This is a genomic window from Ruminococcus sp. RTP21484sp1_RTP21277st1_D2_RTP21277_210401, assembly GCF_040924225.1.
In the GTDB taxonomy this organism is placed as follows: domain Bacteria; phylum Bacillota; class Clostridia; order Lachnospirales; family Lachnospiraceae; genus Blautia_A; species Blautia_A faecis.
Genome location: NZ_JBCOMJ010000014.1, coordinates 1 through 57671, shown reverse-complemented (window position 1 = coordinate 57671; position 57671 = coordinate 1). Strand labels below are relative to the sequence as shown.

The following is a 57671-nucleotide window of genomic DNA, read 5'->3' as shown; positions in this document are numbered from 1 at the left end:
AACTGCATCAATTCGGATTACATCAATTCCCTTGTTTGCAAGGAAAAGGAAATTATACATCATCTCATTGAAAACCCGCGGATTTCCATAGTTCAGATCCCACTGATAGGGGTAAAAGGTTGTCATTACATAATGCCCGATTTCCGGCAGCCAGGTGAAATTACCCGGTGCAGTAGTTGGAAATACCTGAGGTACTGTTTTCTCATAGAGGGACGGAATATACGGATTGTCGTAGAAGAAATAACGGCTCATATATTCCCCGTCGCCCTGGCGGGCTTTTTTTGCCCATTCATGATCCTCAGAGGTATGATTCATTACAAAATCCATACATACACTGATGCCTTTTTTATGGCAGGCATCTGTAAGTTCTTCCAGATCATCCATAGTTCCCAGATTTTCCTGTACTTTACGGAAATCAGCCACTGCATAACCGCCATCAGAACGGCCTTTCGGCGTATCCAGGAACGGCATCAGATGAATGTAATTTACATTGTTTTTTTCCAGATAGTCAAGCTTGCTTTCCACACCTTTCATGTTTCCTGCAAAATTGTCTATGTAAAACATCATGCCAAGCATGTCATTTTTCTTGTACCAGCCCGGATCTGCTTCACGCTTTCGATCCAGCGCCTTCAATGTGACGGTTCGTTCTTCATAGAAGCGGTGCAGCTGGTCGCATAACTCGAAAAACATGGAATCATTTCCATAAAGCTCCATGTACAGCCAGCGTAATTCATCTGTTTTCTTTGCCATACGCTCCTGAAAGATCTTATCTTTTTTCTCTCTTTGCTTCACTTTATATCCTCCTCATATCTGTCGGCAATTCTCAAAGCTTCAGCTCGTACTTTGTAACATCCATCTCCACTTTTCCATCTGCAAAGAAGGAAATTCCATCTGCCTCCAGATCTGTATATATCGTTGCAGTCATCACATGCTCTCCATCATTTACAAAAATCTCAGCACTGAAACGGTCCAGGATCAGGCGAAGCTTAATTTCTCCATTTTCACTATTCACAAGGCTTCTTCTCTGATGGATAATTGCGCGTCTGGAACCGGAGAACTTACGGTCAATTTTCAATACGGATTCATAAGGGCGGAAGCTTACTGCTGTATGGTACGTATCATTCTGGGCAAAACGCACTGCAAATTTCTTATAAATATTCTGCGCATCTGCCGGGCGAAGAGTGATTTCCATATCCACGCATCTTCCCTCTATGCCATCCAGACGAATTACATCCTCAAAAGCAACATTCTTATATTCTGTCTTATTTGTGCGAAGCTTCTCAATTTCCCGAACCGGTTTCTGGATCAGGCGGCCGTCTTTAATGGAAAGCTCTCTTGGAAGGCTCATCTGTCCAAACCATTTTCCCTTCGGAATTCTGTTATTCGCACATGTATCCCAGTTCTGCATCCAGCCGATCATAATTCTTCTTCCGTCTGGTGCTTCCACTGTCTGCATTGCATAATAGTCGATACCATAGTCCACTGCCTGGTCTTTTTCCGGAATAAAGGTTTTGGTCTCCTCATCAAATTTACCAATCAGGCAAAGAGTTCCATCACCATTGTGGTACTCAAAGCCTTTTGGAAGCATATCCTGAGGGCTTACAAGTACTACATCTTTTCCATCCAGGGTAAAGAAATCCGGGCACTCCCACATTTTTCCGAATCTGCCATCATTAGAAAGCATTACGGATTCAAACTCCCAGTTAAACCCATCTTCACTTCTATACAGAAGAATACGGCCGCCTGTTCCGTCCGCCCTGTCATTTACGATCACGCAGCGGTAAGTGCCATCCTCGCATTTCCACATTTTCGGATCACGGAAATCAAAGGGGCTGCTGTTTTCCGGCATGTCTTCTGCTGTAAGAATCGGATTTCGTACATCCTTTTCATAATCCATCCCATCACCGACTGCAAGGCTTTGTGTCTGTATATCGCGGACACCTCCATCCGGCTGTGCTTCTTTTCGCACACTGGTGTACATAAAAAGCTGTTTTCCATCTGGAAGCGTAATGGCACTTCCTGAAAAACATCCCACATAATCATATGGCATGTCCGGGGCAATGGCTGCCGGAAGGTATTCCCAGTGAAGAAGGTCATCACTTACCGCATGTCCCCAGTGCATTGGTCCCCACTGGGAATCATATGGATAATACTGGTAAAATAAATGAAATTTGTCTTTGTAATAAGAAAAACCATTGGGGTCATTCATCCATCCAACTTTTGGAGATAAATGAAATTCCGGTCTCTCCAAAGGTGTAATATTCTGAGCCATTGCATCTTCGTATCTTCTGGCATCTCTTAAAGTCTGACTTATCATAATCATATCTCCTGTTGTTATTTATTAATCAAAACACATTTCAAGATAGTAATTATGGGGTCCAAAAATATTACTATCATTGGACCCCATTTTGGTTTTAACCTTTTACTGCTCCGGAGGTAACACCCTCAACGATGTAACGCTGCAGGAACAGATACAGAACCAGGATCGGAAGCATAGCCAGAAGGAGGGCGGCCATTACCAGTCCGAGGTCTGTTGAATAAGTACCATAGAATGCCTGTGTTGCAATCGGAAGAGTATACAGTTCTTTACGTCCGAGAACAAGGCTTGGAAGAAGGTAATCATTCCAGAATGCCATTGCATCAATAATCGCAACTGTTGCGATGGTTGGTTTCAGAAGCGGAAATACAATTTTCCAGTATGTCTGCCATCTGGTACATCCATCAATAAATGCTGCTTCTTCCAGCTCCATCGGAACGCTGGTGTGAATTGCACCATGGAACATGAAGGTTGCCATGGAAAGGGAAAATCCCACATGCATAAGGATCAGAGTAATACGGCTGTTCAGTACTCCAAAGATGCCACCGTAAAGAGAAACCAGCGGGATCATAAGTACCTGGAACGGAATAACCATAGATGCGATCATCAGGGAAAACAGAATACCGCATGCTTTCCATTTATTACGAACGATTACAAACGCTGTCATTGCAGAAAGCATAATTGTAAGGATCGTAGAAACGGTAGTAATCAAAAGAGAGTTTGTAAAAGATGTTGCAAAGTTCATCTTTTTCATAGCATCTGTGAAGTTGGTCAGGATAAATCCGTGAGAGCCAACCAGTGCCAGCGGATCTGCCGTGATATCACCTTTTGTCTTAAACGCATTGAAAATTACCATGATAAACGGGAAGATAAATGCCAGAAACAGAATAACCAGCACTGCCATTGTAATAAAATGGCTGATTTTTTTCTTCTGAGCTGCTTTTTTGTTTTCGTCCATTATGCTGCCACCTCCCCTTTCTTACCAATGTAAACCTGAGTCACACCTACGATCGCGCAGACAACAAACAGGATCAATGCCTCTGCCTGACCGGTACCGTAGTTTTTGTAAGTAAATGCCTGATTGTATACGTGCATAGCTGCCATTACAGAAGAGTTAAATGGCTCACCTTTTGTCAGGGAAAGGTTTACATCATATACCATGAAGCATCTTGTAATCGTTAAGAAAAGACACTGTACAAAAGAAGATCTCATAAGCGGGATCGTTACGTTAATGGTTGCCTGTGTCTTGGTACAGCCGTCGATCTGGGCAGCTTCCATAAGGCTCTTGGATACGCTCATAAATCCGGCTACATAGATCAGCATCATATATCCTGCGTACTGCCACACAGATACGATGATCAGACATGCCATTGCACCGTTGGTGGTTGCCAGCCAGGAAGTGGAAAGAGCACCTACGGAAAGAGATTTTCCAAGTGATACAAATGCACGGTTAAATACGAATTTCCATACATAACCAAGTACGATACCACCGATCAGGTTCGGAACAAAGAAGCCTGCACGGAAGAAGTTCTGGCCTTTGATTCCGCTGGTAAGAAGGTATGCAAGGAAAAATGCTACCACATTTACCAGAATTACAGCGATAACAGAATAAATCAAGGTACGTCCAAGTGCCTGCCAGTAAGCTGCATCCTGAAATGTAGCAATGTAGTTTGCCAGTCCAACAAATGGTTTGTCTTTTGAAACACCGTCCCAGCTTGTAAATGTAAGATATAATCCGTAGATAAATGGAAGGATTACAACTGCACTAAACAGGACAGTGGAAACGCCAGCGAACATCAAGTACTGTTTTACTTTATATTTCATGGTGTTTTGTTCCATAATCACGATCCCCTTTCCCTTTTCTTTTTTGTCTCCACCCTTTTCCCGCTGCCTCCGAAAATCTATTATCCAGTACTTTTCTTTTTGTGAGGGAAAGAGGCCGCACGCCGCATGGCACAGGCGTGCAGCCTCTTGAGGGGGGGTGGCAAATTTCTATAAAACTACAGTATGTTTGTTAAATTAATAAGTTGTTACCAAAGGATAAGTCTTAGTGCTCTACAGGAGTTGTGTTCTTCCAGTAGTCTTCAAGCTCTGCTGCAAACTCAGCTCTGTCAATCTGTCCTGCGAGGTATTTCTGGAAGGTTGCACCGCAGATGGAAAGGTGATCATCCGGAAGGTAATTGTAGTTGTCAATCAGAGCTGCTTCATCAGCATATTTCTTAACAGACTTTCCAAGTGGATCGGATACTTCTTTTTCATTGTTAGAGAATGCAGGTACAAGTGCACATGTCTCAGCAATGAAGCTCTGTCCTTCATCGGAATCAGCAAGCCATGCAAGGAAGTCCTTAGCTGCCTGACGCTGCTCATCACTTGTTGCATCAGAGGAATCGATCATCATGAATTTGGAACCTCCACCAACAAGCTTCTCATTGGATCCGTCATCTGTGTTCTGCGGTACTGGCATCATTCCCATATTCTCTGTATAATCATATGCATTGATTACGGACCAGTCCCAGTTTCCTCCGAACATGAATGCGATCTGTCCTTCAGCAAGCATCATCTCGGTTGTCTCACGCTCTGCAGCGATTGCAGAATCTTTTGCGTAATTATTCTCCATCATTACATCGAAGAAGTCCATAAGAGAATTGAATTTCTCATTGTTTGCAAGGTCTGCTGTTCCTTCATAAAGAGAGGAAACAAATGCTTCTACATCTGGCTGCTGCTCGTAAACCTCAGCAAGGAAGTGAGCTGCAAGGGACCAGTCCTCTTTCATGATACCGGTAGGTGTTTCCATTCCGCCTTCTTTCAGTTTCTCAAGAAGCTCTTTAAAAGAATCAAGTGTCTTGTAATCATCCGGATTGAATGTCTCGCCTGTGATTGCTTCGATTGCATCTGCATTGTAAATAACACCGCGTGCTTCAAGGCAGGTCGGGAAACCATTGATCTGTCCGTCAACTCCGATTGCGTAATCAGTCTCATTAACCCAGCTCTGATCGCTTAAATCAATTGCATGGTCTGCTGCAAGTGAATAGATATCTTTCGGGTCTACCATAGAGATTGTATATGGATCATTCGCAGAATATCTGGTAGCCAGATGAGCAGATACTGTATCACTATTGTAATAAACCTCTACGCCAACGCCGGTCTCTTCTGCATACTGAGCAGCTAATTCTTCGAACTGGCTCTGAACCTCCATCTTGGAGTTAAAAATTGTGATGTTCACATCGTCTGCCATAACCGGTACAGATACACTTGCCATTGTTGCTGCTGCAGTTGCAACTGCAATTGCCATTGAAATACGTTTTTTCATTTTTGCTTCCTCCTGTTTTTTACGTTCTTGTTGAGACGTTTTCTTGATGATTGTATGATAGCATTGTGCTTTGAATGTGTCAAGCGGTTGTCATGTTTTTCCGTGGTTTCAAAGTTATTTCGTTAGTTTTACACTATTTTAAACGCCTTATTTTATGCAATTTTACATGTGTTTTATACTGGTATGTTGCGTTATTTCAGTTTTTTCTGTTTTTTCTTGAAATTCGCTCTTTTCAATATCGCAACCGCATATCATATTTATTATCGTACAAAACAAAGCGAACAAGTATGTTTCATACTTCCTAAATCCATCAAGCTTTTAGAGACTTGTTACGCTTTGCGCGTCAGATGCACTCTGCTTTAACAAACAGATTCCTATTGCATAAAAAAATCAGCTGCTACGCAAAAACCAGAGGCAATTGCTATAACAGCTGACTTGTAATTTTCTATTCTGGAGATTTCCCGATTGTCTAAAAGAAATTCCTGTTTCTTTCAGGTTGTTCCCCTCTCAACCAGGGTAACCGGAAATACAGTCTTGGTGGGTACCACTTTTCCCTCATCAATCTGTGCAATGGCAGCAACTGCCATCTCCGCCATCTGCTCCACGGGCTGATGAATTGTCGTAAGTCCCGGGCTGGTAAACTGCGCAATGTTCACATCGTCAAAACCTACAATCTTCAACTGCTGCGGAACCTTGATTTCCAGATCCGCACATGCCTGCAGTACGTAAGCACCAATAACATCTGAGCTGGCAAATACACCGTCCACATCAGGATTATCCACCAGTACTTTTCTCACAAATTCATAATATTCCAGAGAATCAAAAAGACGGTTATCCGTTACCATAACCACATTATCTTTATTTAATCTCTTACAGGTATCGCTAAATGCAACTTCACGGAGATCTCCGGGCATATGGATATCAACCCCTGCGCTTGTTCCGCCGATAAACATCAGCTTCCTGCAGCCCTTCTCAATCAGAAGCTCCGTTGCCAACACTCCGCCCTGATAGTTATCACACTCAATCCCGGACGTCCCTTCATCCATGGAGCGCTCCAATGTGATCAGCGGAAAATCCAGTCCTTCAAACTTCTCAGTCTCAAAGCTTCCACTGCAGAGAACAACACCGGCCACTCTTTCACTTTTGCACATCTCAATGCACTGTTCTTCACGCTCTTCTTTATATCGCGAAACAAAAAGCATGATGCGGTATCCCCGTTTCACAGCTTCTCTCTCCAGGCGGCTTAAGACCTTGGAAAAATAAGGATGTTCAATACTCGGCAGAATAACTCCGATGGTATTGCTCTTCTGTTTGGACAAAGCACGAGCTGTCTCGTTAGGCTGATAATTCAGCTCTTTCATTACCTGATATACTTTCTCACGGGTCTTATCACTGATATATCCTCTGTTATTCAGGACTCTGGAAACTGTTCCTACCGTCAAGCCTGAGGCCTTCGCCACATCCTTAAGTGTTGCCATATATATAAATCTCCTTTATTGCGAGCTGCAGTATTTTTTTACCGAATCAAATAGTGAAGCGGACCTGGAATCTCCGCTTGACTTTCATCTTGATTTTATCACCTCGTAGTTTCTTGTGTCAACCGATAAATATATTCCGTTTTCACGCCGTTAAACTTACTGTTGCTGTTCACTGGTAACATTCCGCGAGGTGTTTTTTGAACAAAGTTCACAGTAACAACTTACTCTGTTTTTACACCGATAAGTATATTCTGTTTTTACATCCACCCGGCATCCATGTCACTGCAGGCCATCACCACGCAGTCGATTCCAAGAAGGATCAGATAACCGCCAATAATAAAGCCCGTTGAAAACAACGCTACCCACGGCCAGATGATCATCAGACAACCAAGGATGATTCCAAGAATATTTACAATCAAGGTAAAGTAATAGTAAAATTTTCCTGCCAGACGGACCAGAGGGATGTGGGTCAATCTGGAAACAGAATGAGCGATGAACCAGATTGGGAGAAGCAGGGTCATAATCAGCTCTCCGGCATTTGGGTACATCAGAAGCATTAGTCCGGCAAGGAGACTTAAAATTCCAGTCACCAGAGCAATGGTAGGTCCGAAGCCGATATAGCGCTCTGTTTTTGCATAAAATACAATATCTGAAATTCCGGTGATGACAGCAAGTAAACCATACGCAAAGGTAATTCCGCGGAGCATGCCGCCCGGATTACACAACGTATAAATCCCAAGAAGGATCAGCAGGATTCCCTCAATGAGTTCCAGCCAGCCATAACGTGAACGTCTTCTCATTTTTCCTCACTCTCCTCTTTGTTATTTAAAATTTTCATAAACTCTTCGCCAGTTATCGTTTCTTTTTCATAAAGGAACATAGCCAGTTCATCCAGTTTTTTACGGTTGTCTGTCAGGATCTTTTTGGCTTTTTCATGTTCTCGCTTTACTAATTCTACGACCTTCTCATCGATTTCCTTCTGGGTATCTGCAGAGCAGGAAAGGGATGCATCGCCGCCAAGGTACTGGTTGGAAACGGTTTCCATAGCCACCATGTCGAACTCGTCGGTCATTCCGTAGCGAGTGATCATAGCTCTGGCAATCTTGGTTGCCTGCTCGATATCGTTGGAAGCGCCTGTGGTAATCTCGCCAAACACGATTTCTTCTGCAGCACGTCCGCCGGTGAAGGTTGCAATCTTATTTTCCAGTTCTTTCTTTGTCATCAGATACTTGTCACCAGTTTCTACCTGCATGGTATAGCCGAGTGCACCAGAAGTACGCGGAATAATAGTAATCTTCTGAACAGGAGCGGAATGGTTCTGAAGGGCTGCCACCAAGGCATGTCCGATTTCGTGATAGGAAACCACTTTTTTCTCCTGGTCAGAGAGAACTGCGTTTTTCTTCTGGTAACCAGCGATTACCACTTCAATGCTCTCTTCCAGGTCTGCTTCTGTAACGATTGTACGTCCGTCACGGACTGCACGAAGTGCTGCTTCGTTTACAATATTTGCCAGCTCGGCTCCGGATGCACCAGATGCCATACGTGCGATGGTGTGAAAATCCACATCATCGGATGCTTTGATTTTTCTTGCATGAACCTTCAAAATTGCTTCACGTCCTGCAAGATCGGGAAGCTCAACTGGTACGCGGCGGTCGAAACGTCCTGGACGGGTAAGTGCCGGGTCAAGGGATTCCGGGCGGTTGGTAGCTGCCAGAATGATAACCCCATTGTTGCCTTCGAAACCATCCATCTCTGTAAGCAGCTGGTTCAGTGTCTGCTCACGCTCATCGTTGCCCCCTACCTGGCCATCACGTTTTTTACCGATGGCATCGATCTCATCAATGAATACGATACATGGGGCTTTCTCTTTCGCCTGCTTAAAAAGATCACGAACTTTGGAGGCACCCATACCTACAAACATTTCTACGAATTCAGAGCCGGACATGGAAAAGAATGGGACATTCGCTTCTCCGGCAACGGCTTTGGCAAGCATTGTTTTACCGGTACCTGGAGGGCCTACAAGGAGAACGCCTTTCGGCATGGAGGCTCCCACGTCTGTGTATTTCTTTGGGTTATGAAGGTAATCTACAATCTCTGCAAGGTTTTCCTTGGCTTCATCCTCTCCGGCTACATCTGAGAAACGGATTCCTTCACTGGACTGAACGTAAACCTTTGCATTGCTTTTTCCCATGCCAAATGCCATGGAGTTTTTGCCTCCAGCCTGTTCCATCAGCTTCTTCGCCATATAATTTCCAAGAACTATGAAAATGATCAGCGGCAGTAGTCCGGTTACCAGGAAGCTGAGAATCGGGGAGGTCTGCTGGTCGATGTCCTTAGTAAAGGTGGCACCGCACTCATACAGGCGGTCAGTGAGATCCGGGTCATTCATAAGACCGGTTTTGTAAATTTTTTCATTGTTCTTGTCGGTAAAGACGATCTGGTTATCTTCCACTTCTACTTTACCGATGTTTTTGTCATTGATCATGCTCATGAAGGTACCGTAATCGGTTTCTTCTACCTGATGCTCCATCAAGATTGGGGAAACCACCAGATTAAAGACGATCAGCACCAGAAGCACAATACCGTAATAGTAGATCAACGGCTTTTTTGGGGTTTTTACTTCTTTCATGGTTGTAGTCCTTTCTTATGTAAACTAACTTTGTATTGACTTTTTTGTCAAAGCTTTTCCGCATCATTGCTTTGTCTGACAGACTATTGTCCACTTGCTTACGAAACGGACATGTCACCTATAATCGACTGCCAACAATACAGTATATAAAAAATCAGACACGCCATTATGCCTGTTACTGCTCTTCTGCCTCTTTCTTCTCTTCCAGACGCTGGGCTTCAATAGCCTGCAGCGATACCAGAAGTGCCCGGTTTACTGCCTGCATTGCAAAATCAAGGGCGTATTCTGCGGTGAGGATTTTCTCCTCCGTTCCTGGGAGCACATTTCCAAATATTGGCTCCTTATTTTTCAAATTTATGTTTTCTGCCTCCAGCACTTTTCCAACTGCTGCCTCCACCTGGTCGTAGACGCCTGCCAGCTTCATTACACAGTCTGTCTTGGAATGGCGAAGTCTGTTTTCCAAAGTGATACGGCTTTCCTGACATTCCTGTCGAAGATTCTGGATCTGTTGGTGGAGTCTTTCCGTATCCATACTCTCCGCCAGCTGAATCCGACTGTGGGTCTGTTCCAGTTTTTTATCCAGCTCGTACATTTTTACGGATAAAATTTCATGTGCCATATATGGTTCCCTCCTCTCCTTGCGGATTACGTTATCATTTCTAGTACATCGAAAATTAAGTTTCTGCTATATTGGCGCAGGATGATTTCTTCATATGCAAGGCGGAGGAAGGAGGCGTAGCGGTGGCTACGGCGACCGACGACAACGCAGCAGATGAAAAATCAGACAAGTCAATATGGCAGTTACTTAATATTCGATGTACTAGCCTTCCTCAAACAGGCTCTAGAACATGTTTGAAAAAGGCTTTCTGCAAGATGTGCGTCACAATCACGCTCCGTAATCCTGATAATTTTATTCTAGTACAAGCAAAAGAAAGTGTCGATAGTCAGAAATTTCACCGTGTATAGACAAAACGGGCAAAGTGTAAAAAATACACCTCGCCCGTTTGATCTCTTATTTAGTTTCCTCCATGTATTTGCAATCGGCCTCTGGATTCTATTCCCAGTCAGTCTCCGCCTCCGTCACTTTCACTTTCAAAACTGCTTCAAGGTCAATAAACGCAGGAATAAAACTGTCACGAATAAACAGGAGCATTTCATCAATCGCATCTTCGTTATATATATAAACAGATGTATTTCTTTTTTTCAGCATAAGCAGCCATACAGCAGAGTCATTTACAAATCCCAATCTGTATCCCAGCTGTAAGATTTCTCTGGGAGAACCCGTCTCCGCGCCAGCTGCGCCATGAAGCTTCAATACTTCCTGTAAAGCTTTCCATGCAAGTTCAAAAGTAAGATTAAATTGTCCAATTACACCTGTTCTGTATATTTCATTATTCTCAGCAAGTTTAAAATCAGCATTTTTCAGCACAGAAAGACAGTTAGAAAAATTATCAAGTTTTTTCATAGATTACAACCCTTTCTGGAAGATCATAGCCCATACTTTGCCGCCTCCATTTCCTGTAAATACAGTCAAACGATATTTTATAGTTCTTCTGGAGCATTCTTTCCCATCATAATCAAATAGACTTCGTGTACGATCATATCCAGATTCTTCGTATCCTCCGGTGTCCAGTCCTGGAAAATACCAAAGATAGCATGGCTATGGTAACGGAGGATCAACTTCAGTTCCTGGCGGCTGTAGTTCCGGTACAAATTTTCTTCCTCCACAATGCTCTCAAACAACTCGCAGGTTCCTTGCATAAGGGTTTGTTCCAGTTCTTTTCCATAATTACTTTCTATTCCTTTTCGCACTTCGGGTATAGCATTGATGGCAAAAACAAACAGATACTTCAGCGCTGCTTCTGCGCCGCCCTGCTCTTTGCACGCCTCTAGCAGCCGCCTGGTTCCCTGCTTTATGCTCCACTGAATCATATCCGGTATTCCTTCGAAATGGTAGTAAAATGCCTGCCTGGTGATCTGGCACTCTTCCACAATATCCTTTACTGTAAGCTTCTTTACTTTTTTCTCCAGAATCAGCTTACGGGCTGCTTCTGCGATGATCTCTTTCATGTCCATATACTGTGGTTCTCTTTCCTTTATCCGGTGTTGAATCATAAACAGTCTCTAATTCTTATACCTTAATAGCTACATGCAAATCATATTATCGGCAACAACGACTAACTACAGCTCATACAATTTCACAGGTTATATATCTTTAACAATTTTCCTATGACGCTTATACCCACTGCATTTTCCAATAATGCTTATATTCATACTTTGAGTTTCTAATTTGACTCTTCTGAATCTGCAATATTTTCCTCATCTACAGTATCTTGTTTCTCTGGTACCACTGCATCTTCTCGCACCTGCATAGCGGCTCTCTCACGAATGCTCTTCTTCGGGGCGGCCGGTTGAGATTGCTGAGAGGATTTCTTCCTGGCTGGGTCTACTGCAAATTTGCGTTCCGGATCAGCCTGGGCAACTTTGCCTAAACGGGTGGCACCCCAAAGTAAAAACAGCGGAAGCACAATGGCTGTAAAAAGAAGCCCCAGATTCATCAATCCGGTAAAAAACAGAATTACCTGCATGACAATCTCTGTTATAAGAAGCGATATGGCCAGTTTCACAGAAAATCTGCTCTTATCTACTCTGTTGGAATTTCTTACAGATAGAAATCCAACTACAGCTTCCCAGATTCCTACTGCAATAAAACAAATACCAATCCCTTTCAGAAGTCCACTTCCCACTCCGGCATTCTCAAGAAGTTCTACATACTCTGCAGTTCCTTTATCTGCTTCCAGAGCTGTCATAAAGAAATTGATTCCATACATGATCGTGGAGGTAATGGCTGAAAACATCAGGAAAATACCACCAAACATCAGACACATCTTGCCATTCATCGCCTGCCGTGTCACCTTCATCTGCTCAAATTGATCCATAATCAAACCTGCCTCTCTTTTTTGCGAACCGACAAAAACACAATTTTAATATTAGTCTAACATATCACTTTTCGTTTTTCAATGTACAGGTTCCTGTTCATGTAACAAACATTATGGGTTACGATTCTCGATCTTCGCAGAAACAGGCTCTAGCTTAATAATTACCTTTACTTTCCAGATTCAGCTTTATATAATGTATTAGAGTGTGTTTGACGCACAAGTTACATGTGAAAGGCAGGTTTTACCAATGAACTGCAATAAAAAAGATCTTTTACTTTATGCCGTTACTGACCGCAGCTGGTTAAATGGCAGAACTTTATATGACCAGGTCGAAGAAGCCTTAAAAGGTGGGGCTACCTTCATTCAGCTACGCGAAAAAAATCTGGATACAGATAGTTTTCTCAAAGAAGCTGCGGAAATCAAAGAGTTATGTGCGCGCTATCATGTACCATTCGTGATCAATGACAATGTAGAAATTGCAAAAGAAATCAATGCCGATGGCGTTCATGTAGGGCAGGAGGATATGGCTGCTGGTAATGCCAGAGCCATCCTCGGTTCTGACAAAATCATCGGCGTTTCTGCGCATACAGTTGAAGAGGCTGTTCTTGCTGAAAAAAATGGCGCAGATTATCTGGGAGTAGGTGCCGCATTCCAAACCGGAACCAAAAAAGATGCCGGCAATATCAGCCATGAAACTATAAAACAAATATGTGAGGCTGTAAATATTCCCGTTATTGCTATCGGTGGAATTACACATGACAATGTAATGGAGCTGGCTGGAAGCGGTATCTGCGGAATTGCAGTTGTAAGTGCCATCTTTGCAGCTGAAGATATTACAAAAGCAACCAGAGAGCTTAAAGAGCTTACTCTCAAAATGAAAGATTCTACTTGTATTTCCAAAGACAATGCATCTTCCAGGAAAGGAATTTCATGTTAAGGGGTGCCATCTGGGATCTGGATGGTACGATTCTGGATTCTATGTCAGCCTGGGATCATGTAGGCGAAAATTACCTGCGAAACCAGGGAATTGAACCTGAACCGGATCTGGATGAAGCAATCGCCACTATGAGTCTCCACCAGGCAGCTGACTATTTTATTGAGCACTATGGTGTAAAACAGACCCAAGATGAATTGATCAAGAGTGCTGTAGCAATTGTAGATGATTTCTACCGCTATGAAGCTCAGCTGAAGCCTCATCTGAAAGAATTTCTGGCTCAGCTTCATGAGACCGGAGTCAAAATGTGTATTGCCACTGCTACAGAGCGCTCCCTCGTGGAAGCTGCCCTGGCACGTTGCGAAGTGCTTGATTATTTCAGTGAAATCTTTACCTGCTCCTCTGTGGGTGCCGGAAAGGACGAACCAACCATTTATCGGGAAGCCTTGAACTTTCTTGGCACTGACCGAACCAATACCATGGTCTTTGAAGATTCTCTTCATGCCCTTACTACAGCTAAGAAAGATGGCTTCTATACCACTGCTGTGTACGACTCTCATGAAGAAAATCAAGAGGAAATACAGCGTCTGGCAAACTGTCGGATTCATGATTACGGTGAGTCGGAAGAGTTTATTAATTTTACAAAAAATCTATAGAACTTTTTATTTGGCGGGAAGCTTAATTGCTTCCCGATATTCTTTATTCAACCAAGTATCTACTACATTGACGCAGGATGATTTCTTCATATGCAAGATGGAGGAAGGAGCCGTAGCGAGCTACGGCAACTGAATTCGGGCAAAATATACCGCAAAGTGGAGCGTACAGATTGCGGGAATGATTTTTCAAACAGATTCTAGTACATCGAAAATTAAGTTTCTGCTATATTGACGCAGCAGATGAAAAATCAGACAAGTCAATATGGCAGTTACTTAATATTCGATGTACTAGCTTATTTGCCACTTCACATGACTTCCCTTCTCGTCTTTGCTGACGATCAGCTGATCTTCAATCTCCTGCTTCAGCTCGGTCACATGAGAAATAATTCCAATCAACTTGCTTCCTCCCGCCAGTTCCTGAAGAACCTTTACCGCCTGTTCTCTGGAATGCTCATCAAGGGAACCGAAGCCTTCATCCACAAACATTACATCAAGATGTATCGCTGCAGAGCTCTCCTGGATCTGATCTGCCATTCCAAGTGCCAATGCCAGGGCTGCCATAAAGGATTCTCCTCCGGAAAGGGTACGGACTTCACGCTCTTTGCCGGTAACATTAGAATATACCATAAGATCCAGACCACGATTCTTGCCTTTCCCCGCATTCTCCTCGTCTACCATACGAAGTTCAAACTGTCCGGCAGACATATTCGCAAAGCGGCGATTGGCCGCATAAAGAATCTTCTCCAGGTAATATCTCTGCACATAGGTTTCAAGATCCATACGGTTTCCGGACATATTTCCAGACAACAGCTTATAAAGAGTTTCCAGCTTGGTATGCTTTTCAATGATTTTACCTCGCTTCTCCATCTGAGGGCTAAGAATATCATATGCCTCTTTATCAGCTTTATACTGTTCTTTATAAAGTTCCAGTTTCGTCTGAGTCTGAAGCCGTACTTTCTCAGCTTCCTCCATCTGGGACTTGGCAGCTTCCATATCTGGCTTGCTCCTGCCATCTATGGCTTTTCCAGCTGTTTCTGCAGTGGTCTGTGCGGCTAGTTTTTTTCGCTGCCAGCTGTCTGCTTCTTTTTGCAAAAGCTCCGCTGTTTCACGGGTATAGTTCTCTGCTATGTCCGCCCATTCTGCCTCTGTCATATTTTTCTCATTCATCAAAGTCTGATAAAAGGCCTGCCGCTCCTGGTAAAGCTTCTGGTGATCTGGAAGTTCCCCTTCAAATCGTTTAATCAAGCTGGTACAGTTAACCAGCTCTTCAGAAGACGCTTTTTCTTTCTTTTCAGCTTCCTTGGAAGCAGCTTCTGCAGCTTTCCATTTTCCTTTTGCCTGGTTAAACTCTGTCATAGCCGCCTCTTCTGATGGATATTCCCGGGAATCATTCAACTGCTTCAGAAGAGCTTCTGCGCTCTTGGCTGACGCTGCTGCCTCAGTCAGCTTTTGTCCGCATTCCTCTACGGCAGTTTTTCCTGATTTCTTCCGCTCTTCTACCTGTCCCAGAGCATCCTGAAGATTACGCAATGTTTTCTGGGCTGTATTAAGTCTTGTACCCTCTTCCTGTAATAAAGTTTTCCAGGTTCCAAGAAGTGTCTGTATCTGCTTCAGCAAGGCATTCCAATTACACTCTTTATCCGCCATCTGATCCTGGGCTGCACCAGGGACTTCTGAATTTCTGCTCTCCTGGAAATTTTTTATATTGTCTCCCAAAGAATCAAATACTTCCAGCATTCCTGCTTCCGGGAACTGCTCATGATCATTTAAAATACGCGTGCACAGCTTCCTTCCTGTCTCTTCCAAAAGTCGTTCTTTTTCTGCAACTATATCCACAGCTGACCTTGCTTCACCGGCAGACTGTTCCTGCCTGTTTCGAAGCTCAGAAACTTCTTTTTCTGCCAGTTCCAATTGCTCACGGGTGAGATCTCTATGAAGGGTAGAAGCTATGCATGGATTCGGATGTTCTATTGCGCCGCATACAGGACATGGTTTCCCCGGCTGAAGCTCGCGTGCCAGAAAACCAGCCTGCTCATCCAGAAAAATTCTCCGCATAGACTCATATTCCTGGCTCTTTGCGTCATATCTGATTCTATTCTTCTGGTATGTCTCTCGTGCTTTCTTCGCCAGTTTTTTCTGTGTTTCTACACCTTTAAGAAGATCTTCCGTTTCTTGTACTTCAATGCCAAGTACTTCCAGTTCCTGATTTTTCCCTTTCCAGACAGCAATTTTCTCATTAGTGTCGGTCAGCTTCTCTGACTGAGCCCTCCAGTCTGCTTCCTGCTTCTCCATTTTCTCCAGATCTTCTCTGGCTTTGCGGTCTGCGGCCTGCGCTGCGGTCAGATTTTGCTGGCTGGTCTTTACACTTTTTTCTGCTTCCTTGATCTGCTTAAGGAGCTTCACTTCTTTATTCACGCGCTCATAAATAGTGGTGTACGCCTTAAGCTCCTTCTCTGCCGTTTCTTTCACCGCCTTCGCTGTCTGAATGACAGATTGTGACTGTTCTTTTAATAAAGGAGCTCGTTCCTGCTGCTCCTTTAAGGCACTCTCACATGTCTGCATATTACGCAAGGCATCCTGACAGCGTGCGTATTCGCCTTTTATTTCGTATGCTTTCTTAATTTTCTCTGACAGAATGGTCTTTTCCCCTATTTGTGCTTCCACTTTCCCACATTCAGAAAGCTGAACCTCAGCGTTTTCCAGCTGCGCATATAAATTCGTCAGCTGAATGGAACTGTTGTAGATATCCCTTTTTTCGTCGCGGAGTTTTGATGCGGATTGTAATTCTTTCGAGGTAAAATTCACACTTTTCTCCAGTGTTCTGCATAACTCGCCCAGATGATCCAGAAAGCAATCCATCACTACAATTTCCCCATTCAAAACCTGCTTTTTTAGCCCTTCTATTTCCTGCCACTGGTCATATTCCTGGGGAATTACCACATGGGCAGCTTCAGTCTGACATGCAGTTTTGATCTGGGCAATCTCTTTTTCCAGGGAACGCTTGCGATTCATCAGCTCGTCCACAATATTCTGGTATAATTCAGTGTTAAACAGCTTCCGGAAGATGACTTTCTTATCATCAGATTTTGCACGAAGAAGCTCCATAAATTCTCCCTGAGCGATCATGGCAACCTGCATAAACTGGCTTTTGGTAAGACCGAGGATCTCCCCCAGCTTGCTGTCAGCTTCCTTCTGTGGATATTCGGTACCATCTGGCATGATCAGGCTGACAGACCCCGGTACTTCACGACTTCCTGTATTTTTCCCCGCCCCTCTTGTCAGAAGCTTCAGATGTCTGGGAACACGGCGGACAGTATACAGCAGGCTATTTTCTCCTGCCCCTTCGGAAAAAACAAGCTCTACAAATGGTTCAACGTTCAACTCTGCATACTGGCTTTGCAGTACAACACCATCTTTCTTGTTTGTACTGGAGCTGGCTTCACCGTAAAGAGCAAATACAAGGGCATCAAATATAGTTGTTTTTCCTGCTCCGGTGTCTCCGGTCACAAGAAACAGATTCTGATTCGGCTCCTGAAAATCGATCTGTGTCAGTTTTCCGTAGGAACCAAACGCCTGCATGATAAGTTTCACAGGTCTCATTTCGTCACCTCCTGTACTGTATTGATAACCTCCTGAAGAATTTCCTGCTCTTCCGCATCTGCATTTCCGAGGAACTGGCAGCAAAGTTCAAATGGATTCAATTCACGCTCACTGTCTGCATGTCTGGTATAATCAACCTGCCGCACAGTCTCACGGCGTATCTCTAGAAGCCCTGGAAAAGCCAGACGCAGACGATCCTGCATATCAATTACGTCCAGATCCACCTTATCCGTAAGAATTACTGTCACATAATCTTTACAGCGCTGTGCCAGAACACTCTCTAAATCTCCCTTGATCACTTTTATCTGGCGCAGCGGTTCCAGTGGAATTACTTCTGTAGTGATTTCGCCCTTTTGTTTTATGTCAACCATTATAATTCCTTTATTCTGACCTGCTTCACTTACAGAGCATGCCAGCGGCGTTCCACAATAGCGATAAAACTCGCCGCCTGCTTTCATTGGCTTATGAATATGCCCCAGTGCCGCATAGTCAAATTTCTGCAGAATATCGGCTGACACCTGGTCAATATTTCCTACTGTCCGGATCTCAGAGTCCATTCGTTCAATTTCTTCTGCATTCTCCCCCATGGGCAGATAGAATTGATGGCTGACCAGAATGTTTCTCTGGTCTATGTTGACCTGTTCACGTTCTATCAGTCTGTGGATCGTATCATTGTAAGAAAGATTATTTCCATTCTCATCTGTACCAGTGATCAGCTTCACCATGGAAGGCTTCACAAAGGGAAGCAAATAAAAATTCACCGGCCCATATTCATCCTGGAGTACCACTTTCTCAATATGATCTTCTTCTGTCTGCGGCGGTATTCCGATCATATAAATTTTCTGACGGTCAAGCACACTCCGAAAACAGTTCACACGAGGTGCACTGTCGTGATTTCCACTGATCATCATAATTACAGAATCCGAAACTGCATTTCGCAGCTTTCCGATAAAATGATCAAACACCTCCACTGCTTCTGCAGACGGAACTGCTTTGTCATAGATGTCCCCTGCGATCACGATCGCATCAGGCACTTTCTCTGCGGCCTTCTGAATTATTTGATCCAGTATATATTCCTGATCTTCTCTGAGATCACGATTGATTAATTTCAAGCCAATGTGTAAATCTGATAAGTGAAATATTCTCATAAACCGTTCCCCATTCTTATCTTCTCAAAATTCCAGTTAAACTATATATTTCATATACCTTACTATTACCGATTGTATATATAAAACCAACTTCACAGCCCTATGCATTTCTGTTATATTCTCTCCCAATCCATGCCATCAACACATCTACTATGTATTCCTGCTGCTCTTCTGTGAGCCGCACTCCTGCTGGAATTCTATGCCACTTATACAAGCATCCCCGACAGCAGCAGCCAGTAGCATGCTGAGCCAGGAATACAGGGTGCCCGCGCATTGGAGTCTGTTTGCCATCATTGGGAATCTGAGCCGGAGCCAAACGTGTTCGCACAAAATCTGAGGCATGACTGCGGATGGTATCCATTCCTTTCTCCCGGATATATTGTATATCCTTATCCTTCAGATGAAAACGACTGCGAAAATTCGAGCGGGACAGGCGGGCAAACAGATCACAAAACTGGTCCTGTTCCGGATCATATTTTCGCAAATACTTCTCATATCCATTCAATATTTCTGCAATTTTCAAATTAAGCTCTGAACTATTATACGTATAGTTCTCATCCTCTAAACGAAAATAGAAATCTATATTAACTTTCAGCTTATTGTTTCCACGCTTTATTCCTCTGCCGCTATTTCTGAAGTTACTACTATTCGTCGTATTATTAATTCCTTCATTTTTTTCATTTGTTCCACCGCCTTCTTCCTGCACCAGAAATTTCACCTGCGCTGCATGCCTCTTCAGAAGAGGAATAATGCAAAAATACAGCCGGTCATCTTCCATATGAAGATACCCCAATACCTGTTTGTCTTTATTCATAAGCTGAATCTGATTCCCATGGAAAGCTTTTGGAAACAGATATTCGCCAGACTGCAAGCTTGCTATAAGCCTGCCTTCCGGGGATGCGGCTTCTGCCGCCAGAAATGCTTTAGCCCGATAAATTCTCTGACCTTTCCTATCTGTGCTCTCTGGTTTCATCAGGGAATCCAGAACCAGTAATGGGTTCACATATTGCATAGAAAGATATTCAAACAGCTTCGCCTGGATGCGAAAACGGTATTCCTTCAAATCTGGTACAGAAGATAAGTCTTCTGCGTTTACGGCATTCTCCGTTCTCTCAAGGAGGACTGCCGCTGCATGACGAATACTGGTAAGAAAAAGCGCGAAATCCTCTTCCTCCGGATCCCACATATATTTTCCACAGGCAGCCTGATAATACAGTTTCCCCTGGGCTTCCTTTCGTTCTTCTTCAGAAAGATTCATACTATAGTGCAGATAAATATTCCTTGGTATAAAAGCAGCCTCGTTCCATTCACCAGACCATTCCTGATGCTGTTCCCTCTTCCCAGATTTATGATTGTCTGTGCCATGAGCCTCTGTTCCATAAACTTCCGTTCCATATACGTTCTGCATTTCCCGGCTATCGCTCTGGCTCAGTATCCGATACGCTTCATTTATCTCCTGTGCGCGCTGAATATGGGCTTCCCCTACTTCATTCAATGAGTCCGGATGAAAACGGCTGATCATTTTATGATATTTTCGCTTAATTTCCCTTTCATCATCTTCTGGGGCAATCCCCAGAAGTTCTATTGCATCTTGTGTATTCATTATATATTCCCGATATTTTTATTTCGTTTTTGTCTTCATATTCTTTCAGTATACATTATTTCAAGTAAAAGGGCTATAAATTTCCAATTTAACTTACTCTGAGTAGATGTCATTATAAATGGGAATCGGTTGGATATTGTTATGATTTATGGCTGGGAAACTAGTTCCCAGCCATTTTTTCTGATGTGTCTTGTTATAATTTTATCGGATGTGTTTCGAAAATCTTTCGTTTTCTTATTGATCTTAGGTATTTTGGTTGATCTTTAGCGGCTTATGAATCTTTAGTAATTTACAAATCTTTGGTGAAACACAGAACTTTCGTACTTCTAAGTTCTTTTGTATTTTCAGATTCTTTTGTGCTTTATTGCTTTCTTTCGTATTTCAGATTTCTTAAGTGTTTTTCGTATTTCTCTTTCGTTGATGTATCTATACTACCATATCTGTCGCTTTTTGTCATCTGGCAAAGTGAACATATTTTCGATTGTATTTTCATCTATTTTTTATTCTATCAATATATTACATCAATACCAGCATGATAATCCCAACTATCACAAGAAGGGGAAGTGCTATGTAGATCAGACCTCCCAGAACTAATCCGATCAGGACAAGGGGAAGGAATATCAGACGAAAAAAGATTTTCGTAATTCCCCAGGTTGCGCGGAAGGCAAGTCCGATCATTTTGCCAAATATACCAAACATTAAAATGATAAATAACAGCGTCAGCATAAATTGTCACCTCGTTTTCTTTTCAGGCATTATACAATATGGTCTGCCCTTTACTGTAATCAACAACTTAATGGGGATTTTCACTTCAAATAAAGAAAAAATTTACAAACAGCGTAAAAAGCCCCCTGCGGAATCATTCCGCAAGGGGCGATTATTCACTATACGATTATATACTTCGCTTAAGCCATCATCGGCTCCAATGCCTTAGCCAGCTTCTCTTTTTCAGCTTCTGCCTCTGCAAGATCTTTACCCAGTGTAGTGTAATAAATCTTAATCTTCGGCTCTGTTCCGGATGGACGAACAACTACTGTCTCGTTATTCTCCAGTTTGTAAATGAGAACATTTGCTGCTGGAAGACCGGTCTCCTCAGGCTTCTTATAATCGGTAACCTTCACTACCTTGTAGCCTGCAATGTCTGCCGGCGGGTTGTCACGGAATTTCTGCATGATTCCTGCCATAGTATCCATTCCGCTGAGTCCCGGGAATTCAAAGCTGTCAACCTTGTTCAGGTAGCGGCCATACTGTGCGTAAATCTCCTCAAGTCTCTGCTTCAAGGAACTTCCAATGCTTCTGTAGTATGCAGCCATCTCACAGATCAGCATGGATCCGATAATGGCATCCTTATCACGTACGTACGGTCCTGCAAGGTATCCGTAGCTCTCTTCAAATCCGAAGATGAAACGGTCCACTTCACCGGCAGCCTCGAGCTGTGCGATCTGGTCACCGATCCACTTAAATCCGGTAAGTACGCTTCTAAGCTCTACACCGTAGTGCTCTGCAACTGCGTCTGCAAGAGGTGTGGAAACGATAGATTTCACTGCAACCGGGTTCTTCGGCATTGTGCCTTTCTCGATACGGCCAGCTGCAATATAGTCAAGAAGAAGAACTCCCACTTCATTACCACTTACCAGCTCATAGGAACCGTCCGGGCATTTCATGGCAATACCAACACGGTCTGCATCCGGGTCAGTAGCAAGCATAAGATCTGCTCCTGTCTCCTTGGCAAGCTTCAGTCCCTGCTCCAGAGCTGCGAAAATCTCCGGATTCGGGTAGCTGCATGTGGTAAAATAGCCGTTCGGGTATTCCTGTTCCGGAACAATTGTTACATCTGTGATTCCGATATCCTTCAGGATCTGGGTTACCGGCACAAGTCCGGAACCATTCAGCGGGCTGTAAACCAGCTTTAGTCCTGCTGTCTTGCAAAGACTTGGACGAACCTGGCGTGACTCGATTGCATCGTAAAGAGCACGTTTGCAATCGTCACCAACAAAGCGGATCAGACCTTCCTCAACGCCCTCTGCAAAGGACATATATTTCGCACCAGTCAGAACGTCTGTCTTCTGGATCTCATCATAAACGATAGCCGCAGCATCATCTGTCATCTGGCAGCCATCCGGGCCGTAAGCCTTGTATCCATTATATTTAGCAGGGTTATGAGATGCGGTAACCATAATACCCGCGTTGCACTCATAGTAGCGTGTCGCAAAGGAAAGGGCCGGTACAGGCATTAATGCATCATAAATTCTGACCTTAATGTCATTGGCAGCCAGAACTCCTGCTGCTGTTTTCGCAAATATATCACTCTTCAGACGGCTGTCGTAGCTGATTGCAACGGTCTGAGTGCCGCCCTGAGTCTTCACCCAGTTAGCAAGCCCCTGTGTAGCCTGACGCACTACATAGATATTCATACGGTTGGTACCTGCTCCAAGAACTCCACGGAGTCCTGCTGTACCAAATTTCAGAGCTACTGCAAAACGATCTTTAATTTCTTCGTCGTTTCCTTCAATCTTAGATAATTCTGGTTTCAGATCTGCATCCTCGAGATCCGCTGCCATCCAGCGCTTGTACTCTTCGTTATACATTTTAACCACTCCTGCCATTATTATTCTATTTATTTTGTCGAATATTACTACAGATATTAATAATATACCACATTTTTCACGAAACGGCAATATAAGCAACAAATTTCTACCAGACATTTTTTCTCTGTTTTCCACTAATTTCCGACAATTATACATTTCAGTCGCAGTTCACAGGGAGTTACTGTTCACTGGTAACATTCCGCGAGGTGTTTTTTGTGAACAAAGTTCACAGAAAACCCGAGAATTAAGTTTGCGCAGCAAACGCTACTTCTTGTGCTTGTCACAAGAAGGTTCGTTTTTCTGTGCATCGCGAAGCGAGTTACTGGTCACGGAGTGAACAGTAACCACAGGGAACATTCCATTCTCACATTATCAATTTAGGTATAGCGTTCCCGGCTTTTTTACGCTATAATAAGATAATGTGCGAAAGCAACCATCCTAACTGCTTTCCCTTTATCTGACATTGAGATTTGAAAAACACTATAAAATTCAATTGCAGCAATCTTTACAGCTGCAGAACGGAGGAGATTATGGAAATTGTCTGCCTAGACTTAGAAGGTGTGCTTGTCCCGGAGATCTGGATCGCATTTGCCGAAGAAACCGGCATTCCGGAGCTGAAACGAACCACAAGAGACGAGCCTGATTACGATAAATTAATGAAATACCGCCTGAACATTCTGAAAGAGCATGGTCTTGGTCTGAAAGAAATCCAGGAGACCATCGCCAAGATCGCCCCGCTTCCAGGCGCCAGGGAATTTCTGGACAAATTAAGAGCACAGACTCAGGTTATCATACTCAGTGACACCTTTTCCCAGTTCGCAGGTCCTCTTATGAAAAAGCTGGGCTATCCTACCATCTTCTGCAACACACTGGTAGTGGGCGAAAATGGCGAAATTACTGATTTCAAAATGCGCTGCGAAAAGTCCAAATATACCACTGTGAAAGCCCTGCAGTCCATCGGCTACGACACCATTGCCAGCGGTGACAGCCACAACGACCTTGGCATGATCCAGGCAAGCAAAGCAGGATTCCTGTTCAAGAGCACGGATGCGATCAAGGCTGAATATCCGGAGATTCCGGCTTATGAAACATATGACGAGCTGTATGACGCAATTATGAAGGCAATTAAAAATTAATGTAAAGTAAAACTTGGATTCCATCCAGTTTCCGCCAATACACAGCAGTTGGGCAACTGCTATTCCTAAGCATGTCATTTCAGATGCGCTCTTAGCGAAGGTAAAATCCACAACCTGCATAGACTTAGGCGTGAGGGCTTTCCCGAACGTCTTAGCCAGAGTTGACCGTTAGTTCACCGGAGCGCGGTACCGACCTGCGTGGAATATCAGTTGCCCAACTGTGTACCTCTTATATCTTTTTCACGCTTTCCCTCTCAATAAACTGCGTACACATCTGCATCTTGATCTTAATCCCGTCATTATCTTTCAGAATATCCCGCAACCGCCTTACAACGGCTCTTCCCATCTCCTGCTTCGGCACCCGGAGTGTGGTCAGAGGCGGATAAGAAATTGAGGAAAAAGTAAGGTCGTCAAATCCCACAATAGATATGTCCTCCGGAATCCGGATTCCAAACTCTGCCATAGCTTTCATAGCCCCCAGCGCGATCATATCGTTGTCTGCGAAGAAAGCTGTAGGCAGCTTCACCTTCTCAGACAAATACCGTTTCATATTCTCGTAAGCACCGTCGATGGTAGTTGCCATTGTAAAAATATAGTCCTTACTCAGGGGAAGTCCCGCCTTTTGCAGTGCTGTCTGATACCCTGCAAAACGAGACCGGAAAGGTTTGATCCTGAAATCTCCCCGCAGATAACCAATCTCTTTATGTCCATTGGCAATGAGATACTCTGTAGCCATACGCGCAGAATCTGCATTATTGATCAGCATGGCATCAAAGCTCATATCCTCTTTCCAGTAATCAATCACAATAAACGGGCAGGTCATCCCGCGGATCAGGTCAATGTCCGCATCCACCATCTCTGTTCCCAGAAGGATCACGGCCGACGCCTTGTCATTCATGATCCACTTCGCCTGTTCCTGATATCCAGGATCTCTTTTGTCCAGATTACACATCTGCATTTCCATTCCACAGGCGCGGCATTCCTGTTCCACCCCGGAAATCAGCTGGATAAAAAAGGGAGAATCCTCAACCACAGCACCATCCCGCTTAAACATGACAAATTTTATTTTGCGGATATGATTTTCCTCAAAATACCCAAGATCCTGCGCCACTTTAAAAATCTTCGCAGATGTCTCAGCATTCACGCCTTTTTTGTAGTTTAGTGCATTTGAAACAGTTGCCGGAGAAAATCCTGTGATCTCACTGATTTTTCTCACACTCACTTTCATTTTAGTTCCTCCTCTGTCGGTAAAATAATGCCATACATCTGCGAAAAAAAGACGCTGCAAAAACAAGCTATCACCTGTTATTCGCAGCGTCTTCTCTGATCATTTTATGCCGGGAACGCAACTCCCGCTCTTAAAATTATGTTCGGATAAGGTGTAAACTCACCTGTACGGATTGCAAATTTGCACTGTGCAGACATCTTTTTCAGATCTACGTGGTCAATTCTGCTCTCCTCTGCCTCAGGAAGGCTCTGCTGAATATATGCAAGAAGCTCCGGATTTTTTTCCTCAATCTCATTTGCAATGGTGTAGGCTTCCACTTCTGTCTCCGCCAGCACTGCATCCATCACCTGTTTAAAGGTAGGAACCCCTCCGCATACAACCAGGTCTACAATCTCCACGCCCTTTGGAATGGGCATTCCTGCATCACCGATCATAAACAGATCTTTATGTCCCAGCTCTGCGATACAACGGATCAGCTGGGCATTTAAAATCCCTGATTTTTTCATGCTATTCCTCCTGCATCTCTGATTATTACTATAAATCTTTTTCGGATTTTTTTCAACTTTTCAAATTATTTTAACATTAAGAAAGGTTTTGGTTACTGTTCACTCCGTGACCAGTAACACGCTTCGATTATTTATTCTCGTTTCTTGCCTGAAGTGCCATCTTCGCCTGAAGATTTCTCTGTGTCTGGTCAATTACAACTGCAAGGATGATAACCAGACCACGGATAACCTTCTGCCAGAACTCGGATACACCACACATTGTCATACCATCATTGATAACACCGATAACAAATGCACCGACTACAGTTCCGATAATGGTTCCGGAACCACCGCTCATGGAAGTACCACCAAGTACGGTAGCTGCGATGGCGTTCATTTCCCAGCCATCACCAGATGCAGGATGTGCTGCGGAAAGCTGTGCGGTGTTGATCATACCAACCCATGCTGCACAGAAGCCGGAGATCATGTAAACGATAATTTTGATCTTGTCTGCTTTGATACCGGAAAGACGAGCAGATTTCTCGTTGCCGCCGACTGCAAGTACATACCATCCGAATGGAAGCTTCTTCAGGATAATAACGGAAATAATTGCAAGCACTGCGAAAATGTAAACACCGGTAGGAATGCCGGCAATATTGCTTCCAAGGATTTTGAAGCCTGTGTTGCCAAGTCCGTCATAACCTTTGATGTCGGAGAATGTTGCACCGTTGGAACGAAGGTTCGCAAAGCCACGGCAGATGTACATGGTACCAAGGGTAGCGATAAATGGTGCTACACCTAATTTTGTTACAATAAGGCCGTTGACTGTACCGATGATGCATCCAACAACCAGCATGGTAATAATGATTACCGGAACGCTGAAGTAAAGAGTTACACCTGCAAATTTCAGTGTAATACCTTCCTGGATCATACCACCGGCAAGCATACCAACAAGTCCGACTACAGAACCAACGGAAAGGTCAATACCGCCGGTAATGATTACGAAGGTCATACCAAGTGCAAGGATTCCATACAGGGCTACGTGCTTGGCAACCATGGTCAGTGTAGATGCTGACAGGAATGTGGTTCCTTTTACAATGGTAAAAAAGATGACCAGGAGTACCAGTACAATAAAGGTACGTCCTTTTAACAGTGTCATTAACAACTGATTATTATTTGATTTTTTGTTATTCATTGTTCTGCTCCTCCCCGGCTTACGCATTTCTTCCGGTTCCAAGTCCGGCATAAGATGTACGTACAAGTGTGTCTTCTGTGATCTCATCTCCGGTCAGCTCGCCGGTCTTTTTGCCATTTGACAATACAACGATCCTGTCTGCGATTGCCATGATCTCTTTCAGCTCAGATGAGATAACGATAATGGAAAGTCCTTTTTCCGCAAGGTCGTGAATGATCTCAAAGACCTCAGTCTTCGCACCGATATCAATACCACGGGAAGGCTCATCCAGAAGTAAGATCTTCGGCTTGGTCAAAAGTCCTTTGCCGATTACAACCTTCTGCTGGTTTCCACCGGACAGTGACAGGATTGGAAGTCTCTTATCCGCCACTTTAATATGGATATCCTTGATCTGCTCGTCAACTGCCGCATTCTCTGCTTTCTCGTCAAGGAACAGACCTTTTACATAATCCTTCATAGAAGAAATAGCGGTATTCTTGCCGATGTCAAGAGTCTGGATCAAGCCCTGGCTCTGACGATCCTCAGGTACAAGAGCAAAACCGTTTTTGATCTGGGCGGCAACATCTTTGATATTTAGCTTTTTGCCCTCATAGAGTACATCACCGGTGTGCTCCGGATGAAGTCCCATCAGGCACTCAAACAGCTCGCTTCGTCCAGCTCCCAGAAGTCCGTAAACACCAAGGACCTCGCCTTTTTTCAGATCCAGGCTTACGTGGTCAAGAGTCCAGCCGCCGCCTTTTTTCGGAAGGCACATATTCTTAATTTCCAGCACCTTCGGCTGTTTGGCAAGGTCAATGCTTCTCTCAAAACGGTGATACTGGGTGTTCTTTCCAACCATATTCTCTACGATCCAGCTGAGCTCAATGTCCTTTACATCAGCATCTGCAACGTATTTTCCATCACGAAGAATGGTAACGTGATCGCCAATCTCCATGATTTCTTCCAGACGATGGGAAATATATACAATGGAAATTCCGGCTTCCAGAAGCTCTCTCATAATCTTGAAAAGTACCTTAACCTCTGCGGCAGAAAGAGAAGACGTAGGCTCATCCATGATCAGGACACGTAAGTCATCCTGGTTCAGGTTTCGTGCAATTTCCACCATCTGCTGCTGTCCTACACGAAGATCTCCGACCATGGTTTCCGGTGGAATTTCATGTTCCAGACGCTGCAGGATTTTTTTCGCACCCTCTGAATGGGCCTTGTCATCCAGGAAAAAGCCTTTCTTTTTCTCATGTCCCATAAAAATATTCTGGTAAACTGTCATATTCGGGAAAAGAGAAAGTTCCTGGTGGATGATTCCGATACCTTTTGCACGGGCTGCATTGGTATCCTTGAAGTAAACCTCCTGGCCGTCCATGTACATCTTACCTGCTGAAGGCTGCTCGATTCCGGCAATCATCTTCATCAGGGTGGATTTTCCGGCACCGTTCTCACCGATCAGAACGTTTACCTTTCCTTTCAGAAGATCGAAGGAAACCTGATCCAGAGCTTTGGTTCCGGGATAAATTTTATCAATTTTTTCACAATGGAGAACAACATTCGGATCATCAAACATAATGCTTCCTCCTTTTATTCAATCGTCAGCTCAACTGCTGTAACAGATACTGCATCTGTACCGGCTTCTGCGCCGCCTGTAAATGTAACAGTCTTGCCAACTACATTTTCGTCGATTCCAAGTGGGTCAATTACCTGTGCAAGCGCCTGCTTGTTCAGTTCTTTTCCATAGCTTGACCATTCCGTCTGGTTGGTAAAGCTTTCAAAATTCTTCAGAGACTGAAGGTCACGGATGGCGGTACTGGAGTTCGGTCCATCTGTCCGGACCTGAACCTCTGTAGTTCCGGTATATCCATCCAGTTCTACTATCAGATAATGTTTCGGGGTGTCTGTATTGTATTCTTTGATTTTTCCTGTGCCTTTTACTGCAATTGTTTCTGTAATGCCATCACCATTTAATAATTCAGAAAGATCCTGTGCCTTGTCGGAAATGTCCGCTACAACGGCTCCCCAGTCACCCTGGGACTCTGCTGCGGAATCAAATTCCTGTTTTCCTGTATAAGAAGCTTCTTCGCCAATGGGTACTACAGTTACAACACCACAGCCGGTAAAGGTTACTGCTGTACATGCGGCCAGAACTGCCAAAATTCTTCTGCTTTTCATAATCATCTCTCCCTGCTTTCTATTATAAAAGGCGGCGCTGGCGCACCGCCTTCCAAAGCGTGTTTAAAAAGACTTTCTGCAAAATATACCACAAAGCGGGGCATGCAGATTGTGCGAATAATTTTTCAAACACTCGTTCATTTTTTTATAAAAATCTGTTTCCTGGCAGCCAGATTATTTAGCTTCTGGTTCTGTGTAAACAAATGCGTTCAGGCAATCTGTGTTGTCAGCTGTGATTGCTACACAAGGAACAAGCTGTTTCTCTTCTTCCGGAGCTGTACCGTTAAGGTAAGCGTCTGCCTGCTCAACTGCCATCTCAGTAATCAGAGCGATCTGCTGAAGAGCGGTACCAACCATGTCACCAGATTTGATGTAAGCGTTTGCTTCGTCAGATCCGTCAAGACCGATGATCTTAATGTCGTTACGTCCTGCATCCAGGCAAGCCTGAACAGCACCACATGCCATTGTGTCATTACCGCAGATAATACCGGTGATCTCTGGATTGGACTGAAGGATTGCTTCTGTCTTCTCATAAGCTTCTGTCTGATCCCAGTTAGCGGACTGCTGAGCTACCATCTCAAGATCCTCATACTCATCAATTACAGAATGGTAGTTATCAGAACGAACCTGGCAGTTTGTATCGGATTCAAGTCCAAGGAGCTCTGCGTATTTGCCTTCGTAGTTCATAGCCTCAACCCATACTTCTGCGATTGCTGCTGCACCCTGTGCGTTATCTGCAACGATCTGTGCTACTGCAAGTCCGGACTGGTTGATCTCACGGTCGATAAGGAAAGTCGGGATTCCAGCGTCATATGCTTTCTGAACTGCTTCGATGGAAGCATCTGCACCAGCGTTATCGCAAATGATTGCTGCTGCGCCATCGTTGATAGCTGCTTCGAAAAGCTCAAGCTGTGTAGCAGCGTCGTCATCGTGGGAAGCACATTTTACTTCGTATCCAAGTTCTTCAGCTTTTTCTTTCGCAATTACCTGCTCTGTGTTGAAGAATGGGTTAGATGTGGAAGGTGTGATACAGTAAATGATCTTGCTTCCGCCGCCTGGAAGTAATTCTGCATTCTCTTCAGCCATTACCGGAACTGTCATTAAACCTCCAACCATCGCTGCTGTCATAGCCAATGCCATTGCTTTTCTTGCTTTCATAAATACGTCCTCCTTGAAATATAATTAAGATCTGTTTTTGTTCGGTTTTCTCTCCGAACTGTTGATAATTTGATTATAAACGTTTGTATAAATATTTCAATAATCTTTTTAGTTTTATGTGCTATTTTGTATGAATGCACAAGGTTTTTATTGTGATTTTAGTAAGTTTTTACTATAAAATCTATGTATTCCCAACCATCCATTAGTGCATTTATGTAAACGTTTATATAAACATTTATAAACAGTATGTAAAACCTGTCATGCAAATTTGGCTTGGTTTAATTGGTGTGTAATTAGGTTTATTACTTACAAAAAAAACAAGACAGCCGCTAAGTTCTCATGCAAGCATGGACTTTGGCGACTGCCTCGCATAAATTATGGAATATGTCGTTACTGTTCACTGGCAATGTTGCTCATAATTTACAACATTCCCAGCTCTTTCTTCACTTCATCCGCTCTCGGAATGGACGGTGTAGCGCCTGGCCTTGAAACAGCAATGGAGGATGCCTTTGCAGCCATTCTCAGTGCCTCCTGGATGGATCTGCCCTCGATAACTGCAGCAATGAAATATCCTGTAAATGTATCACCAGCCGCTGTGGTATCCACGGCTTTTACCTTGAAAATGTCCTGGAAAACTTTTTCTTTTCCATCGTAATAAACAGCGCCGTCACTTCCAAGTGTAAGCACGAAACGTGCATTAGGGAATCTGGCAGCCATAGCATCCAGAATCTGATCTTTATCCTTGCAGCCAGTGATCTGCTCACCTTCAATTTCGTTTACGAGAAACAGATAAACCTTACTGAGATCACAGGTACTCAGCTTGTCATCAAAAGGTGACGGATTCATAACGATCTTCATCTTTTTCTCATAAGCCTGGTCAATAATGTAGTCCAGCATATTGATCTCATTCTGCAGGATCAGATAGTCTCCTTCTCCAAAATCAGCAAGAACTTCATCTACAAATTCCTTTGTCTGCATCTGGTTGGTTCCACCGTATAAAATGATGCAGTTCTGGGCATTTTTGTCCACCTGGATCATGGTATGACCACCCTTTACCGGAAGTCTGCGGATATATTTGGTGTTTACACCAGCTTCCTTACAAGCCTCTAACAGAATATCTCCATCTGTTCCCACGATTCCTGCATGATAAACCGGCACCCCAGCCTTCGCCAGTGCAATAGACTGGTTCAGTCCTTTTCCTCCGCTGAAAACTTCCAGCTTGGAAGAATGCTGGGTTTCACCGCCTACAATGATGTGATCTACGGAATACACGTAGTCTACGTTTAATGAACCGTAATTTAGTACTTTCATGTAAAAACCTCCTTTTTGTTATGTTCGCTTTGCTGTGATCTCAGCGAACCCAAATATGTAAAATATATTTTTCCTGTCCGATTCTGATCCGTCAGAACTGACAGTATTTTATATTCCTATTATGTTGTAGAACTTTCACCGCGTCAACTAAATTTTGCCCCTTATTATCCATGCCCTGTTCAGCAACTATTACAGCCAGCTTCGCTGTTCAAAAAGAGCGGCTCAATCCGCTTTCACGAACAAGCCGCTTCTTTACTTACTTTTTATTTCGGAGCCTTCTGAAGCTTGCTGAACATATCGCCCAAAAGTGCATCACGATAAATGAATCGTACAAGTCTCATCTCATGTCTGGTATCATCCAACTCCCATTTCAGATTCTGGGTCAGTCTCGGAGTTGGAACCAGTGTGGAAGGGCACCAGTTTGGATTAACCGCATATCCTACTGTAGAAATATCCCAGATAATTCTGGAAGGTGAAAGCATGGAATCTGTTTTCGGAGCGCCCTCATCGCCATAATCATCCAGACCCGCGCAATATGTCTGATGGAAAAGATCCAGCCAGTTCTGCGCCATCTCCTGGGACATCTGGCTTGTAACTGTCTCGCAAAGATAAGTTCCCACTTCACTCTTATTTTTAATGTGATATTCCAGTTCCGGACCGGTAACAGAAAGATAAGAAGCAACGGACATACACGGTACCAGTACCAGCGGAACGCCGCTGTCCAGAATTACCTGGGAAGCCAGCACATCCTGTCCAAGGTTGAACTCAATTGCATGCGGCCAGTATAACGGCTGTCCGGACAACCATATAACAACCATTTTTTTGATAATTTCGGGATCCATCAAAATAGCGGAAGCAACGTTGGTAATCTCGCCAATAGCAATTACATAAAGCACATCTTCACATTCACGAACTCTTTTTACCAAATCTCTGGCAGCATCACTGTCTACAGGCTGGTCTTTCACAGTCATGTATCTCTCAGAGCCCCGGAATACTCGCTCTTTGAAATCATCTCTTCCAAGAAGTCCCAGCAGCTTCAGGATTTCCTGGTAGCTTAATTCAAGACCTTCCTTAAGATCTCCGGTCATTGGAATTGCTACACCGTCAGTCTGCATTAAGCGTGCAAAGAAATCTGATGAAAAAGGTGCGGCGTAGATGGCTTCCATCTGTATTTTTTCCGGTGAAAGCATTGCATATGAAATTGCGAACTGGTCATCTACCTCATTATATGTATCTGAATCAATGACAGCGTGGATTTTTTTTCGGGGCGGTTCCAGACGCTGTCTGCGCTCCTCTGGTGTTATAACTGGATATTTCATTTTTTGCAACTCCTTTCCAAGCATTTATGAAACACTTATAGCCTTTTGTCTGGCTGCTCTTTTTTCCTTAAATTCTTCTATTCTTCCTGAGTTTTCAAACAAAATCATTACAACCAGAAGGAAAAATCCAAGTACAACATTCTGGAATGTATCCGGAAGTCCTACTGCGATCAGACCGATGAAAATAATGTTTAATGTAAACTGTGCAATAAATATTCCAACTGTCAGGTCACAAATCCGCTGTAATACCAGTGCCAGCAGAACGCTGATCAAAGGCTTAAACATAATCGTTACACTTCCAAGACTTGTCTGTGCTCCTACAGAGCCGGACTGACTCAGTGTAAGGATTGCAGCGATTCCGATAAATACACTTCCATATACAAATGATTTGCATTTTACCAGATCTGTTTTGATACCGGAGTTCTTCGCAACGACTTCATTACTTCCTACAGCTCTCATATGGAAGCTGAATACAGTATGGTTAAAAATGAAGTAAAACAAAACAGCTGATAACAGGAAGATAATAACAATATTCGGAGAAGAACCAAAAATTGCATATTTATTATCAATTTGTACAAATCCGTAATGTCCTGCAAGTTTTGAACCAACAATCTCAAATACCATTGCCAGACCCATTGTCAATACAAGTGACGGAATCTTTAACCACCAGTTCAGGACACCTGTAATAACACCAACAACGATAGCACTGATAATTGCTCCAAGGATCATTCCTGCAAACCCATACTGAGCTGCAAGAAGACCGCCGATAACACCGCTGATGACCAGACGTGAGCCTATGGTGAAATCGAATACTCCGCAGATATTACCATAAGCAATGGCATATGCTGTGATGGTAGGTATGATCGTCTGAATAAAAATTGTGTAAATACAATTCCAGTTACTGAACCTTTCAAAGCAAATAACCAAGAAGATCAGATAAACGATTACAGGCAGCATGATTACTTTCAGTGTATTTATCAAAAATCGTTTCATATAAGTTTCATCTCCTTATTTTGCAATTGCGTTTACAACTGCTTATTTGCTGTGACGCTCAACTACATCAGCAATAGAGAAGGTAGAAATCAAATCATTCATGTAGTCCATATCAATATCAGGATTGTAGAATTTGATCATTTTCTCTTTAATTTCATCTGCTGTGTAAACCGGCTCGTCGCCCAGGAAGTATTCGTTGAACTGCTCAGCCTCTTCTGCTGTTGTAAGTTCCAGGTAAGGGGTAATAATGTTTGTAGGTCCATCTTCAACAATTGGAGTACCAATAACTTTGTTTACAAGGATAACTGCAGATACAAGCGGGTCGATCTGCTGCTGTCCGCCGTAAGATACGTGGAAAGTACCCTCTTTCAGGTAATCGCCAAGAGTTGTCTCAAAGTCAATACGTCCGACTTTGATATCGCCAGCTTTATCATGGTCTGCAAGGGCTTTTTCGATTGTAGGAATGGCACCGCCGCAATATGTTCCAAGTACCAGGATACCATTCATTTCCGGATATGCTGCAATATAGCTTTCAACAGTCTTGGTCATATCTGTTGTTACAGTAATGTCATAAGTTGTGTTCAGAATGTTTACACCTGCTTCTTCTGCGCCCTCAGCAGCACCTTTGTCACGAAGGTCAGAGGAAGTATCACCTTTTGCAATATTGATAACACCTAAATCAGTTACACCCATGTCTGCCATTGATTTTACAATGTTGGAAGCGCAGGTCTCATCATCTTCGTTGCAGCCTCCTGCGAACCATTCTGAATCATACATAGCTTCACGAATGTCGTCATCACTAATGGTACGGAACATTGTACCCCAGTAAACACCAGCATCTGCGCACATTGCATCAACTGCAGGAAGCATGGAATCGGAAGCCGGCATGAAAAGAATACCATCAACATCACGGCTGATCAGTTCACTGATATTGTCGATCAGTCCATCTGCGGAGTTGTCAGTTACTACGTTTACCAGTTCGCCTCCCGCAGACTCTACAGCTGCTTTTACGTTGTTGTAAATGGAGATCCAGGTTGGATCTGTATTAGCAGTATCCCATGGAAAACCGATTTTGAACGGTTCCGGATCTGAGCTCTCTGCATATACGCTCACGCCAGAGAACATCGTTGCGGTCAGTGCTACTGTCATCCCGATTGCCATAAATCTTCTTAATTTCATGTTTCTTTCCTCCTTGAAAATTATATAGTTTTTATTTTTTGAGCAAATGCTCATAGTTCCAAATTCATGATCTGCTTATTTGATCACCGCTGCACTTCTTCGGTCAAAGGAAATCGCTACTACTACCACAAGAAGAATTCCCTGTACCACCTGCTGTGTCAGTCCGTCAATTCCCACAAGGGACATTCCACTCTTTAGCAATGCCATTGCCACACTTCCGATGATCGCTGCACGGAACTTTACATTCCAGCCGCCGGAAAGAGGCATTCCACCGAACAATACGGCGAGAAGTACATCAAACTCAAATGCGTTTCCTGTTTTTGATGAAGCTGTGCAAGCTCTTACCAGTGTGAAAAATCCAACCAGTCCGCAGATCAGGCCAACCAGCATAAAGGAAATCATTCTTGTTCTTTCTACATTGACTCCGGATTGTCTTGCAGCTTCCCTGGAAGATCCAACTGCCCGGCAGTTTTTTCCAAATGAACATTTCTGAAACAGAGTTCCTGATATTACCAGAACAATTATCATTGTAAGGATTTTTACCCAGTCCTTATCGAACACTCTCATGGAGATCGGGATTCCTACAGAACCATTGAGGAAATAAGTGGTCAGTCCTCTGAAAATAAAGGATACTGCCAATGTTCCAATGAAGGATTCCACTCTCAGATAAGCAGTAGCAAAACCGCTTAACAGGCCAATTCCAGTTCCTGTAAGGAGGGCCACCGGCAAAATCAGCGCCGGACTGATGGCTGCGGAAAAAGCTCCCATTGCTGCGGCAAATCCCACGATAGCTCCTACGGAAAGATCCAGCTCACCAAGTGCCATGACGAATGTGTACATCATAGAACATAAGGCAATACTGAAAAAGTTGTTAAAAATATTCATCAGGTTTCGCTGTCCCAGAAGCTTTCCACCTGTCAGTATCTCAAATAATACAAGAACCAGTATAAGACCCAGGAATGCGAAATTGTTTACCAACAATTCTTTTATGTTTGTTTTTGGAGTCTCTGACGCTTTGCTGTTTTCCATCCTGCTCACCCCTTAAATCATTTTCTGTATTAACTTCGCTTCTGTCAGGCCTTCATTGCGAAGGAATTCTCCTGAAACAGCTCCGTCTCTTAGAAGAACAATTCGATCTGACATACCGATCAGCTCCTGCAGTTCCTCAGAAATCAGCAGAATCGATTTTCCTTCTTCCTTCATCTGCATAATCAGCTGATAAATTGCAGCTTTTGTTCCTACATCAATTCCTCTGGTCGGACAGTCAAGAATCATGATATCTGAACCTTTTCCCAGCCATTTCGCCAGAACTACTTTTTGTTTATTTCCACCGCTTAAGGTGTTGCAGAATACTTTTACAGAATCTGCTTTTACTTCCATTCTCTCTGACCACTTCTCTGCCAGCTGTTTCTGTTTTTTCTCAGAAATCGGACCAAAAGGTGTGAGATCTTTTAAAGACGGAAGACATATATTATCTTTAATGCTGCTGATCAGCATTAAGGATTCCTGGTCTCGGTTTTTGGAAACGTAGCCGATTCCATGTTTTACTGCCCAGGAAGCACTTTTTACAGGTTCCTTCTGATCTTTTAAAACCTCTCCTGTCTCCGGCTTCAAAAGTCCGAACAGAACTTTTCCCACATCGTGCATACCACAGTCGCTTAGGCCTCCAACTCCAAGGATTTCTCCTTTGTGCAGCTGGATGTTCAAATTTTCCAGAGATCCGGCAATTACATTTCTGGCTTCCAGTACAACCTGTTTACTTACTTCTACGCCTATATCCTCTCTGTAATAATGTCCTGACAACTCTCTTCCGATAAGCAACTGTCTGATCTTATCTGCATTAAATTCTTCTTTCTGCAAATTTGCTATAAACAAGCCATCTCGCAATACAGTAAGGGAATCACATTTATCCATGATTTCTTCAATGTCATGGGAAATAAATAAAATAGCTTTTCCCTCATCCCTTTTTTCTTTCATCAATTTATAAAGCAGCTCACGTCCTGCAACGGACAATGCAGTTGTTGTCTCATCAATGATCCAGATTTTGGGAGATATATATAATGCTCTTGCCAGTTCTACCAGCTTTCGGTCTTCAAAGGAAAGCTGATCAATCATCATTTCCGGCTTAATATTATCTACGTAAATGCTATGAAGCGCTTTGGCAGCTTCCCGGTTCATTTCTTTTACATTAAGCACACCGCCTTTTGCAAACTTCTCTTCTTTTCCAAAAAAGATATTTGCAGCTACTGATATTTTGGAAATGGTTCCCTGTTCCTGAACTACCATGCTGACTCCGTGATTGATTGCATCCACAGTTCCGGTTGGTTCATATGGTTCTCCGTCCAGGTACATTTTTCCACTGTCATGTTTCTGAATTCCGGCTACAATTGATGAAAAAGTTGATTTTCCAGATCCGTTCTCACCAACCAGACCTCTGATTTCTCCAGCCTTTATGGTAATGTCAAACTCTTTCAATGCATGTACTGTTCCAAATGATTTGCATATCTTCTCTGCCCGGAACAAATATTTTTCCTGCTCAGCCATGTCTTCACCCCGCATATCCTGCATTTCTTTGTGTTTCCTTGATTTCTGACATTATTATAGTCCGTGGTTTTTGTGCAATAAAGATGATTTTTTTCATATTTTGTTAGATTTTCCGTCTTTTTTAATATATTTTTTCATATCATCTTATTTTATTGCACAAAAAATGCTGTTATATGCAGTTTCTTACCACCACACATAACAGCACTTTTTCGTTTTTTAATGTACTCTAGAGCCTGTTTGAAAAAGGCTCTAGTCTTCGCCAAATTCAATGGTAATTTTGGTTCCTTTAGTCATTTCGCTTTCGATTTTCATGCAGTTTGTATTTCCATACAGATAATACAATCTTCCACGGATATTAGACAATCCGATTTTCTTGCCTCGATCTTCTGGATTAAAGCGTATACTACTGATCTCATCCAGCCTTTCTGCATCCATTCCACCACCATTGTCTTCCACCGACAAGGTAAGATTTCCATTTTCGTTTCTGCAAACACTGATTACGATTTTTCCACAGAATTCACCACTTTCCTCATCGATCAGACCGTGGAATAAAGAATTCTCCACCAGTGGCTGGATCATATTCTTTGGAATCTGCTCTTCCATCAATTCTGGTGCAATATCCCATTCTACTTTCAGATTTCCGTCATACATAAATTTCTCAATAACAATATACTGGTTCACAATTTTCATCTCATTTGCAATAGTATCTGTAATCTGGATGTCATTTACGCGCAGACGGTCTTTCAGGATCGCAATCAGCGCGGAATTTACCTTTACAATATCTTCGCAACGCCGTTTTCTGGCAAGATAATTGATGCTGTTAATGGTATTGTAAATAAAATGAGGGTCGATCTGGCTCACCAGAAGGCTAAACCGGATCTGCTGCTCTTTTGCCTCTTTTTCCCCGATTACTTCTATGCTGTGTTTCAGGTCATCGATCATTTTATTAAAAGAGAACTCCAGCTGGCCAATCTCATCTTCCCTGTCGGACTCCACTTTACAGTCCAGATTTCCTTTAGCAGCCATAAGCATATGCTGGGACAAAACCAAAACAGGTTTTATCAAAGTATTTATATTTCTATAATTCATAAACAATACCAGGATGAGGAAAATGGCAAGTGTTCCGAAAAGTCCTGCAATATATGGAAAAAGCACCATCCAGATAGATTCTTGGTTCACAATGGAAACTACCTCGTAACCACAAGTGGCAGATTTGTTATGAAAAACAATATCGCCAGTTAAAGCTTTCCGTTTATTTTTACTGTCATTCTTTTGATCATCGTTCTGCTCAGCCGCCTTCCTGGCGTCTGCAATGTCGTCTTCCAATCCATACACATAAAAGGTGTTTCCGGTACTGTCGACCAGATACCATGCATCAAGACTGTTTCCTGCCAGACCACGCATATCCTTCAGGGTGTTATTCAAATTTACAAACATAACGATAGTACACCACTGATTATTCAGATAATAATTTCGGGCATATGCCACTGTACAATAGGAGTTTGAACCAACCGAGGCCTGGTACACTGAAGAATAAGAACGTCCAAAGCCATTGCCCGTCATATTAGAAAAATTTTCTGAATTCAATACCTCCATATCTTCCTGAGCAATATTTGTCATGGAATCAATGATAGGCGCATTTTGACCGGCAATAGCAATTCCACGGATCATCCCCATATAACTGGTGAGATTGTTTAGCCTCACCGATGCTCTGGTCTTATTTTTCGTGTCCGGATTACTTAAATAAGTTTGAATATCATTATTCTGTTCTACTGTTGCCGCAACATTTTCCATATAATTTTCCACTAGAGACAGTGTATTTTCCACGTGTTGCAGCAAAGAAGCTGTTGTATTCTCGGAAATCTGCACCTCGTTTTCCTTAAATACCGGAAAGAAAAAGCCAAAGGAAATTCCAATAGCTATAATAAAAGAAATCAGCCCTCCAGTAAGTATACTCACCATCAAGCGTTTTCTGAAAGATGTTTTACATTTATTCCTCGTTTTTTCTTCCCCCTTTTTTGGAATATTCTGTTGGAAACATTCCAGTCTTTTTATAAAAGGCTTGACTGAAATACTGGCTGGAATTGTATCCTACCGCAGAACAGATCTCATATATTTTATAGTTTCCATCAGCCATCATTCTCTTTGCTGCTTCAATTCTTACATCTGTCAGGTAGCTTTTCAGAGTGACACCGGTTTCTTTTTTAAATTCACTGCTTAGGTACCCAGGGCTTAAATGTACATAGGCAGCCACATCATTGAGAGACAAATCCGGATTTCGGAAAGACCTGCAAATATATTCCACTGCATCAGAGATTACCCGGGAATAGCCGTTTACTTCTCTAGTCAGATACTCATGGTAGTGATTTACCTGCGCTTCCAGCCAGGCAACAATTTTTTCTGCGTCCAGCCAGTCTTTCCAGCAGGAAGCTATCCGCGGAACTTCTTTTCCAGCTTCGATTTTATCATAAGCATGTTTCAATGCCGTGTAACCAGACTGGACAGTAGTTATAAATTGCTCTGCGCAATCTGTTTTTGCAGTATTCAGAATTTCATAGAGCATCTGAGTACGTGTCTGTGAATCTGATTCTTTCAGCATATTCTCCATGGAAAATCTCTTATTCAAACCAACAGAAATCTGCCCTTTTCCCAGTTCCTGCACCTGGGAGCAGTCTAACTTACGGATTTTTCCTGTTCCCTCCATATATTTTTTCAGAAAAAGATTTTTGTTCTCATCGTAGAATCGCTTAAATTCATAAAGACTGATTCTCCCCTGGACCGTGTAGAGAGTAAAACTGAAGCCTGTTTCTTCTTGAAGTTTTTTCTGAAACTTACACGCCAGTTTATACAATTCCTGTTCATAACTTCCATATGAATTTTCTATGGAATTCAGAGCGATTACCATTTTTCTGCCTGGTATCGCTGTGATTACTTCTAGATCCCAGCTATCTATTTTCTCATTTGTCAGAATTTCTACGAATTTTGAGCGATATACTACAATTTCTTCTGGCACAGGTTCTCCACTCAGGCTTATAGGAAGATCCTGTTCCACCATGATAATGTGCTCCGGTCTTTTCAAAATCTGTTCAATGTCTGCACTTTCTGTCATTTCTTCGGACAGGAAAAATTGTTCTAACATTCTATCGGTTATGTAGCGTTCCCGCTTTCCGGCTTTTATGATGTTTGTCTTCAGACGATTCAACAGATCAGACAATGAACTCTCCGTAATTTCACTTTTTATCACATATTCAGTAATTCCAAGACGAATAGCCGCTTTCGCATAGCTGAAATCTTCATATGCCGTCAATAAGACAATACTTACTTTTTCATCTGTTTTACGTATTTCGGATATCATTTCTATGCCGTCCATAAACGGCATTCGGATGTCCGTAAAAATCACCTGAGGACGATATTCCCTGTACTTTCTCAACGCCTGCTTTCCGTTAAAGGCCGTTGCAATTATCTGGTAACCATATGCCTCCCAATTGATCATCGTACTCAGGTCTTCCAGCATGAGCTTTTCATCATCTACAATCATTACTGATATCAGTTCTGTCATACTTCCTCCCTCAATACATACATTATGTGTTTTATATTATTAATTTAGGGAGGTATTGTCAATACAACATAGAAAATTGTTACTGTTCCATCTTTCACCACAACATGCTTTGTGATCCAAAGAAAACCAGCAGTTATGTAGCATAGCGCCGTCAATTACAGCGCATATTCCTGCAGAAGCTTTTGCTGTAATTTTCGGTCTGAAACAGACCTAAGAAGTTCCTCCTGCCTGTTATCAGCCAGCAGTAAACGATTTAATTTGTTGATCTGATTTTTTCCAAGACGTTTCCCTCGACGTTCTCCATCTTTGACCATATCATCAAGAGCCTTGCACATATTCCATCCTCCTTTCAGATTTTTTACATCATCCTTCAGTTCCTCCAACATTGGAGACCTTGCCATTACCGCCAACAAATTATATGTATCTTCTGCCAGATTCTCAAAGACTTCCTTATTTTCCGTCACATACTTCTGCAACTTATTTCTGTTTTGAGCCTTTTGTAAAAATCCTATCACCCATTTCAAATCTGTATGAAAGTTATCTGCATTATCAAACCTTCGTATATCCAAAACGTGAATAGGATACTTGGTAAAAATCAGCTGCATTTTCTCTGATTCGGCAACTTTTCCAAACAATTTGTGCATAGATCTCGCAGCATCCCATTTTTCTTCTCCAAAATATACAATTAGAATTAATAGCGGATTAATACTATCACTCCTGCTCATACCTGACAGAAATTCTGCCCCATCCTTTAAATTCTTTTTCTCTCTATGTTCTTTTTCTAATCCTTTCCATTGGCTATAGTACGCTTCTGCTTCCTCATTCATTGCTCTGATTGGCATAGCATAATGTATTTTGGTTTGATTTTGTAAAATAACTCCAATTCTGCAGCCATCAATCTCCACATTGCAAAATAAATCCACAATATTTGCTTTTGTCGTAACTTTTGTACCTTTTCTTTTTATCTTTTGCAACACAGGATCTCTTTCCCAAACACTTTCCCAGTGAACTACTTCATCGCCATAAAAAAAATAACCATTCAAAAGATCTGCAAAGCGTTTCGAATTCTTAAAATATTCTATAGAAACCGCATTCTGTGCCTGCATAAGCTCCTTTCCGGAACGTTGCACTTGGCGTTAGCATTTCTTATTAATATATAATTTATATTTTTATTATATCTTTTTAATTATGCTAATACAAGTACTTTGTTCCTATTTATGCTGTTTAAATTGAGTTACCCGGTCGAACTGACCATACTGATTATAATTAGACTTAAAATTGAAATTTCAAATGATTTTCAGATATCTGATTGACTTAGTATAACTCTTAAACATGTACCAAGTCAATCAGTTAAATATTAAATACATGTAACTTTTTAGAGCCTGTTACAGTTCATTGGTAACGTTCCGCAAGGTGTTTTTTGTGAACAAAGTTCACAGAAACCCCGAGAATTGTGGCGTGAAATCATGCGAATGCATGATTTTGCATTGCTATTCCTTTTCGAAAGTGTTCTGGTAAAAAAATTATATATCCCACTCTATTTTCAATCCAAAATCCGCAATTTCTTCCCATCCCGTTCTATAATCCCCTCATCTGCCAGGTTCTTCAGCTCCCGCATCATAGCACTGCGGTCTACACCGAGATATTCGGCAAGGGTGGTGTAGGACATAGGCAAAATAACAGTTTTCGTCTGTTTTTCTGCGGCGATGGAATTTAAATAGGCCATGATCTTCTTTCGAGTGCTGTTTCTTGACAGCACATAGATCCGGCTGGCCTGCTGGCTGGCACGCTGAGCAATCATCTGGAGCAGATTGCTTACCAGCTGGCTATGGAATTTACAGGCATTTTCGCAGCGTTTGATCACATGCTCATAGGCGATAAACAGCACTCTTGTTTCGGATTTTGCACAGACATAATAGTGCTGGGATTCTTCAGATAAAAGGAATGGTTCGCCGAAAACACTATCCTTTTTCAGGTTATCTATCATATATTGATTTCCATCTTCATCAATGCAATAAAGAACTGCCTGACCTTCCAGGATCAAACCTATTTTTTTCATGGAACTGGAATATTCCATCACAGTCTCATTATTCCGATAGACTGCTTCATGCATATCGAAACAGATGCGCATACGTTCCTGTTCTTCAGGAGTTATGTATGAAAAAAGTGTCACTGGTGTCATTTCTACAATCCCTTTCTATCAATTTATCCAGAACATGTTCAAAAAATAATTTCTTATATCTTACACCATTTTGTTGTATTTGCAACAGACTTTATTGCAAAATTTGGTTATACTAAAGCCATGTTAAAGAAATAACAAAGCAGTAAAAAATACATAGTTCCCTCAAAAATCACAAACAATTACATCAATAACAATATCTCATAAAAAGGAGACGAACCTCTATGAAAATTACAGACACCATCCGCTACGCAGGCGTAAACGACCATCAGATTGATCTTTTCGAAGGTCAGTACAAAGTACCGAACGGTATGACGTATAATTCCTATGTGATCCTGGATGAAAAAATCGCAGTCATGGATACTGTAGATGCAAATTTCACTCACGAATGGCTGGATAATCTGGACCGCATCCTGGAAGGCCGCAAGCCAGACTACCTGATTGTACAGCATATGGAGCCGGACCACGCAGCAAATGTGGCAAACTTCCTGAAAGTTTATCCGGAAACCACCATCGTAGCCAACGCAAAAACCTTCACTATGATCCAGAACTTCTTCGGTCTCGACCTGGAAGGACAGAAGCTGGAGGTTACAAATGGCGGCACCCTCAACCTTGGAAACCACAACCTGACCTTTGTTTTCGCTCCCATGGTGCACTGGCCAGAAGTTATGGTAACCTATGACAGCACCGATAAAGTACTTTTCTCCGCAGATGGCTTCGGAAAATTCGGCGCACTGGATGTAGAAGAAGATTGGGACGATGAAGCTCGCAGATACTTTATTGGCATCGTTGGAAAATACGGACCACAGGTTCAGAAATTACTGAAAGTTGCCGCAGGTCTGGATATCCAGATCATTTGCCCTCTTCACGGACCTGTTCTTACAGAAAACCTTGGACATTACATTGGTCTTTACGATACATGGTCCTCTTACACACCAGAGACAGAAGGAATTGTGATTGCCTACACATCTGTATACGGTCATACAAAAGCAGCTGTAGAACTGCTGGCTGACAAACTTCGAAGCAAGGGATGTCCCACAGTTGTTGTATATGATCTTGCAAGAGATGACATGTCACAGGCTCTGTCCGACGCATTCCGCTACAGCAAGCTGGTTCTTGCTACCACAACTTATAATGCAAGCATTTATCCGTTCATGCACGACTATATCACTCGTCTGACCGAGCACAACTTCCAGAACCGCACAGTGGGCATCATCGAAAATGGTTCCTGGGCACCTCTGGCAGCAAAAGTTATGAAAGAAATGCTTTCTGGCTGCAAGAAGATCAACTGGCTGGACACTACTGTAAAAGTGCTTTCCGCAGTAAACCAGGAAAACAAGGATCAGCTGGAAGCTATGGCAAACGAGCTCTGCAAAGAATACATTGCCCAGAATGATGAGCTGGCAAACAAAAATGACATGACAGCCCTTTTCAGAATCGGATACGGACTTTATGTAGTTACCTCCAATGACGGCAAAAAAGACAACGGACTGATCGTCAACACTGTGACCCAGCTCACTGATACTCCAAACCGTATTGCGGTAAATATCAATAAGGCAAATTACTCCCACCATGTGATCAAACAGACCGGAGTTCTCAACGTAAACTGCCTGTCTGTAGATGCACCGTTCTCTGTATTCCAGCAGTTTGGTTTCCAGACCGGACGTAGCGTAGATAAATTTGCAGGTCAGAAGGTCTACCGTTCCGATAACGGACTGGTATTCCTGGACAAATATATTAATGCATTTATGTCTCTGAAAGTTGAACAATATGTAGACCTTGGTACCCATGGAATGTTCATCTGCAGTGTCACCGAAGCCCGCGTCATGAACGATCTTGACACCATGACTTACACCTACTATCAGAAAAATGTAAAACCGAAGCCAGAAACCGATGGCAAAAAAGGCTTCGTCTGCAAAGTATGCGGCTACATCTACGAAGGTGACGAACTCCCAGATGACTTCATCTGCCCGCTGTGCAAACATGGAGCTGCAGATTTCGAACCCATCGGATAAAAAAACAACCAGATAAATTTCTCAAGGCAGCGCAGGATCCAGAGCGTGTCTGAAAAAGGCTTTCTGCAAGATATGCGCCACAATTTGTGGGAATGATTTTTCAGACACACTCCGGAGCCTATGCTGCCTAATCACCGGTAATAGCAATTCTTGCTGCACCCGCTGGGAAAAATCTGCAATTTCAATTTTCGCCGAAACTCCATTTCGTCAGCGGATTCTTTCAATATATTCAACGCCATTCGAAGATTTCGAATATCTTTTTCCATGTAATCCGTATAATTTCCACGGCCAACCAGCTTCAAGTGCGTAATTCCGGCTTGCTTTAACTGATAAAGCGCACATAGACCACAGCCAGTTTCACCGCAAAGATAACCTGCAGAATCATAGGAAAAATCATGTAAACTGTGAAAATCATCAGGAACAAAGTCGTCTGACAGCAAATGCCCTCCGTTTATTTCCTGATTGAAGATTTCAGGACCGGCATTTCCCGTTTTTAAGGTTCCGATCTGATAGGGCACTTTACAAAGATACCCCATCTCATCACAATGCAAAGAATTACAAAATGCACCTGTAAACTGGCACATTTCATTCAATACAAAAGCCTCAAATTCCGGGATTCCTTCTGTCCCACTCTCACACCGCTCTCTATCTGAACTGTAAGCATCTGCCGTATCCATATCCTTTAACATTTCCACATTCGCAGCATCTGTCCCATCCTTTTTTCCACATTTATCAACAACCACTTTCATATCTTCGAATGTATTTTTCCTGTGAAAAATCACACGTTTTAATCCCAGTTTTCCCAATGAAGCCACCATCTGGCTGTTAATTTCTCCACATTCTCCACTGAGATGGATTTCGCAGTTTATGCCATTTTCACGTAAATATACCATCAACGCCGGGTCTGCAATAATATAACTGTGAAAACCGATTTTCATACACTGGCTTATAATCCCGGCAATTTCTGGATATTGTTCCGGGATATAATACAGGGAATTGAAGGTAAGATGGACTGGTTTTTCGTACTTTTTCATCATCCCAGACAGGATTTCCAGCTCACTGAATGCGCCAAGCTGTACGTTATAACAAAGTACTTCCCTGCGGTTTAAGGGCAGTACCGTTCCGTATTTCTGGGACCAGGAATAAGGAACATAACCACAGAAAAATTCATCTGCACCAGCCTCCGCGAACTTTATATATTCATCTATTGAGCCTAATCCTGCTACTATTTTCATCACTTATCTCCATAAATTCCAGCCTTGAGCAGCCATGTACTTCATCCTGAATAAAATATCGCTTCTGCCTCAACACGGGTATGTCACCTGCCGGCGGCATTACCATGCTCTTATTACAACCCGGTCCACACCGTTTTGGATATAATTCTTCAGTATTTCTTCCTCTTTCAATATCCTCATATCAATCCCAAACAACGAATTATACCGCCCTATCATATGCAAATGTTCCGGATACAAAAGTGCATATTCCGTACAATATCCCGGGCATTTTTTTGCAAGCTTTTGTCGTCCTCTCTCGCCAGTTTCACATACTGCACCAAGAGGACAATACTGTGATGTATTGGTCTGATAGAACGGAATATGCAGGCTGTTTTTTCCAGGTGGAATCTGCTGTTCGTAACCGCAGGATTCCCATTCAAAGCGTTGGATTCCATATTCTCTTTCCAGAAAATTACGGTAAAATCCAGCATTCAGGCTGTTCCTCTCAAACCATTTCTGTTCTCCTTTTTTGAACGGAATCCGAGGGTCTTTTCTGCGTTTATTTAACAAAATTCCAAGGCTGGGAATCAGATTCCTTCTGCTTTTTTTTACTAAAGAAGCCATTCCCCAGTCATTTACAACAATCTCTACAGACTGCCTTTTTTCTTCACACCACCGGTTAATTTCATCAAGCAATTCTGTTATATAATCCAGCATATATTCCCGGATATAAGAAAAAACAAGTGTGATTTCCACCTGTTCTGCCGCTGCTTTTTCTATTATTTCAAACAACAATTTACGTTCCGGAAACAGAAGATGACAGAACTGATTTCCAATATAAAGGTGATCCGGTACTCTATGTTCCAGAATAATGTTGCCGCAGATACCGATACATTTTCCGGCATACTTTTTGGAAAATTCTGTCAGGGAACTATTCAAATATTCCTGATACAATTCCGGGCGATCTATCTCCAGCGCCAGCTCCGTAACACCTGATTCAGGCGGTACCTGGCACTTATACCCAGGCTCAAAGCCAGTTCCGCACTGAGAACAATTATCAGTTAAATCTATACGTTTCCCATTATAAGCGGACTCCAATACCTCTGGCGTAAGCTCTCTCCGCCATATTCCCACCTGCTCTTCCAGACTGTCACACTTGACCTCATCCAGTTCCCCCGGATACCCTGTCAGGCTTTTCGCCAACGCGCTGTCGTCCTCTTCCAGCTTCAGATGAATGTAGTGATTATACTGATAAAGAAGCCTCTGAACCGCCTCTGCATACGCTTTCTGCTTCACCGTCACCTTATATTTCACACAAAATCCGGAGAGTTCTGCGTCCACCACATCAGACCTTTGTATATCGTATTCTGGAATTTCCAATTCACGATAACACCCATTCTTTATATCATAAAAGCACACCTTCAAAGCTTCTGAATCAGAGATATTTTCTTCTATTGTCCGAAAACAAAATCCACTCTCATCAATCTCTGTAATCCGAACCTCCCGTCCTCCCACAACCCCGGCAAGAAGCCCGAAAGGAATCATTGAAACCATTGCAATCACACCCTGTTCCGTCTACGAATACTGCAAATATATCTCAGAATATATAAAAAAACAATCTTTCCAGTTTATAAACCTTTTCTCCTTTTTTCTTCACAAAAGAATGGTAAAATTAACTTAACGACTATGAAAACATAATCATTGATTTTTCAAACACGCTCCAGTTCTATCTGGTATGCTTCATATTCGCTCACCGCAGCAGGAAGCAGTATTCCAGCCTCCATAAGTGCAGCTCCCGGATATACTTTTCCGGTAGTTTTTTCCCGATAAAAAGCATCCTCTTCCATTCCTTTTAAGGTAACGTATGCTGCCGACGGATTGGCCTCTGCTGTAAGTCTTATCACACTTACCAGTGCCTTGGATCTGTCATCTGATACCACCATCCAGGCCGCAAAATTATCCTGGAAAGGATTGGAAAGACGGTAATAATCTCCTTCACGGATCAATTCCTGATACTCCCTGTATTGGGCAAGCTGGGCACGGATTTCTGCTTTTTCCTTTGCATTTAAAAGTGCGGGATTCAGTTCATAGCCAAAGGTTCCAGACATAGCTGCAACGCCTCTTGTATGCATACTGGTCACTCTTCCGGTCTGATGGTTTGGCACTGCTGACACATGGGAACCCATTGCTGCTACCGGATAAAAGAAGGAGGTTCCATATTGAATCCGTGTACGATTAATAGCATCTGTGTTGTCACTGCACCAGATCTGAGGCGTATAATACAGCATTCCGGCATCAAATCTTCCGCCGCCTCCGCTGCAGCCTTCAATAAGAATATCCGGATAACGGTTCGTAAGTTTTTCCAGGAAATCGTACACCCCAAGAACATAATCATAGGTCACGTTTGGTGCATAAATATCTGCCAGGCTGCGGTTCATATCCCATTTAATGTACTCCACATTCCCCTGATCCAGAACTGCGCAAATGCGTTTAAATATCTCATCACGTACTTCTTTTCTGGAAAAATCAAGGACCAGCTGGTTTCTGGAACGGACAGGCTTGCGGCCTGGAATTGTGATTGCCCAGTCCGGATGTTCCCTGTAAAGATCACTGTCCTCACTGACCATTTCAGGCTCAATCCAGATACCGAATTTCACGCCTTCTGCGTTTACTCTTTCGATTAATTTCGTCAGAGTTCCGCCTAATTTTTCCTCGTTCACATACCAGTCGCCGAGAGAAGAATTGTCGTCATTTCGCTTTCCGAACCATCCATCATCCATAACCACCATATCGATTCCAAGCGCTTTTGCCTCCTTTGCAAGCTCTACGATGGTGTCTCCGGTGAAATCAAAATATGCGGCTTCCCAGCTGTTGATCAGGACAGGACGATTTGCATGGACGTATTTTCCCTGGCAGATATGATTCATAATGCAGTGATGGTACTGCTGGGAAAGCCTGGAAAGACCTTTGTTTGTGTAGGATAAAATAACCTCTGGCGCGGTAAATTCAGCTCCGGCTTCCAGGGAATATGCAAACAGTTCATCAGTCAGACCCATCTGGATTCTGGTCTGATCATACTGGTCCTTTTCTGCTTCTACAAGGAAGTTTCCACTGTATACAAACAGCATTCCGTAGCAGCTTCCGCTGTCTTCATTTGTGTTTTTTCCTGCAAGGATTACCCCTGGATTATACTGGTGGCTGGAGGTTCCACGGCGGCTGCCAATTCGGGTGCTTTCATGGGAAACCGGCATTCTTTCCATGTTTCTTTCCATAGCATGTCTGCCATAAAATTTGATCAGATCATAGTCTCCGTGAAGGAAATCCAGGCATGCAGACTGGGCTTTTTTTACTGTTACAGGGGCTTTTCCAGCATTCTTAATTATCACACTTCTGGTGATAATATCTTCTTTTTCCAGTACTCCGTAGAGCAGATGAAGCTCTACTTTTGTAACAGGATCTTCCAGTATAATCTTCAAAGTTTCCGCTTCATTTTCTTCTGCACGGACGAATGGAAGACCTTTCAGAGTGTATTTTCCAGCCGCAATTTCATGTGTTATGTAAACCGGATTGCAGCACTGGGAACCATCTGCATTCTCTATGTTTAACGCATAATTTCGGAAATCTCCTGTGCCAAGTGATGGATATTCCTGTGGCAATGCATCCAGAGAATAGGTTCTGTCGCTGCCTGCTGAATTCGGATTTCCAGAAAATCCACGGTCTCCATAATTCAGAAGATAGTCCATTTCTCCTGCAGTTCTGGCACCATAATACAGGTGCAAAAGGTACCCTTGAGCATCCGCCTGCATCTGATAGGTAGTGTGGGCAGTGGTGAGGGTAAAGATCCGGGTTATTTCGTTGAAGGTAATTGCCATGAGTGGGGCCTCCTTTTTCTATGATGTGTTAAGTATAGCATACCAAAATCAACACTTAAATAGCTTAATTTTTCTTATTTTATGCCTTTATGATGGTTTTTTATGGTATAATGAAATATATTATCGCATTATGATATATTGTCAGCAAATGTAACGGAGGATTCCGGATATGGATAACAACTTTCACATTTTTCCGAGCGAAACTTTCATTGATCTATGCCTTTACCAATATGGACATGAGAAGTGTACTCCCGGACATTTATTTGGTCCGGCAACGCGGAATCACTATCTTTTTCACTATGTTCTTTCCGGAACAGGCACCCTGATGGCCACGAATTCCAAGGGGCAGAATGTAAATTATCAGGTTCGGAGCGGACAGGGATTTATGATTTTTCCAGGACAGATCACCACTTATGTGGCAGATATTCAGGTGCCATGGGAATACGTCTGGGTGGAGTTTGACGGGCTGCGTACCACAGAAATCCTCAACGTTTGTGGCTTTTCCAAGGATGCGCCAGTCTATATGGCCCACTCCAGGGAGGCACGAAAAAAGATGGCGGATGAACTGATTTACATTTCTCAGAATTCAGAGCAATCTCCTTTTCATCTGATGGGACATTTCTATCTTTTTGCGGATCTGCTTGCGCAATCTGTTGCCAGACCGCAGCCTGCCGCCACCAGTAAAATGAGTGATTATTATATAAAAGAGGCAATAAATTATATCGAACAGAACTTCCAGAATGATATTTCTATTGAGGATGTGGCAGCTGTATGCGGTATTAACAGAAGCTATCTGGGACGAATTTTCCGCACCAGCACAGGACGCTCTCCACAGGAATTTCTCATTCATTACCGCATGACAAAAGCGGCGGAATTGCTGAAGCTGACCACATTATCTATAGGAGATATCGGCTCTGCCGTAGGCTACGAAAACGCCCTCCACTTCTCCCGGGCTTTTAAAAATGTGTATGGGGTTTCACCGCGGGCGTGGCGGGAGCAGCATAGATGAAATTTTGATTATACAAAAAAGGACTTTCCGATTTCTCAGAAAGTCCTGTATCTGCTTGCGGTTATTGAATTTTAGAAGTTAAATCCTACGGATTTCAGTGTTCCGTCTGCGGACTGTGCGGTTACGTCCTGGGCAACTACGCCAGCTTCTGTCTCCTGGATGTGGAGGGCGCTCTGGGTTTCGTTTTCCTCTGATGCAACATTTTTGAATTCCATATTAATTACGACTGCTTCGTCTGGAACTTCGATCTCAACACCATCTGCGATGAAGGTTACGTCGTAGAAAGTGTACTCGTCGTCTTCTGTTGTTCCAAGGTCTCTGATGGAAGCCTGTTTTGCTTCTTCATATTTCTCACTGCCAGCTTCAAGCTTTACAGCGTTCATTTCAGCGTTTTCTGGAAGAGCTGTCTCATCAAACACTTTTGCAGTGATAATGACTTCTTCGTTCTCGAAACGGAAATCGGAATCTACGGTAGTTTCTACTGCATCTCCAACTTCACCGGTTCCATCGGTAAACTCAGCTGGATCAGCTTCTGCAGAGCTATCTGTGAATCCATCAACAAAAGCGGCTTCTTCAGCAGATTCCCCGGTCTGGAACTCATCCTGAGATTCTTCTGCCTGAACTTCCTCGGTCTGTGCAACCTCCGGCTGAACCTCTGTCTGAGTCTGCTCTGGCTGAACCTCCTCAGTCTGTGCAGCTTCCGGCTGAACTTCTTCCACATATACAGCTTCATTACCTGTAGTAAAAGCATCCATCTCTGCAAGTGCCTCCGCATCTGTAAATCCTTCTGCGGAAACTACTGTATACCCTGTCACCAGCATTGTCGCTGAAATCATAACTGCCATTGCTTTTTTTAATGTATTCTTTCTCATAATGGAAACCTCCTGAAATCTATAAAGTCATTCCCAAATGTAATATCCTTTAATTTGACTTCATTATACCAGTAGGGCTGTTTCGTCAACTCTTTCTTCGGGATGTTTTTCCACTTTTCAGGAAAGTTTTTTTACTTTTTTGCAAAACCAGAACCACAGGGCTGTTCTGTAGTTTTCCTTAATTGAGCAGGAAGCTAAAGTGAATCTGCAAAAAGGCGATCCGCTTTGTGTGCGGACCGCCTTCATTTGTACTTGCTTTGTTATGGTTCCAATCTGATCAGAAACTTTGTTTTGCTTTACTGTCTTTTGTTTCTTCTGCGGCGTCTTTCAGTCTCGGCTGCAAGCATTGCAGCTGCAAGAAGAAGCATCAGATAAGTTCCGATCGGGGTATCATCTCCGGTCTTCGGTGATTTGCTACCGCCGTAGCCGCCGGAATGATTTTCGGAGCCACCGCTATTTCCACCATCGGAAGAAGGAGTAGGTGTTGGTGTTTCTGTTACTGTGCTTTCTTCCTGGTTGGTGATGACAACTTCTGCTGTCATATTCGTTTCATCAAATATAACAGAATCTGCACTTACGGTAACTTTATATCCAAAGCCTTCGGAGCCTGCAATTGGTTTTCCGTTGGAATCAGTTTCCGTTACATACAGGGTTACCTTTGCTCCTGACTGGGCAAGACCAACATTGATGATCTCACTTACTTCATAGCCACCGTCCATATCAAGCTTGATAATGTTCTGCTCAACCTGCTGGGAAAGCTGTGTATGAGCTGCATCATCAAAGATACCTGCATAGAATACCTCGTTGCTGTTTCTGGTGCCTCCATCTGCACCAAGAACCTTCTTGGTAATTGTCAGCTGACCCTGTTTGTAGAATCCATCTGGCGGGAAGCTGCTGAACACGTTTTCAAAGGAAACGGTTGTTGTTCCATTGGCTTCGGTTACTGTTGTGGAGTTACCATTGCCAAATACAGCTTCATAGACGGTTCCATCTGCAAGAGCGCCGATCGTCTGAGAAGTTCCATCCTGTGTACACTCTGCAATGTAGTATGTCTTGCCTGCCTTAATATTCTCTGAGAATACTACGGTGGAAGCATCTGCATTCTTGAACACAAGAGCTTTCACATCAGAAACTCTCTGAGTGCATTCTTTATCAGAATACAGGGCTACATAGAAGGTCTGATCTCTTGCTGCCAGATTTTCACCAATATAGGTAAGTTTCTTGGTTACTGCAATAGATGCTGAGGTTGCCAGTTTATCCTGTACAAGTAAAACACCATCCTTGGAAACAGCTGTTGTTTTTTCTGCATCTACTGTTCCGTCTTCTTTCAGAACAAAAGTAGTGTCGCTTGTAAGTAAATATCCGTCTGGAGCTACAGTCTCACGAAGAGTGTAAATCTTACCGGTTTTCAGTTTCTCGGTAACATGAGCTTCCTTGGTGGAATCCCACTCGTCTACTACGTTTCCATCCTGGTCAATGATCTGGATGTGAGCACCTTCCAGCTCTTTCCCATCGGAAATATCTACTTTGCTTACTTTTACAGAAGTTCTGCTGTCTTCTACCAGAAGGGTTCCATCCGCTGAGATGGTTGTGCTGGTATTATCTTTGTCAAGAGTTCCATCCTCCTTCAAGCTAAAGACTGTGTCAGCTGTAATAGTATAGCCATCTGGCGCTACGGTCTCGCGAAGGGTATATTTCTCACCGGTCTTAAGACCTGTTACTTCATGAGATTCCCAGATGGAATCCCACTCGTCTACTACATTTCCATCTTTGTCAAGGATCTGGATATGAGCACCTGCCAGTTCTTTCTGGTCGGTAATATCCACTTTGCTGATCTTAACAGATGTGATTGTATTGGTAATGATAAATCCTTCTGTGGCATTTCCTGTTACTGTGGAAATATAGCCAGCTGTTTTGCCAATTTCTTCTACTGTGTAGACAATATCCTTTCCAGACTTCTTCTCATCAAGTTCGGACCAGGTGTAAGTCCACTTGTTCTCTGCGTTCAGGGTAATTTCCTCGCCGCTGTTTTCTCCATCGGCTTTCAGCTGAACCTTGATTTCCTTCGGTCTGTGACCGCCGCGGTCATCGTTATCAGCCCATGACTTGGTAACTGTGACGCTGGTCTTTCCTGGTGCATAGCTATTGGTGATATCGTAGCCGGTGATCTCAGTTGTGTAATCTGCAACTGCATCCTCGGTTACCGTGTATACAATTTCTTTTCCAGCCTCATATTTCGGCAGTTTTTCGAAGCTGTAGGTCCAGTTTCCATTTTCGTCTGCGGTTACGGTCTGGCTGTCTTTCTCCTCGCCGTTTGCAAGAAGTCTTACAGTGATGCTCTCCGGACGTTTTCCATCCTGATTGTCCGCATCGTTCCAGGTCTTGGAGCCCTTCACCTCAGTTGTCTCGGTTGTGTAAGTGTTGGTGATGTTAAATCCGTCTACACTTGTTTCATAACCTTCCACTGCTTCCTCGGTTACGGTGTAGGTAATTTCCTTGCCATTTGCATATTTCGGCAGGTCTTTAAAGGTGTAGGTCCAGTTTCCTGCTTCGTCTGCTTTTACAGTCTGGCTTGCTACGATCTCTCCGTTTGCAAGAAGGTTGACGATAATGCTCTCTGGACGCTTGCCATCCTGATTGTCTGCGTCATCCCAGGTCTTGGTTACGGTGATGGAAGTTGTTTCTGGAGCGTAGGTGTTAGTCAGAGTAGTTACAGTTCCGTTCTTGCTGTTGTCGGTAAGTTCGTAACCTTCTGGGAGAGTTTCCTCTGTCCAGGTGTACTCGATTGCTTTTCCGTCTGCTTTTTCCGGAAGGTCAGATATAGTCTGTTTCCAATTGTTCTCGACGCTCAGGGTAACGGTCTTTCCGGTTTCTTTACCGTCTGCAAGAAGACTTACGGTAATGCTCTCCGGACGTTTTCCATCCTGATTTTCAGCGTCGTTCCAGATCTTGGTTACTGTTGCACTGGTCTTTCCTGGAGTGTAGCTGTTGGTGATGTTGCTGCCATCGTAGGTTGTAGTGTAATCAGTTACTTCCTCCTCAGCTACGGTGTAGGTGATTTCCTGGCCATTTGCATATTTCGGCAGATCTTTGAAGGTGTAAGTCCAGTTTCCTGCTTCGTCTGCAGTTACGGCCTGGCGAGTTTTCTCTGTGCCATTTGCAAGAAGGATTACAGTGATGCTTTCCGGACGCTTGCCATCCTGGTTGTTTGCATCGTTCCAGGTCTTGGTTCCGGTAATCTCGGTGGTCTCTGGCTGATGAGTGTTAATGAAATTATAGCCATCACTCTCGGTTGTGTAGCCATCGACTGCATCCTCAGTTACGGTGTAAGTGATTTCCTGTCCGTTTGCATATTTCGGAAGGTCTGTGAAGCTGTAGCTCCAGTTTCCGTCTGCATCAGCACTTACACTCTGGCTCTTAAGCTTAGTTCCGTCTGCAAAAAGGTTTACGGTAATGCTCTCTGGACGTTTTCCATCCTGATTATCTGCATCTTTCCAGGTCTTGGTTCCGGTGATGGAAGTAAGCTCTGGAGTATGAGTGTTGGTCAGAGTGGTTACCGTTTCGTTCTTGGAAGTTCTTGTCAGGCTGTAGCCTTCTGGAACATTAACCTCGGTCCAGGTGTAGGTGATATACTCTCCATCTGCTTTTTCCGGAAGACCAGTTATCGTCTGTGTCCAGTTGTTCGCAGCAGTAAGAGTAACAGTTTTGTTAGTTGGCGTTCCATTTGCAAGGAGAGCTACGGTAATGCTCTCTGGACGAATGCCATCCTGGTTGTCAGCATCATCCCAGATCTTGGTTACAGACGCGCTGGTCTCACCTGGGGTGTAGCTGTTGGTGATGTTGTAATTATCATCAATAGTTGTTGTATAACCAGGTACGGTAAGCTCGCTTACCGTGTAGGTAATTTCCTGACCATTTGCATATTTCGGCAGATCGGTGAAGCTGTAGGTCCAGTTATCGTCAGCTGTTACGGTCTTGGTGTCTGTAATTATGCCATTTGCAAGAAGGTTGACGGTGATGCTCTTTGGACGTTTGCCATCCTGATTGTTGGAATCGTTCCAGGTTTTGGTTCCGGTGATGTCGAGGGTTGCTGGTTTATGAGTGTTGGTGATGTTGTAGCCGCTTACGCTTGTTTCATAACCAGCTACCGCACTCTCAGTTACTGTATAAGTGATTTTTCCTTTTGCATCATACTGCGGCAGGTTCTTGAAGACATAGTTCCAGTTTCCAGCCTCATCAGGAGTTACCACCTGACTTGCAGCTTCTGTTCCATTTGCAAAAAGTTTTACAGTGATACTTGCTGGTCTGATTCCGTCCTGGTTGTCTGCATCATTCCAGGTCTTAGAGCCGCTGATATCAATTACTCCTTTATAAATGTTTTCAAAAGCAATTGCATCAACAGTATAATCACCTTTCTTGATCGTCTTGCTTACCTTCAGTTTTCCGTTTCCTGCATCTGCTACAGTTACTTCAACAGTATACTCAGTAGTATCATAAGTAACTTCGGTATTCTCTCTCTGAACTTCTGATACTGTGTAAACATGAGTTCCAACATCTTTAAGAGTATAATTGAGCGGGCTGAATGTTACATTTCCATCTGCATCGTTGGCAACGGTCTGAATAGTCTCTCCGTTCTTGTCCTTCAGCACGAAGTTAAAGGCATCAGCTTCAAGAGCTTTGTTCTTCAGAGTCTTACTTGCCTCCAATGTCAGAGATCCCTTTGCGTCGTAGGTATTGTCGAATATAAGCTCCTGACTATCCTCAGCAAAAGCTGCACTCATTATTCCAGTTGCCTGGTCATAGCTTACAATTACTTTCACAGTAAAGATACTGTTATCGTAAGTTACACCATTTACAGTATAGTTATTCTCAGCGGTTGCTCCCTCCGGGATCACCTCGTTTACGGTGTACTCATAGGTCTTCTCGGATTCATAGCTTCCGTCCGCTTTTTCCAGGTCGGACAGTTTATAATTCAGCTTATTATTAAAGCTGATGCTTCCGTCTGACTTGTTGCTTCCGGTTGCTACTACCTTTCCGGCCT

47 protein-coding genes (1 of these 47 running past the window's edge) are annotated in these 57671 nt (G+C 43.1%); 6 read left to right on the top strand and 41 right to left on the bottom strand.

The window, feature by feature from the left end:
* From AB5706_RS10870 to AB5706_RS10810, 13 genes are all read right to left on the bottom strand, one after another.
* Positions 1–750, bottom strand: the 5' end (the start) of a protein-coding gene (locus AB5706_RS10870; protein WP_347160929.1) for an amylosucrase. The gene continues 1059 nt to the left of window position 1, outside the view; only the first 750 of its 1809 coding nucleotides appear in the window; the start codon lies at positions 748–750; its stop codon lies beyond the left edge, outside the window.
* A 73-nt stretch (positions 751–823) separates the two neighbouring features.
* Entirely contained in the window at positions 824–2317 is a 1494-nt protein-coding gene (locus AB5706_RS10865; protein ID WP_347160917.1) for a glycoside hydrolase family 32 protein, read from the bottom strand.
* 97 nt (positions 2318–2414) lie between these two features.
* Entirely contained in the window at positions 2415–3275 is an 861-nt protein-coding gene (locus AB5706_RS10860; RefSeq protein ID WP_270413668.1) for a carbohydrate ABC transporter permease, read from the bottom strand.
* The gene (locus AB5706_RS10855) at positions 3275–4156 is read right to left on the bottom strand and encodes a carbohydrate ABC transporter permease (protein WP_118581952.1); all 882 of its coding nucleotides are present in this window, start codon (positions 4154–4156) and stop codon (positions 3275–3277) included. The genes AB5706_RS10860 and AB5706_RS10855 overlap by 1 nt, the downstream gene beginning before the upstream one ends.
* A gap of 208 nt (positions 4157–4364) precedes the next feature.
* On the bottom strand, positions 4365–5627 hold the full coding sequence (locus AB5706_RS10850; RefSeq protein ID WP_347160915.1) for an ABC transporter substrate-binding protein: 1263 nt from the start codon (positions 5625–5627) through the stop codon (positions 4365–4367).
* Positions 5628–6118: 491 nt separating this feature from the next.
* Complete coding sequence (locus AB5706_RS10845; protein ID WP_347087648.1) at positions 6119–7105, bottom strand: LacI family DNA-binding transcriptional regulator; 987 nt, start codon at positions 7103–7105, stop codon at positions 6119–6121.
* A gap of 257 nt (positions 7106–7362) precedes the next feature.
* Complete coding sequence (locus tag AB5706_RS10840) at positions 7363–7905, bottom strand: DUF308 domain-containing protein (RefSeq protein WP_173769784.1); 543 nt, start codon at positions 7903–7905, stop codon at positions 7363–7365.
* Positions 7902–9734 carry an ATP-dependent zinc metalloprotease FtsH gene (gene ftsH, locus AB5706_RS10835; protein WP_173716087.1) on the bottom strand — a complete coding sequence of 611 codons (1833 nt, stop codon included), beginning with the start codon at positions 9732–9734 and terminating at the stop codon, positions 7902–7904. Before ftsH ends, AB5706_RS10840 begins: the two co-directional genes overlap by 4 nt.
* Positions 9735–9909: 175 nt before the next feature.
* Entirely contained in the window at positions 9910–10353 is a 444-nt protein-coding gene (locus AB5706_RS10830; RefSeq protein WP_173716086.1) for a hypothetical protein, read from the bottom strand.
* 182 nt (positions 10354–10535) lie between these two features.
* Positions 10536–10634 (bottom strand): DUF6783 domain-containing protein, encoded by a 99-nt coding sequence (locus tag AB5706_RS10825; protein ID WP_368366094.1) that lies wholly within the window; start codon positions 10632–10634, stop codon positions 10536–10538.
* Positions 10635–10788: 154 nt separating this feature from the next.
* Entirely contained in the window at positions 10789–11199 is a 411-nt protein-coding gene (locus tag AB5706_RS10820) for an HI0074 family nucleotidyltransferase substrate-binding subunit (protein WP_173772280.1), read from the bottom strand.
* A 77-nt stretch (positions 11200–11276) separates the two neighbouring features.
* Complete coding sequence (locus AB5706_RS10815) at positions 11277–11810, bottom strand: TetR/AcrR family transcriptional regulator (RefSeq protein ID WP_173773498.1); 534 nt, start codon at positions 11808–11810, stop codon at positions 11277–11279.
* Between the two features lie 209 nt (positions 11811–12019).
* Positions 12020–12673, bottom strand: coding sequence for a hypothetical protein (locus AB5706_RS10810; RefSeq protein ID WP_173772276.1), 654 nt, complete (start codon positions 12671–12673; stop codon positions 12020–12022).
* A gap of 247 nt (positions 12674–12920) precedes the next feature.
* Here AB5706_RS10810 and thiE point away from each other — a divergent pair, with 247 nt between their 5' ends.
* Both thiE and AB5706_RS10800 read left to right on the top strand, forming a co-directional pair.
* Entirely contained in the window at positions 12921–13610 is a 690-nt protein-coding gene (gene thiE / locus AB5706_RS10805; protein ID WP_173772274.1) for a thiamine phosphate synthase, read from the top strand.
* On the top strand, positions 13604–14263 hold the full coding sequence (locus AB5706_RS10800; protein ID WP_173772272.1) for an HAD family hydrolase: 660 nt from the start codon (positions 13604–13606) through the stop codon (positions 14261–14263). Before thiE ends, AB5706_RS10800 begins: the two co-directional genes overlap by 7 nt.
* A gap of 43 nt (positions 14264–14306) precedes the next feature.
* Here AB5706_RS10800 and AB5706_RS10795 read toward each other — a convergent pair whose 3' ends face one another.
* Complete coding sequence (locus AB5706_RS10795) at positions 14307–14411, bottom strand: hypothetical protein (RefSeq protein ID WP_319017145.1); 105 nt, start codon at positions 14409–14411, stop codon at positions 14307–14309.
* Between AB5706_RS10795 and AB5706_RS10790 the strand changes: the two genes are divergently transcribed.
* Positions 14397–14495, top strand: coding sequence for a DUF6783 domain-containing protein (locus AB5706_RS10790; RefSeq protein WP_334285441.1), 99 nt, complete (start codon positions 14397–14399; stop codon positions 14493–14495). The two genes, AB5706_RS10795 and AB5706_RS10790, sit on opposite strands and share 15 nt — an antisense overlap.
* Before the next feature lie 56 nt (positions 14496–14551).
* Here the strand turns inward: AB5706_RS10790 and AB5706_RS10785 are convergent, their stop codons facing one another.
* The 5 genes from AB5706_RS10785 to AB5706_RS10765 all read right to left on the bottom strand — a co-directional run bounded on the left by AB5706_RS10785 (position 14552) and on the right by AB5706_RS10765 (position 23202).
* Positions 14552–17863, bottom strand: coding sequence for an SbcC/MukB-like Walker B domain-containing protein (locus AB5706_RS10785; protein WP_173772270.1), 3312 nt, complete (start codon positions 17861–17863; stop codon positions 14552–14554).
* Positions 17860–19011: an exonuclease SbcCD subunit D gene (locus tag AB5706_RS10780; RefSeq protein WP_173772268.1), complete on the bottom strand. Its 1152-nt coding sequence runs from the start codon at positions 19009–19011 to the stop codon at positions 17860–17862. Before AB5706_RS10780 ends, AB5706_RS10785 begins: the two co-directional genes overlap by 4 nt.
* Before the next feature lie 100 nt (positions 19012–19111).
* Positions 19112–20614 carry a DUF4186 family protein gene (locus AB5706_RS10775; RefSeq protein ID WP_173772267.1) on the bottom strand — a complete coding sequence of 501 codons (1503 nt, stop codon included), beginning with the start codon at positions 20612–20614 and terminating at the stop codon, positions 19112–19114.
* 516 nt (positions 20615–21130) lie between these two features.
* Entirely contained in the window at positions 21131–21340 is a 210-nt protein-coding gene (locus AB5706_RS10770; protein WP_118581997.1) for a hypothetical protein, read from the bottom strand.
* A gap of 179 nt (positions 21341–21519) precedes the next feature.
* Positions 21520–23202 carry a phospho-sugar mutase gene (locus AB5706_RS10765; protein WP_173772264.1) on the bottom strand — a complete coding sequence of 561 codons (1683 nt, stop codon included), beginning with the start codon at positions 23200–23202 and terminating at the stop codon, positions 21520–21522.
* A gap of 530 nt (positions 23203–23732) precedes the next feature.
* Here AB5706_RS10765 and thrH point away from each other — a divergent pair.
* A complete protein-coding gene (gene thrH / locus AB5706_RS10760) occupies positions 23733–24338 on the top strand; it encodes a bifunctional phosphoserine phosphatase/homoserine phosphotransferase ThrH (RefSeq protein WP_118582003.1) in 606 nt (201 codons plus the stop codon).
* Between the two features lie 229 nt (positions 24339–24567).
* On the opposite strand, the gene AB5706_RS10755 is transcribed toward thrH, so the two are convergent.
* From AB5706_RS10755 to AB5706_RS10680, 16 genes are all read right to left on the bottom strand, one after another.
* Positions 24568–25566: a LacI family DNA-binding transcriptional regulator gene (locus AB5706_RS10755; RefSeq protein WP_173772262.1), complete on the bottom strand. Its 999-nt coding sequence runs from the start codon at positions 25564–25566 to the stop codon at positions 24568–24570.
* A gap of 104 nt (positions 25567–25670) precedes the next feature.
* The gene (gene rbsD, locus AB5706_RS10750; RefSeq protein ID WP_173716076.1) at positions 25671–26072 is read right to left on the bottom strand and encodes a D-ribose pyranase; all 402 of its coding nucleotides are present in this window, start codon (positions 26070–26072) and stop codon (positions 25671–25673) included.
* Between the two features lie 127 nt (positions 26073–26199).
* Positions 26200–27246, bottom strand: coding sequence for an ABC transporter permease (locus tag AB5706_RS10745; RefSeq protein ID WP_148463202.1), 1047 nt, complete (start codon positions 27244–27246; stop codon positions 26200–26202).
* A gap of 19 nt (positions 27247–27265) precedes the next feature.
* A complete protein-coding gene (locus AB5706_RS10740; protein WP_173772260.1) occupies positions 27266–28804 on the bottom strand; it encodes a sugar ABC transporter ATP-binding protein in 1539 nt (512 codons plus the stop codon).
* Positions 28805–28818: 14 nt separating this feature from the next.
* Positions 28819–29406, bottom strand: coding sequence for a DUF2291 family protein (locus AB5706_RS10735; RefSeq protein ID WP_173718359.1), 588 nt, complete (start codon positions 29404–29406; stop codon positions 28819–28821).
* Positions 29407–29580: 174 nt separating this feature from the next.
* Positions 29581–30564 (bottom strand): D-ribose ABC transporter substrate-binding protein, encoded by a 984-nt coding sequence (locus AB5706_RS10730; protein WP_118582021.1) that lies wholly within the window; start codon positions 30562–30564, stop codon positions 29581–29583.
* A 420-nt stretch (positions 30565–30984) separates the two neighbouring features.
* Positions 30985–31875 (bottom strand): ribokinase, encoded by an 891-nt coding sequence (locus tag AB5706_RS10725; RefSeq protein ID WP_173772258.1) that lies wholly within the window; start codon positions 31873–31875, stop codon positions 30985–30987.
* 263 nt (positions 31876–32138) lie between these two features.
* Positions 32139–33194, bottom strand: coding sequence for a nucleoside hydrolase (locus AB5706_RS10720; RefSeq protein WP_173772256.1), 1056 nt, complete (start codon positions 33192–33194; stop codon positions 32139–32141).
* Positions 33195–33218: 24 nt separating this feature from the next.
* On the bottom strand, positions 33219–34187 hold the full coding sequence (locus tag AB5706_RS10715; RefSeq protein WP_173772254.1) for an ABC transporter permease: 969 nt from the start codon (positions 34185–34187) through the stop codon (positions 33219–33221).
* 42 nt (positions 34188–34229) lie between these two features.
* Positions 34230–35366 carry a sugar ABC transporter substrate-binding protein gene (locus AB5706_RS10710; protein ID WP_173772252.1) on the bottom strand — a complete coding sequence of 379 codons (1137 nt, stop codon included), beginning with the start codon at positions 35364–35366 and terminating at the stop codon, positions 34230–34232.
* A gap of 75 nt (positions 35367–35441) precedes the next feature.
* Positions 35442–36395: an ABC transporter permease gene (locus AB5706_RS10705; protein ID WP_173772250.1), complete on the bottom strand. Its 954-nt coding sequence runs from the start codon at positions 36393–36395 to the stop codon at positions 35442–35444.
* A gap of 12 nt (positions 36396–36407) precedes the next feature.
* Positions 36408–37934, bottom strand: a complete 1527-nt coding sequence (locus AB5706_RS10700) for a sugar ABC transporter ATP-binding protein (protein ID WP_243881962.1) — start codon at positions 37932–37934, stop codon at positions 36408–36410.
* A 225-nt stretch (positions 37935–38159) separates the two neighbouring features.
* The gene (locus AB5706_RS10695; protein WP_368366080.1) at positions 38160–39704 is read right to left on the bottom strand and encodes a sensor histidine kinase; all 1545 of its coding nucleotides are present in this window, start codon (positions 39702–39704) and stop codon (positions 38160–38162) included.
* A gap of 196 nt (positions 39705–39900) precedes the next feature.
* Entirely contained in the window at positions 39901–41469 is a 1569-nt protein-coding gene (locus tag AB5706_RS10690) for a response regulator transcription factor (RefSeq protein ID WP_173772247.1), read from the bottom strand.
* 155 nt (positions 41470–41624) lie between these two features.
* On the bottom strand, positions 41625–42575 hold the full coding sequence (locus tag AB5706_RS10685) for a hypothetical protein (protein WP_173772245.1): 951 nt from the start codon (positions 42573–42575) through the stop codon (positions 41625–41627).
* Between the two features lie 437 nt (positions 42576–43012).
* Positions 43013–43651 (bottom strand): Crp/Fnr family transcriptional regulator, encoded by a 639-nt coding sequence (locus AB5706_RS10680; protein ID WP_173772243.1) that lies wholly within the window; start codon positions 43649–43651, stop codon positions 43013–43015.
* Positions 43652–43872: 221 nt separating this feature from the next.
* Here AB5706_RS10680 and AB5706_RS10675 point away from each other — a divergent pair, with 221 nt between their 5' ends.
* Complete coding sequence (locus AB5706_RS10675; RefSeq protein WP_368366079.1) at positions 43873–45663, top strand: flavin reductase; 1791 nt, start codon at positions 43873–43875, stop codon at positions 45661–45663.
* Here AB5706_RS10675 and AB5706_RS10670 read toward each other — a convergent pair.
* The 4 genes from AB5706_RS10670 to AB5706_RS10655 all read right to left on the bottom strand — a co-directional run bounded on the left by AB5706_RS10670 (position 45611) and on the right by AB5706_RS10655 (position 50749).
* Positions 45611–45757 carry a DUF6783 domain-containing protein gene (locus tag AB5706_RS10670; RefSeq protein WP_368366093.1) on the bottom strand — a complete coding sequence of 49 codons (147 nt, stop codon included), beginning with the start codon at positions 45755–45757 and terminating at the stop codon, positions 45611–45613. The genes AB5706_RS10675 and AB5706_RS10670 overlap by 53 nt on opposite strands.
* Before the next feature lie 37 nt (positions 45758–45794).
* Positions 45795–46898: a U32 family peptidase gene (locus AB5706_RS10665; protein WP_368366078.1), complete on the bottom strand. Its 1104-nt coding sequence runs from the start codon at positions 46896–46898 to the stop codon at positions 45795–45797.
* 99 nt (positions 46899–46997) lie between these two features.
* Positions 46998–48431 carry a hypothetical protein gene (locus AB5706_RS10660; protein ID WP_368366077.1) on the bottom strand — a complete coding sequence of 478 codons (1434 nt, stop codon included), beginning with the start codon at positions 48429–48431 and terminating at the stop codon, positions 46998–47000.
* A 155-nt stretch (positions 48432–48586) separates the two neighbouring features.
* Complete coding sequence (locus AB5706_RS10655) at positions 48587–50749, bottom strand: alpha-galactosidase (protein ID WP_368366076.1); 2163 nt, start codon at positions 50747–50749, stop codon at positions 48587–48589.
* A 169-nt stretch (positions 50750–50918) separates the two neighbouring features.
* On the opposite strand from AB5706_RS10655, the gene AB5706_RS10650 reads away from it, so the two are divergent.
* Positions 50919–51758: an AraC family transcriptional regulator gene (locus AB5706_RS10650; RefSeq protein ID WP_148463212.1), complete on the top strand. Its 840-nt coding sequence runs from the start codon at positions 50919–50921 to the stop codon at positions 51756–51758.
* A gap of 71 nt (positions 51759–51829) precedes the next feature.
* On the opposite strand, the gene AB5706_RS10645 is transcribed toward AB5706_RS10650, so the two are convergent.
* Entirely contained in the window at positions 51830–52630 is an 801-nt protein-coding gene (locus AB5706_RS10645; protein WP_148463213.1) for a hypothetical protein, read from the bottom strand.
* Positions 52631–52926: 296 nt separating this feature from the next.
* On the bottom strand, positions 52927–57671 hold a 4745-nt coding region (locus tag AB5706_RS10640; RefSeq protein ID WP_368366075.1), incomplete at its 5' end, for a Cna B-type domain-containing protein.

Bases quoted from the DNA above. Each gene is read 5' to 3' on its own strand.
- AB5706_RS10855 (WP_118581952.1), bottom strand. From the start codon at position 4,156: ATGGAACAAAACACCATGAAATATAAAGTAAAACAGTACTTGATGTTC.
- AB5706_RS10800 (WP_173772272.1), top strand. From the start codon at position 13,604: ATGTTAAGGGGTGCCATCTGGGATCTGGATGGTACGATTCTGGATTCT.
- AB5706_RS10865 (WP_347160917.1), bottom strand. From the start codon at position 2,317: ATGATAAGTCAGACTTTAAGAGATGCCAGAAGATACGAAGATGCAATG.
- AB5706_RS10695 (WP_368366080.1), bottom strand. From the start codon at position 39,704: ATGGAAAATGTTGCGGCAACAGTAGAACAGAATAATGATATTCAAACT.
- AB5706_RS10840 (WP_173769784.1), bottom strand. From the start codon at position 7,905: ATGAGAAGACGTTCACGTTATGGCTGGCTGGAACTCATTGAGGGAATC.
- AB5706_RS10700 (WP_243881962.1), bottom strand. From the start codon at position 37,934: ATGCAGGATATGCGGGGTGAAGACATGGCTGAGCAGGAAAAATATTTG.
- AB5706_RS10720 (WP_173772256.1), bottom strand. From the start codon at position 33,194: ATGAAATATCCAGTTATAACACCAGAGGAGCGCAGACAGCGTCTGGAA.
- AB5706_RS10645 (WP_148463213.1), bottom strand. From the start codon at position 52,630: ATGAGAAAGAATACATTAAAAAAAGCAATGGCAGTTATGATTTCAGCG.
- AB5706_RS10660 (WP_368366077.1), bottom strand. From the start codon at position 48,431: ATGGTTTCAATGATTCCTTTCGGGCTTCTTGCCGGGGTTGTGGGAGGA.
- AB5706_RS10785 (WP_173772270.1), bottom strand. From the start codon at position 17,863: ATGAGACCTGTGAAACTTATCATGCAGGCGTTTGGTTCCTACGGAAAA.
- AB5706_RS10815 (WP_173773498.1), bottom strand. From the start codon at position 11,810: ATGGACATGAAAGAGATCATCGCAGAAGCAGCCCGTAAGCTGATTCTG.
- AB5706_RS10650 (WP_148463212.1), top strand. From the start codon at position 50,919: ATGGATAACAACTTTCACATTTTTCCGAGCGAAACTTTCATTGATCTA.
- AB5706_RS10810 (WP_173772276.1), bottom strand. From the start codon at position 12,673: ATGGATCAATTTGAGCAGATGAAGGTGACACGGCAGGCGATGAATGGC.
- AB5706_RS10735 (WP_173718359.1), bottom strand. From the start codon at position 29,406: ATGAAAAGCAGAAGAATTTTGGCAGTTCTGGCCGCATGTACAGCAGTA.
- thrH (WP_118582003.1), top strand. From the start codon at position 23,733: ATGGAAATTGTCTGCCTAGACTTAGAAGGTGTGCTTGTCCCGGAGATC.
- AB5706_RS10745 (WP_148463202.1), bottom strand. From the start codon at position 27,246: ATGAATAACAAAAAATCAAATAATAATCAGTTGTTAATGACACTGTTA.
- AB5706_RS10675 (WP_368366079.1), top strand. From the start codon at position 43,873: ATGAAAATTACAGACACCATCCGCTACGCAGGCGTAAACGACCATCAG.
- AB5706_RS10755 (WP_173772262.1), bottom strand. From the start codon at position 25,566: ATGAAAGTGAGTGTGAGAAAAATCAGTGAGATCACAGGATTTTCTCCG.
- AB5706_RS10680 (WP_173772243.1), bottom strand. From the start codon at position 43,651: ATGACACCAGTGACACTTTTTTCATACATAACTCCTGAAGAACAGGAA.
- AB5706_RS10690 (WP_173772247.1), bottom strand. From the start codon at position 41,469: ATGACAGAACTGATATCAGTAATGATTGTAGATGATGAAAAGCTCATG.
- AB5706_RS10725 (WP_173772258.1), bottom strand. From the start codon at position 31,875: ATGAAAGTACTAAATTACGGTTCATTAAACGTAGACTACGTGTATTCC.
- AB5706_RS10850 (WP_347160915.1), bottom strand. From the start codon at position 5,627: ATGAAAAAACGTATTTCAATGGCAATTGCAGTTGCAACTGCAGCAGCA.
- AB5706_RS10780 (WP_173772268.1), bottom strand. From the start codon at position 19,011: ATGAGAATATTTCACTTATCAGATTTACACATTGGCTTGAAATTAATC.
- ftsH (WP_173716087.1), bottom strand. From the start codon at position 9,734: ATGAAAGAAGTAAAAACCCCAAAAAAGCCGTTGATCTACTATTACGGT.
- AB5706_RS10845 (WP_347087648.1), bottom strand. From the start codon at position 7,105: ATGGCAACACTTAAGGATGTGGCGAAGGCCTCAGGCTTGACGGTAGGA.
- AB5706_RS10830 (WP_173716086.1), bottom strand. From the start codon at position 10,353: ATGGCACATGAAATTTTATCCGTAAAAATGTACGAGCTGGATAAAAAA.
- AB5706_RS10765 (WP_173772264.1), bottom strand. From the start codon at position 23,202: ATGTATAACGAAGAGTACAAGCGCTGGATGGCAGCGGATCTCGAGGAT.
- AB5706_RS10770 (WP_118581997.1), bottom strand. From the start codon at position 21,340: ATGCTGACGCTGTTATTTATCATTTTAATGTTTGGTATATTTGGCAAA.
- AB5706_RS10740 (WP_173772260.1), bottom strand. From the start codon at position 28,804: ATGTTTGATGATCCGAATGTTGTTCTCCATTGTGAAAAAATTGATAAA.
- AB5706_RS10710 (WP_173772252.1), bottom strand. From the start codon at position 35,366: ATGAAATTAAGAAGATTTATGGCAATCGGGATGACAGTAGCACTGACC.
- AB5706_RS10655 (WP_368366076.1), bottom strand. From the start codon at position 50,749: ATGGCAATTACCTTCAACGAAATAACCCGGATCTTTACCCTCACCACT.
- AB5706_RS10820 (WP_173772280.1), bottom strand. From the start codon at position 11,199: ATGAAAAAACTTGATAATTTTTCTAACTGTCTTTCTGTGCTGAAAAAT.
- rbsD (WP_173716076.1), bottom strand. From the start codon at position 26,072: ATGAAAAAATCAGGGATTTTAAATGCCCAGCTGATCCGTTGTATCGCA.
- AB5706_RS10860 (WP_270413668.1), bottom strand. From the start codon at position 3,275: ATGGACGAAAACAAAAAAGCAGCTCAGAAGAAAAAAATCAGCCATTTT.
- AB5706_RS10775 (WP_173772267.1), bottom strand. From the start codon at position 20,614: ATGAATACACAAGATGCAATAGAACTTCTGGGGATTGCCCCAGAAGAT.
- AB5706_RS10705 (WP_173772250.1), bottom strand. From the start codon at position 36,395: ATGGAAAACAGCAAAGCGTCAGAGACTCCAAAAACAAACATAAAAGAA.
- thiE (WP_173772274.1), top strand. From the start codon at position 12,921: ATGAACTGCAATAAAAAAGATCTTTTACTTTATGCCGTTACTGACCGC.
- AB5706_RS10715 (WP_173772254.1), bottom strand. From the start codon at position 34,187: ATGAAACGATTTTTGATAAATACACTGAAAGTAATCATGCTGCCTGTA.
- AB5706_RS10685 (WP_173772245.1), bottom strand. From the start codon at position 42,575: ATGCAGGCACAGAATGCGGTTTCTATAGAATATTTTAAGAATTCGAAA.
- AB5706_RS10665 (WP_368366078.1), bottom strand. From the start codon at position 46,898: ATGAAAATAGTAGCAGGATTAGGCTCAATAGATGAATATATAAAGTTC.
- AB5706_RS10730 (WP_118582021.1), bottom strand. From the start codon at position 30,564: ATGAAAGCAAGAAAAGCAATGGCATTGGCTATGACAGCAGCGATGGTT.